54 protein-coding genes (1 of these 54 running past the window's edge) are annotated in these 57,671 nt (G+C 32.3%); 14 read left to right on the top strand and 40 right to left on the bottom strand.

Annotation, left to right across the window (positions count from 1 at the left end):
* The 8 genes from aceA to ACFWM3_RS08060 all read right to left on the bottom strand — a co-directional run.
* A protein-coding gene (gene aceA, locus ACFWM3_RS08095) for an isocitrate lyase (protein ID WP_387360585.1) crosses the window boundary here: on the bottom strand, nucleotides 1-730 show its 5' portion. 560 nt of this gene lie to the left of the window's left edge; 730 of the gene's 1,290 nt are visible here — the first part of the coding sequence; the start codon lies at nucleotides 728-730; its stop codon lies beyond the left edge, outside the window.
* Between the two features lie 18 nt (nucleotides 731-748).
* Entirely contained in the window at nucleotides 749-2,335 is a 1,587-nt protein-coding gene (gene aceB / locus ACFWM3_RS08090) for a malate synthase A (protein ID WP_390310994.1), read from the bottom strand.
* Between the two features lie 423 nt (nucleotides 2,336-2,758).
* The gene (locus ACFWM3_RS08085; protein ID WP_056476210.1) at nucleotides 2,759-4,036 is read right to left on the bottom strand and encodes a M48 family metallopeptidase; all 1,278 of its coding nucleotides are present in this window, start codon (nucleotides 4,034-4,036) and stop codon (nucleotides 2,759-2,761) included.
* Nucleotides 4,037-4,202: 166 nt separating this feature from the next.
* Nucleotides 4,203-4,415: a hypothetical protein gene (locus tag ACFWM3_RS24985; RefSeq protein ID WP_483867259.1), complete on the bottom strand. Its 213-nt coding sequence runs from the start codon at nucleotides 4,413-4,415 to the stop codon at nucleotides 4,203-4,205.
* 238 nt (nucleotides 4,416-4,653) lie between these two features.
* Nucleotides 4,654-5,418 carry a hypothetical protein gene (locus tag ACFWM3_RS08075; protein WP_390310992.1) on the bottom strand — a complete coding sequence of 255 codons (765 nt, stop codon included), beginning with the start codon at nucleotides 5,416-5,418 and terminating at the stop codon, nucleotides 4,654-4,656.
* A 272-nt stretch (nucleotides 5,419-5,690) separates the two neighbouring features.
* Entirely contained in the window at nucleotides 5,691-7,223 is a 1,533-nt protein-coding gene (locus tag ACFWM3_RS08070) for a fatty acid--CoA ligase family protein (RefSeq protein ID WP_390310991.1), read from the bottom strand.
* A gap of 149 nt (nucleotides 7,224-7,372) precedes the next feature.
* Nucleotides 7,373-8,362, bottom strand: a complete 990-nt coding sequence (lplA, locus tag ACFWM3_RS08065) for a lipoate--protein ligase (protein WP_056476200.1) — start codon at nucleotides 8,360-8,362, stop codon at nucleotides 7,373-7,375.
* Between the two features lie 10 nt (nucleotides 8,363-8,372).
* Entirely contained in the window at nucleotides 8,373-9,107 is a 735-nt protein-coding gene (locus ACFWM3_RS08060; protein ID WP_056476198.1) for an MBL fold metallo-hydrolase, read from the bottom strand.
* A 180-nt stretch (nucleotides 9,108-9,287) separates the two neighbouring features.
* On the opposite strand from ACFWM3_RS08060, the gene yhfH reads away from it, so the two are divergent.
* Entirely contained in the window at nucleotides 9,288-9,419 is a 132-nt protein-coding gene (yhfH, locus tag ACFWM3_RS08055; RefSeq protein WP_082459635.1) for a protein YhfH, read from the top strand.
* A 134-nt stretch (nucleotides 9,420-9,553) separates the two neighbouring features.
* Here the strand turns inward: yhfH and hemY are convergent, their stop codons facing one another.
* The 4 genes from hemY to ACFWM3_RS08035 all read right to left on the bottom strand — a co-directional run bounded on the left by hemY (nucleotide 9,554) and on the right by ACFWM3_RS08035 (nucleotide 15,546).
* Complete coding sequence (gene hemY / locus ACFWM3_RS08050; protein WP_390310990.1) at nucleotides 9,554-10,975, bottom strand: protoporphyrinogen oxidase; 1,422 nt, start codon at nucleotides 10,973-10,975, stop codon at nucleotides 9,554-9,556.
* Nucleotides 10,976-11,002: 27 nt separating this feature from the next.
* Nucleotides 11,003-11,935 (bottom strand): ferrochelatase, encoded by a 933-nt coding sequence (gene hemH, locus ACFWM3_RS08045; protein ID WP_056476192.1) that lies wholly within the window; start codon nucleotides 11,933-11,935, stop codon nucleotides 11,003-11,005.
* Nucleotides 11,936-11,958: 23 nt separating this feature from the next.
* Nucleotides 11,959-13,002 carry a uroporphyrinogen decarboxylase gene (gene hemE, locus ACFWM3_RS08040; RefSeq protein WP_056476188.1) on the bottom strand — a complete coding sequence of 348 codons (1,044 nt, stop codon included), beginning with the start codon at nucleotides 13,000-13,002 and terminating at the stop codon, nucleotides 11,959-11,961.
* A gap of 408 nt (nucleotides 13,003-13,410) precedes the next feature.
* A complete protein-coding gene (locus tag ACFWM3_RS08035) occupies nucleotides 13,411-15,546 on the bottom strand; it encodes a transglycosylase domain-containing protein (RefSeq protein ID WP_390310989.1) in 2,136 nt (711 codons plus the stop codon).
* Nucleotides 15,547-15,743: 197 nt separating this feature from the next.
* On the opposite strand from ACFWM3_RS08035, the gene ACFWM3_RS08030 reads away from it, so the two are divergent.
* Nucleotides 15,744-16,943 (top strand): M20 family metallopeptidase, encoded by a 1,200-nt coding sequence (locus ACFWM3_RS08030; protein ID WP_082459634.1) that lies wholly within the window; start codon nucleotides 15,744-15,746, stop codon nucleotides 16,941-16,943.
* A 46-nt stretch (nucleotides 16,944-16,989) separates the two neighbouring features.
* Here the strand turns inward: ACFWM3_RS08030 and ACFWM3_RS08025 are convergent, their stop codons facing one another.
* The 3 genes from ACFWM3_RS08025 to ACFWM3_RS08015 are packed head-to-tail and all read right to left on the bottom strand — an operon-like array spanning nucleotide 16,990 to nucleotide 19,685.
* Entirely contained in the window at nucleotides 16,990-17,718 is a 729-nt protein-coding gene (locus ACFWM3_RS08025; RefSeq protein WP_056476181.1) for an EcsC family protein, read from the bottom strand.
* A gap of 12 nt (nucleotides 17,719-17,730) precedes the next feature.
* Nucleotides 17,731-18,951 carry an ABC transporter permease gene (locus ACFWM3_RS08020; protein ID WP_390310988.1) on the bottom strand — a complete coding sequence of 407 codons (1,221 nt, stop codon included), beginning with the start codon at nucleotides 18,949-18,951 and terminating at the stop codon, nucleotides 17,731-17,733.
* Nucleotides 18,948-19,685, bottom strand: coding sequence for an ABC transporter ATP-binding protein (locus ACFWM3_RS08015; RefSeq protein ID WP_390310987.1), 738 nt, complete (start codon nucleotides 19,683-19,685; stop codon nucleotides 18,948-18,950). The genes ACFWM3_RS08020 and ACFWM3_RS08015 overlap by 4 nt, the downstream gene beginning before the upstream one ends.
* Before the next feature lie 2,530 nt (nucleotides 19,686-22,215).
* Here ACFWM3_RS08015 and ACFWM3_RS08010 point away from each other — a divergent pair.
* Both ACFWM3_RS08010 and ACFWM3_RS08005 read left to right on the top strand, forming a co-directional pair.
* Nucleotides 22,216-22,653 carry an HIT family protein gene (locus tag ACFWM3_RS08010; RefSeq protein ID WP_056472092.1) on the top strand — a complete coding sequence of 146 codons (438 nt, stop codon included), beginning with the start codon at nucleotides 22,216-22,218 and terminating at the stop codon, nucleotides 22,651-22,653.
* 353 nt (nucleotides 22,654-23,006) lie between these two features.
* Nucleotides 23,007-23,567 carry an HTH-type transcriptional regulator Hpr gene (locus tag ACFWM3_RS08005; RefSeq protein ID WP_056472088.1) on the top strand — a complete coding sequence of 187 codons (561 nt, stop codon included), beginning with the start codon at nucleotides 23,007-23,009 and terminating at the stop codon, nucleotides 23,565-23,567.
* A 283-nt stretch (nucleotides 23,568-23,850) separates the two neighbouring features.
* Here the strand turns inward: ACFWM3_RS08005 and ACFWM3_RS08000 are convergent, their stop codons facing one another.
* The gene (locus tag ACFWM3_RS08000) at nucleotides 23,851-23,940 is read right to left on the bottom strand and encodes a YjcZ family sporulation protein (RefSeq protein WP_097973758.1); all 90 of its coding nucleotides are present in this window, start codon (nucleotides 23,938-23,940) and stop codon (nucleotides 23,851-23,853) included.
* Between the two features lie 98 nt (nucleotides 23,941-24,038).
* On the bottom strand, nucleotides 24,039-24,122 hold the full coding sequence (locus ACFWM3_RS07995) for a YjcZ family sporulation protein (protein WP_082459494.1): 84 nt from the start codon (nucleotides 24,120-24,122) through the stop codon (nucleotides 24,039-24,041).
* Between the two features lie 420 nt (nucleotides 24,123-24,542).
* Here ACFWM3_RS07995 and ACFWM3_RS07990 point away from each other — a divergent pair, with 420 nt between their 5' ends.
* Complete coding sequence (locus ACFWM3_RS07990) at nucleotides 24,543-25,364, top strand: peptidylprolyl isomerase (protein WP_056472085.1); 822 nt, start codon at nucleotides 24,543-24,545, stop codon at nucleotides 25,362-25,364.
* A 36-nt stretch (nucleotides 25,365-25,400) separates the two neighbouring features.
* Here the strand turns inward: ACFWM3_RS07990 and ACFWM3_RS07985 are convergent, their stop codons facing one another.
* Nucleotides 25,401-25,604 carry a sporulation YhaL family protein gene (locus tag ACFWM3_RS07985; RefSeq protein WP_056472082.1) on the bottom strand — a complete coding sequence of 68 codons (204 nt, stop codon included), beginning with the start codon at nucleotides 25,602-25,604 and terminating at the stop codon, nucleotides 25,401-25,403.
* Between the two features lie 68 nt (nucleotides 25,605-25,672).
* The gene (gene yhaM, locus ACFWM3_RS07980) at nucleotides 25,673-26,611 is read right to left on the bottom strand and encodes a 3'-5' exoribonuclease YhaM (RefSeq protein ID WP_056472078.1); all 939 of its coding nucleotides are present in this window, start codon (nucleotides 26,609-26,611) and stop codon (nucleotides 25,673-25,675) included.
* Between the two features lie 338 nt (nucleotides 26,612-26,949).
* On the opposite strand from yhaM, the gene ACFWM3_RS07975 reads away from it, so the two are divergent.
* Nucleotides 26,950-27,135 (top strand): YhzD family protein, encoded by a 186-nt coding sequence (locus tag ACFWM3_RS07975; protein WP_056472075.1) that lies wholly within the window; start codon nucleotides 26,950-26,952, stop codon nucleotides 27,133-27,135.
* A gap of 51 nt (nucleotides 27,136-27,186) precedes the next feature.
* On the opposite strand, the gene ACFWM3_RS07970 is transcribed toward ACFWM3_RS07975, so the two are convergent.
* The 6 genes from ACFWM3_RS07970 to ACFWM3_RS07945 all read right to left on the bottom strand — a co-directional run bounded on the left by ACFWM3_RS07970 (nucleotide 27,187) and on the right by ACFWM3_RS07945 (nucleotide 32,884).
* The gene (locus ACFWM3_RS07970) at nucleotides 27,187-27,750 is read right to left on the bottom strand and encodes a cysteine hydrolase family protein (protein WP_390310986.1); all 564 of its coding nucleotides are present in this window, start codon (nucleotides 27,748-27,750) and stop codon (nucleotides 27,187-27,189) included.
* A 121-nt stretch (nucleotides 27,751-27,871) separates the two neighbouring features.
* Nucleotides 27,872-28,420, bottom strand: coding sequence for a YrrS family protein (locus ACFWM3_RS07965; RefSeq protein WP_056472069.1), 549 nt, complete (start codon nucleotides 28,418-28,420; stop codon nucleotides 27,872-27,874).
* A 380-nt stretch (nucleotides 28,421-28,800) separates the two neighbouring features.
* Nucleotides 28,801-29,589 carry an enoyl-CoA hydratase gene (locus ACFWM3_RS07960; RefSeq protein WP_390310985.1) on the bottom strand — a complete coding sequence of 263 codons (789 nt, stop codon included), beginning with the start codon at nucleotides 29,587-29,589 and terminating at the stop codon, nucleotides 28,801-28,803.
* A 72-nt stretch (nucleotides 29,590-29,661) separates the two neighbouring features.
* A complete protein-coding gene (locus ACFWM3_RS07955) occupies nucleotides 29,662-31,149 on the bottom strand; it encodes a coproporphyrinogen III oxidase (protein WP_390310984.1) in 1,488 nt (495 codons plus the stop codon).
* 123 nt (nucleotides 31,150-31,272) lie between these two features.
* Entirely contained in the window at nucleotides 31,273-32,142 is an 870-nt protein-coding gene (locus ACFWM3_RS07950; protein ID WP_390310983.1) for a Cof-type HAD-IIB family hydrolase, read from the bottom strand.
* Between the two features lie 385 nt (nucleotides 32,143-32,527).
* The gene (locus ACFWM3_RS07945; RefSeq protein WP_056472063.1) at nucleotides 32,528-32,884 is read right to left on the bottom strand and encodes a YlbF/YmcA family competence regulator; all 357 of its coding nucleotides are present in this window, start codon (nucleotides 32,882-32,884) and stop codon (nucleotides 32,528-32,530) included.
* A 174-nt stretch (nucleotides 32,885-33,058) separates the two neighbouring features.
* On the opposite strand from ACFWM3_RS07945, the gene ACFWM3_RS07940 reads away from it, so the two are divergent.
* The 6 genes from ACFWM3_RS07940 (at nucleotide 33,059) to ACFWM3_RS07915 (ending at nucleotide 40,076) form a co-directional block, all read left to right on the top strand.
* Nucleotides 33,059-34,153: a YheC/YheD family endospore coat-associated protein gene (locus ACFWM3_RS07940; RefSeq protein ID WP_390310982.1), complete on the top strand. Its 1,095-nt coding sequence runs from the start codon at nucleotides 33,059-33,061 to the stop codon at nucleotides 34,151-34,153.
* A gap of 18 nt (nucleotides 34,154-34,171) precedes the next feature.
* Complete coding sequence (locus ACFWM3_RS07935) at nucleotides 34,172-35,257, top strand: YheC/YheD family endospore coat-associated protein (RefSeq protein WP_390310981.1); 1,086 nt, start codon at nucleotides 34,172-34,174, stop codon at nucleotides 35,255-35,257.
* Entirely contained in the window at nucleotides 35,257-36,612 is a 1,356-nt protein-coding gene (locus ACFWM3_RS07930; RefSeq protein ID WP_390310980.1) for a YheC/YheD family endospore coat-associated protein, read from the top strand. Before ACFWM3_RS07935 ends, ACFWM3_RS07930 begins: the two co-directional genes overlap by 1 nt.
* The gene (locus ACFWM3_RS07925) at nucleotides 36,609-37,784 is read left to right on the top strand and encodes a YheC/YheD family protein (protein ID WP_390310979.1); all 1,176 of its coding nucleotides are present in this window, start codon (nucleotides 36,609-36,611) and stop codon (nucleotides 37,782-37,784) included. The genes ACFWM3_RS07930 and ACFWM3_RS07925 overlap by 4 nt, the downstream gene beginning before the upstream one ends.
* Nucleotides 37,785-37,922: 138 nt before the next feature.
* Entirely contained in the window at nucleotides 37,923-38,843 is a 921-nt protein-coding gene (locus ACFWM3_RS07920; protein ID WP_056472052.1) for a PucR family transcriptional regulator, read from the top strand.
* 135 nt (nucleotides 38,844-38,978) lie between these two features.
* Nucleotides 38,979-40,076, top strand: coding sequence for an ABC transporter ATP-binding protein (locus tag ACFWM3_RS07915; protein ID WP_390310978.1), 1,098 nt, complete (start codon nucleotides 38,979-38,981; stop codon nucleotides 40,074-40,076).
* A 36-nt stretch (nucleotides 40,077-40,112) separates the two neighbouring features.
* Here ACFWM3_RS07915 and ACFWM3_RS07910 read toward each other — a convergent pair whose 3' ends face one another.
* The 9 genes from ACFWM3_RS07910 to ACFWM3_RS07870 form a co-directional block, all read right to left on the bottom strand.
* Nucleotides 40,113-40,364, bottom strand: coding sequence for a hypothetical protein (locus ACFWM3_RS07910; RefSeq protein ID WP_390310977.1), 252 nt, complete (start codon nucleotides 40,362-40,364; stop codon nucleotides 40,113-40,115).
* A 77-nt stretch (nucleotides 40,365-40,441) separates the two neighbouring features.
* Complete coding sequence (locus ACFWM3_RS07905) at nucleotides 40,442-40,651, bottom strand: alpha/beta-type small acid-soluble spore protein (protein WP_025568533.1); 210 nt, start codon at nucleotides 40,649-40,651, stop codon at nucleotides 40,442-40,444.
* A 190-nt stretch (nucleotides 40,652-40,841) separates the two neighbouring features.
* On the bottom strand, nucleotides 40,842-41,576 hold the full coding sequence (locus ACFWM3_RS07900) for an amino acid ABC transporter ATP-binding protein (protein WP_390310976.1): 735 nt from the start codon (nucleotides 41,574-41,576) through the stop codon (nucleotides 40,842-40,844).
* A 14-nt stretch (nucleotides 41,577-41,590) separates the two neighbouring features.
* Complete coding sequence (locus ACFWM3_RS07895; protein ID WP_390310975.1) at nucleotides 41,591-42,277, bottom strand: amino acid ABC transporter permease; 687 nt, start codon at nucleotides 42,275-42,277, stop codon at nucleotides 41,591-41,593.
* On the bottom strand, nucleotides 42,264-43,061 hold the full coding sequence (locus ACFWM3_RS07890) for an amino acid ABC transporter substrate-binding protein (protein ID WP_056472108.1): 798 nt from the start codon (nucleotides 43,059-43,061) through the stop codon (nucleotides 42,264-42,266). The genes ACFWM3_RS07895 and ACFWM3_RS07890 overlap by 14 nt, the downstream gene beginning before the upstream one ends.
* A 420-nt stretch (nucleotides 43,062-43,481) precedes the next feature.
* The gene (locus ACFWM3_RS07885) at nucleotides 43,482-44,363 is read right to left on the bottom strand and encodes a hemolysin family protein (RefSeq protein ID WP_390310974.1); all 882 of its coding nucleotides are present in this window, start codon (nucleotides 44,361-44,363) and stop codon (nucleotides 43,482-43,484) included.
* A gap of 403 nt (nucleotides 44,364-44,766) precedes the next feature.
* On the bottom strand, nucleotides 44,767-46,083 hold the full coding sequence (locus tag ACFWM3_RS07880) for a hemolysin family protein (RefSeq protein WP_390310973.1): 1,317 nt from the start codon (nucleotides 46,081-46,083) through the stop codon (nucleotides 44,767-44,769).
* Nucleotides 46,084-46,246: 163 nt separating this feature from the next.
* Nucleotides 46,247-46,663: a MerR family transcriptional regulator gene (locus ACFWM3_RS07875; protein ID WP_286162579.1), complete on the bottom strand. Its 417-nt coding sequence runs from the start codon at nucleotides 46,661-46,663 to the stop codon at nucleotides 46,247-46,249.
* An 855-nt stretch (nucleotides 46,664-47,518) separates the two neighbouring features.
* Entirely contained in the window at nucleotides 47,519-48,403 is an 885-nt protein-coding gene (locus tag ACFWM3_RS07870) for an HD-GYP domain-containing protein (RefSeq protein ID WP_390310972.1), read from the bottom strand.
* 281 nt (nucleotides 48,404-48,684) lie between these two features.
* Here ACFWM3_RS07870 and serC point away from each other — a divergent pair, with 281 nt between their 5' ends.
* Both serC and ACFWM3_RS07860 read left to right on the top strand, forming a co-directional pair.
* Nucleotides 48,685-49,779: a 3-phosphoserine/phosphohydroxythreonine transaminase gene (gene serC, locus ACFWM3_RS07865; protein ID WP_390310971.1), complete on the top strand. Its 1,095-nt coding sequence runs from the start codon at nucleotides 48,685-48,687 to the stop codon at nucleotides 49,777-49,779.
* Nucleotides 49,776-50,936 (top strand): phosphoglycerate dehydrogenase, encoded by a 1,161-nt coding sequence (locus ACFWM3_RS07860; RefSeq protein ID WP_056472023.1) that lies wholly within the window; start codon nucleotides 49,776-49,778, stop codon nucleotides 50,934-50,936. The genes serC and ACFWM3_RS07860 overlap by 4 nt, the downstream gene beginning before the upstream one ends.
* A 123-nt stretch (nucleotides 50,937-51,059) precedes the next feature.
* Here ACFWM3_RS07860 and ACFWM3_RS07855 read toward each other — a convergent pair whose 3' ends face one another.
* From ACFWM3_RS07855 to ACFWM3_RS07830, 6 genes are all read right to left on the bottom strand, one after another.
* Nucleotides 51,060-52,250: an acetyl-CoA C-acetyltransferase gene (locus ACFWM3_RS07855; RefSeq protein WP_390310970.1), complete on the bottom strand. Its 1,191-nt coding sequence runs from the start codon at nucleotides 52,248-52,250 to the stop codon at nucleotides 51,060-51,062.
* Nucleotides 52,251-52,302: 52 nt separating this feature from the next.
* Nucleotides 52,303-53,721: a sigma-54 interaction domain-containing protein gene (locus ACFWM3_RS07850; protein ID WP_390310969.1), complete on the bottom strand. Its 1,419-nt coding sequence runs from the start codon at nucleotides 53,719-53,721 to the stop codon at nucleotides 52,303-52,305.
* Between the two features lie 85 nt (nucleotides 53,722-53,806).
* Entirely contained in the window at nucleotides 53,807-54,583 is a 777-nt protein-coding gene (locus ACFWM3_RS07845; protein ID WP_056472106.1) for a 3-hydroxybutyrate dehydrogenase, read from the bottom strand.
* Nucleotides 54,584-54,613: 30 nt separating this feature from the next.
* Nucleotides 54,614-55,270, bottom strand: coding sequence for a 3-oxoacid CoA-transferase subunit B (locus tag ACFWM3_RS07840; protein WP_390310968.1), 657 nt, complete (start codon nucleotides 55,268-55,270; stop codon nucleotides 54,614-54,616).
* A gap of 12 nt (nucleotides 55,271-55,282) precedes the next feature.
* Nucleotides 55,283-55,984: a CoA transferase subunit A gene (locus tag ACFWM3_RS07835; protein WP_025568519.1), complete on the bottom strand. Its 702-nt coding sequence runs from the start codon at nucleotides 55,982-55,984 to the stop codon at nucleotides 55,283-55,285.
* A gap of 42 nt (nucleotides 55,985-56,026) precedes the next feature.
* A complete protein-coding gene (locus tag ACFWM3_RS07830) occupies nucleotides 56,027-57,457 on the bottom strand; it encodes a GntP family permease (RefSeq protein ID WP_390310967.1) in 1,431 nt (476 codons plus the stop codon).
* Nucleotides 57,458-57,671 lie beyond the last annotated feature (214 nt).

Below are 57,671 nucleotides of genomic sequence, written 5' to 3'. Positions count from 1 at the left end.
GGTCGACTGGATCAATATCACTTGTAATTAAATCTGCTGCATCTGCATCAGTTCGTGCAACAATAAGGGTAGGAACTCCCATTACATCCGCTGCTAAACGAGCAGAGATTAAATTACGAACCGCCGTTTGTGTTGGTAATAATACTTTCCCACCTAAATGGCCACATTTTTTCTCCGAAGACAATTGATCTTCAAAATGTACACCTGCAGCTCCTGCTTCAATCATGCTTTTCATTAATTCAAATACATTTAATTGTCCACCGAAGCCAGCCTCTGCATCCGCCATAATCGGTGCGAAGTAGTCGATTTCTTCTCCACCTTCAACAAATTGAATTTGATCTGCACGTTGGAAAGCCTGGTTAATTCGTTTTACAACTGCTGGTACAGAATTTGCCGGATATAAGCTTTGATCTGGATACATTTGACCAGAAAGATTCGCATCAGCAGCTACTTGCCAACCACTTAAATAAATAGCCTTCAAACCTGCTTTAACTTGTTGAATTGCCTGATTTCCAGTTAATGCTCCTAGTGCATTTACATAGCTTTCTTCATTTAAAAGCTTCCATAACTTTTCTGCACCTTTTTTTGCTAATGTTTGTTCAATATCGATTGATCCTCTTAATTTAATTACGTCTTCAGCAGTGTATGTTCTTGTAATGCCATTCCATCTAGAATCAAGCTCCCAGCTTTCTTGTAATTCAGCAATACGCTTTTCACGATTTTTCGTCATATTCAATTCCTCCTAATTTTATAAAAAGTTATATCCTTTTAAAGTCAGAAAGTCAGCAAATTCATCATTGCTAATTAACTCATTAAATAATTCAATTGCTTCACTAAATCGTTTTGCTTCAAATTGTTCTTTCCCTATTTCTAGTTGAAGCTTCATCATTTCTTCATGTTTTAATGAATCCACTAATTGTAAAGTAATGTTTGTACCATCCTCTAAAACGCCTTTTTCATGACGCACCCATTGCCAAATTTGTGCACGCGAAATTTCAGCAGTCGCAGCATCCTCCATTAAGTTGTATAGCGGCACCGCGCCTCGACCACTTATCCATGCTTCAATATATTGAATCGCAACTGTTATATTTGTTCTGAGACCTTGTTCAGTAATAACACCACTTGGAATCTCTAAAAGATCCGCTTCAGTTACATTAACATCCTCACGTTTTCTATGAATCTGGTTTGGTGTTGGCATAAATCGATTAAACTGTTCAAGAGCTACAGCTACTAAACCAGGATGAGCTACCCAAGTACCATCGTGTCCATCCTTTGCTTCACGCTCTTTATCTTTTCTTACTTTTTCAAATGCAACTTCATTTCGCTCTTTATCATCTTTAATTGGAATTTGAGCTGCCATTCCTCCAATTGCAGGAGCATTTCTACGATGGCAAGTTTGAATAACTTTTTGAGAATATGAACGCATAAAAGGTACTTCCATCGTCACAACAGAACGATCAGGTAAAATAATTGATTTGTCGTATCGCATCATTTTTATAAAACTAAAAATATAATCCCATCTGCCACAATTAAATCCCGCTGAATGCTCCTTTAATTCATAAAGTATTTCATCCATTTCAAATGAAGCAGCAATTGTTTCGATTAATACAGTTGCTTTAATCGTTCCAACAGGTATATTCAATTCTTTTTGAGCAAATAAAAAAACATCATTCCATAATCTTGCTTCCAAATAACTTTCCATTTTTGGTAAATAAAAATAAGGTCCTGAGCCATTTTTAATTGCTTGTTTCGCATTATGAAAGAAATAAAGTCCAAAATCTACTAAGCTACCAGACATATTTTCACCATTTACAGTGATATGTTTTTCTTCTAAATGCCAACCTCTTGGTCGAACTAATAGTACAGCTGGCTTCTCTTTTAACTTATATGTTTTTCCTTTTGAATGAAGTGAAATTGTTCGATTCACAGCATCTCTTAAATTAACCTGACCAGAAATTATATTTTCCCAAGTTGGAGAAGTAGCATCTTCAAAATCAGCCATGAAAACAAACGCATCAGAATTCAATGCATTAATAATCATTTTTCGATCAACTGGTCCCGTTATCTCTACTCTTCGATCTTGTAAATCCTCTGGAATAGGTGCAATTGTCCATTCACTTTCACGAATGTGTTTTGTTTCCTCTAAAAATTGAAGCTTACCTCCATTTTGTAACAAACGCATTCTTTCTTTTCTGTTTAATAACAGCTGTTGTCTACGTTGATCAAATTTCAGATGTAATTGCTCTAAAAAACTTAATGCTTCGGTCGTAAGAATGTCAGTTGAACCCTCTACATGATTACCGAGAACTTTAATTTTTGAAAGTTCAGTTGTCATATGATTCCTCCATTCAGTTATATAACAGATATTGATTACTTATGTTATTATATAACAGTATATTCGGATTTGATATTAAATTCTGAAAATATTTCCAAAAGAATTTTCGACAGCTTAACTTTTTAGAAAGTATCTTGTGAGTCCACTGATACCCAAATTTTTTTATCTTGATCGAGAGGTCCATCATATTTTTCCAAAGTAAAAATCTTCAATTTGTGTTCCATTGTCTTTGATAAAGTTTAGTAAAAGAATAATAAAGGAAACACACGAATTAATTATTAAACACTTGATACTATGTATAATTAAGACATTTGAAGTGCTTCTAAATTTTTCTCGATTAAAATTTCACGCAATAAAAAAGCTTGTAGATATTGGTACAAAACCAAACAATCTACAAGCTAAACATTCAACAAAGGATTTACTCTATTTATTGTTGTTTCTTTTTTCAGCTGCCTCTAAATACCTCATTCTTTCCAACATTGTCGGATGATCATATCTAAACAATTTCACTAAAAATGGTGGATTTACTTGAGACAAGCTGTTTTTGGATAACTTTTGAAACGCTATAATGCCTGCCTCTGGATCATGTGTTAGCTTAACTGCATATAAATCTGCTCTTTTCTCAGCACTTCTTGAAAATGCATTTGATACTGGATCAGAAATAAAGCTTACTACTCCACTAATGATTAAAAATAGTGTTAAGATGACTGCCATTTTTTCAGTAGAATTACTGCTTCTACTCTTCGATAGTACATACCTCATTAATAAGTGAATGATATACAGACCAACTAAACTACCTGCTAGCATACCAAACATTGATTTATAAATGTCTTTGTGGACGTAATGTGACATTTCATGAGCCATGATGAACATAATTTCATCTTCAGTTAGCCCTTTAAGAGTTGTATCCCATAATACAATCCTAGCGTTTTTACCTATACCAGTAACATATGCATTATAAGTAGTTGTCTTAGTGGACATATTTACTTCATATACCCGATGTGCAGGAATATTTGCTTCTTTAGCAAGGGTAATAATTTTCTTTTCTAAATTTTTATCTTTTAATGGGTAAAAATCATTATATAAGGGATCAATTACTACAGGCTGAATAAACGTTAAGAAAATTGTAAAAGGAATACTTAATAGCCATGCAGTTAACCACCATTTCTTTGGTTGCTTTTTGATTAACAAATACACAACATACATCACAAAAAACATCATGGCAAAATTTATCCAAAAACCAATCATTTCATCCTTCATCCAAGCATTAAATGTTTGGACAGATAAACCATATTTCGTTGATAACTTAAATCGATAGAAATCAAGTGGAAATGTAACAATATATGTAACGACCGAGACAAAGAAAAAATATAAAAGGACTTGTATAAACTTAAATCTAGTCAACTTAGATAAAGAGTCACCTAATCTTTCAATTGTTCCACTTAATAATAAAAGTGATAATACAATCCAATCGATCGGTAAGCTAATAAAATAAAGAACATTTTTTAATGTGCTATAACTAGAGCTTAGATTAGCTTCTTTATGATTCATGAATGTATGTGGATCAACAAATGTTCCTTTATATTTTGAAGGTAGGTCAGAAGTCGTAAAAACATAAAAGTATAACAGGACTAAAATGATATAAATAAGATAGCCTAGACAGATAAATTTGGTTAATTTAGATTTAGTTGCTTTTTTCATAAAATCTCCCCCCATTCTCTATATTATCAACTTTGTCCAATTTTTTAGAACTTCAACCTATTATATTTTAAAATACTGTAGTTGAATTAGAAATTAAATTACTACTAAATATAAATATAAAAAATAAAACCACGACTAGTATATCGTAGTTTAGAATAAACATTTCTCACCTAGGATTTAAATGTTTTTCTCTTATTTTCGCATACAGATGGAGCTTGATAAAATCTAATACTTTTTGCAAGCACATAAATTCTTCATCTTTTTTACGAGCTTTTGCTAGTTTATCGAATCGATCCTGTCCGATATGTAAGTGGAAAGGATCAAACTCCTTTACATCCTCTGGTGCTTCGTCGTGATGGTAATGGTTATGAAATTTCATAATCGCACCAGCACTGCTTTCCCAATCATAGAAATAAGCTACAATTTTATCTGTTTTTTTATCTATGTATTCAATACATTTTAAATCAGGAATGTCTGATTCGAACGTAAATTTTATCCTTTTAGCCTGGCAATACACATTGGGACCAAAGTGTTTAGGGATATCAGTACTCGGGATATTTTGAATTTATCGAATTATATCTTTATAATATAATTCAATTAAATTAAATTTTGTTCTTTCAATCCCAATTATTTTCTTCATTTTTTGCTCTGTTTAAGAAGAAAGACCACATTGATTTATCTGTATCCTCTTCTGGTGTTAATTCGTCCCATTTTTTATTTCCAAATACTTCTTCAAAAGTACCTTTGTACTTATTTATAAAGTGCTCATTATACAGTCTAATTTGTTCTTCTTCTGTCACAACTGAGAACTCGCTTTCAAGCATTTCTCTTTCTTTTTGATCCTTATAATATGCTTCAGCAATATCTTTTAATTTTAAGCGAACTCCAGTTGGAGCATCAAATAAAGTGTTTGGATGAAATCGTAGTTTTGCATTGGTACTAGTGCGCCCAACAATAATAACTCGTCCATCCTCATGTTCAATAAAAAACTTTCCTTCTTTTACCCAATTATTTATTGTGGTTATGCTTACATATAAAAATTTTGATAACTGTCCAGTAGAATATCCTTGCATTTCTTTTGGTAAACTTTTTGCAACTTTAGGCTTTATTACAAGTTTTCTTTGTGGGTTCTCAACAGTGTCGAAAGCTAGAAGCAATAACTCAGAAAGCATTTTTTTATTTTCTATTGATACTGCTGAATTATAACGTTGGTTTGATGAGGGATTTAACTCGACAATGTTGTTCATCATTTTAAAAAATGCTATTCGAAAATCTTTATTTGAAAAAGATTTCGATGCCCAATCCTTAAAGTCCATTTCTTGTAATTCTAAAGCAGACTCTTGAAAAACTTTTTTATCTTCTTTAGTTAATGGCATTTCCATCACCTCTTGCCTCCATTCTATCAACAACTGCAAGTAACTGCAATTAACAAAAACTAACTAAAAACTTATTAACTATTATTATTTTATAAATAAGAATTTATACCTTTAAATAATTGAGTACAAATTTCTATACAAAACGACTTGTTAAGCTAAATTACCAATTACATGTGAATCATATGAAGCTAATAAAAAATCAATCTTCACACAGGTTTTTACCTCTCTTAAATCAAAAAAGTACAACCTTATTCAGGTTGTACCTCTATTACCACAATTTATTGTACAACTGAATCTTTCAACGCTCTTCTAAGTATTTTACCAGTTGCATTTTTTGGTAGTTCTGGAATGAATTCTATTGATCTTGGTACTTTATATTTTGCTAAGTGCGCCTTGCAATATTCTGATAAGGTCTCTACACTTAATGAAGGATTTTTGGAAACAACATAGGCTTTTACACTTTCTCCAAAATTATCGTCTGGTAATCCAATCACCGCACATTCAACAACATCTGGATGATTATAAATTACCTCTTCAACTTCACGAGGGTATACATTATAGCCGCCAACAAGAATTAATTCTTTTTTACGATCGACTATATAGAAATAACCATCTTCGTCTATTCTTGCTAGATCACCAGTATATAACCAGCCATCTCGTATCGTCATTGCCGTTTCTTCTGGCATATTATAATAGCCTTTCATTATATTTGGTCCGCGGACGATTAATTCACCTACTTCACCAACTGCTACTTCTTGACCAAGAGCATTTACTACTTTATTTTCTACATTGCTAATATTTGTCCCAATTGATCCTGCTTTTCTTGGGCGATCTAACGGATTAAATGTCGTAACTGGTGAGGCTTCTGACAATCCATAACCTTCAGATATAATAACTTTAAATTTCTTTTCAAAATTCTCTAGAAGTGCAACCGGCAATGATGAACCACCCGAAATACAAAGTCGAATTGACTCAAAGTCTTCTGTCTTTCCTTCAGGGAATTGATATAAGAAGTTGTACATTGTTGGCACACCTGCAAATACAGTTGCTTTGTATGTACGAATTATATCAAATATTTCTTTCGGGCTAAATTTAGGCACTAAAATAACAGTAGCTCCATACATTAAAGGCGCGTTTAAAGCTACAGTTAAACAAAATACATGGAAAGCAGGTAATGTTGCAATTACCTTTTCTGTACTTGAAAAGCTTAAGAAGTGTCCAGCATCCATCGCATTCGAATATAAGTTTTTATGCGTTAACATAGCTCCTTTTGGTTTTCCTGTTGTACCAGAAGTATATAAAATGACTGCTAAATCATCATCATGTAATTTAGGTCCTTTGAAATCTTGATCTCCAAGTCCAACTACATTTGTAAACGATTTCAATTTATTGTTTTTAAATTCATAAGGATTTTCTTGTTTTGTTTCACAAATAATGAAGTGATCGATATTAGGAAGAATCGGTGAAGCTTTTTCTACTAGTGGAAGAAATAAGTCTAAGGTGATTACTGCTTTTGCGTCGCCGTTTGTTAATATGTATACTAATTCATCTGGTGCATAAAGAGGATTAACCGGTATTACAGCCGCTCCGACCTTCAGCGCACCATATAGTGCTATAATAAAATGAGGGGAATTACCAACAACTAGAGCTACTTTATCTCCTTTTTCAATACCTAATTTTGAGAGCCCACTCGCAAATTTCGTAATATAAGTCTCTAGTGTTGAGTATGAAAATGTCTGCCCTTCAAAGATAATAGCAGAATGATTTGGATGCCTCAAAGCTGATTGTGACAGTGTTTCAACTAAATTCAAGAAAAACTACCTCCTTTAAATATTAAAATTTAAAATATTCTAAATATATTATATTGCTAGAAAACAGTTCTGACAAGTAAGAAAACTAGCACTTTTTAGACTTCTAATTATTTAACAAACAAAAAAAAGAGTAGTTTCCTACTCTTTTTTTAAAATAATAAACTCATAAATTCTTCTTTCGTTACTTTCCCAAAATAATGGGTAAAATCAACTTCATTTAACTTATTTTCAATCTCTTGTTGATCAAATTTACTGCCAATCAGAAGCTGTTCTATATCAGATACATCTCCTACCCCAAAGAAGTCACCATAAACTTTAACATTCTCAATGATTCCTTTGTTAACATCTAAACGAAGATCAATCGAACCAGCTGCAAATCTTTTACTTTGTTGAATATTGCATTTAGGAGATTTTCCAAAATTCCAATCCCAATTACGGTATCTACTCTCAGCAAGTTCTTTAATATTTTTTATATCCTCATCTGTCCATTCATATCGTTCTATTTTCCCATGTTCTTTAAAAATAGATTGTAAAATTAAATCCTTAAATTCTAGGATTGTTAAATCGTCTTTTAAAAATTCTTTAATGTTTGCGACTCTACTTCGGACTGATTTAATTCCTTTAGATTGAATTTTCTCTAGCTTTACATTTAATGCATTTACAACTTCATCTATATCACTATCAAACAACAATGTACCGTGGCTAAACATTCTACCTTTAGTAGAAAATTGTGCATTACCTGAAATTTTTCTACCTTCTGCTAATATATCATTTCTTCCACTAAGTTCGGCATTTACACCGAGATCTTTTAATGCCTCGATCACTGGCTCAGTAAACTTTCTAAAATTATGAAAGCTGTCACCATCATCTTTTGTAATAAAACTAAAGTTAAGATTTCCTAAATCATGATATACCGCTCCACCACCAGATAATCTTCGAACAACATGAATGTTATGATCGTTTACATATGAAGCATTAATCTCCTCGGCAGTATTTTGATTTTTACCAATAATGATTGAAGGTTCATTAATATAAAATAAAAAATATGTATTTTCAGGATCTAGATTTTTTAGCGCATATTCTTCCATCGCTAAATTTAATGTTGGATCCGTTATTCCCCTATTATCTAAAAATAGCATGTGTATCCTCCTAAAGTTTTGATTTCCATTCAAATCCTGTATAGGCTAAATGAACAAGTCCATTATAATACTTTTTGGCCTCAACTTTTAAATCTTTTGTATCACCTTTATGCGGAAGATGTGATAAAAGTAATTCTTTTACATTTGCTTCATTAGCTATTGTCGCAGCATCTTTACTGCTCATATGTCCCACTTTAGCTCCATCTTGGTTTTCATACATATTACAATCACTTATAAGTAAATCTGCATTGGAAGAAAACGGTATGAACTCTTCCGTAAAGCTTGAATCCGCTGTATATACGACCGAATGATTTGCCGTTTCAATTCGCATCGCGAAACAATCAACCGGATGAACAGTCTTAAGAAAACGGATTGTAAATGGGCCTAGATCAAGGGCCTCATTTGGTTTATATTCATATCCCTTTGTTGCTTCTTTATATGTTAATGAATTAAATTTTTCTTGATTAAAATTATGACCATAAATAGGTAAAGCAAACTTATCCTTCCCAGCGTTTACTAGTTTGAAGTATTGTAGTACTCCTATATCTGCAATATGGTCATGATGATAATGCGACAGGATTACAGCATTTAGGCAATTAGGCTCTATGTAATTTTGTAAAGTAGCTAATGCACCTGAACCACAATCAACCAATAGATTAAAATTTTTTGATTTAAATAAATAACATGAAGTTGCCTCACCTTTACCTGGATAGCCGCCCCAATAACCAATAACGGTTACTTTCATAAAACAAACACACTCCTTTGTACTTATTATTTCTATGAAAATTTAAATTTATAAGCTTGTCCTTACTGTTTAACAAAAATAGGCATTTAGATTATTTTTTAAAAATTGTACTAATACAGATTGACACAAAATAAGTTGTAGTAATACAATACTAATAAGTTAACTAAAGGAGAGGGTATCATGCTTGCGAAAATGTCCGAGTTTTTAAAACTATTACCAAAGAAAGTATGTAAACAATGTAATTCGACGATTGAAGAACAACATGATTGCTACAGTAACACTTGCTCAAATTGCTTAAAAGATAGTTTTTAAGTTAAACGTCTTTTAAGAGCACCATTTTAAGGATGAAATTATTAAACATTTATTAGTACAGAGGCCTAATAAAAAGAGCAACCTAAAAGTATCAATATACTTTTTTGGTTGCTCTATTCTTTACTAGATTGTATTTAATAGGCCTTAACAGCTTGTTTTTCACGTGAGAACAAGTATTCAATTGTATCCGATACTGCTTTTTCACCTTGATCTATGCAGTCTGGTAAGCCGGACCCATAAAATGAACAACCGATCACCGATACACCGGGCATTTCCTTTTGTAAATATTGTTCCATATTTTTCGTACGCTCTTTATGATTAATCGTATATTGAGGCATAGCATCTTTCCATCTTGAAACAATATAAAACTCTGGTTTTTCAGTTATATCCATCGTTTTTCTTAAATCTTCTAAAACAATTTCAACAAGTTCTTCATCTGTTTTATCGACTATTTCCTTATTGTAAGGGCGTCCAACGTAACAACGTAAGAGAACCTTACCTTTTGGACAAGCATGTGCCCATTTTTTATGAGTCCATGTACACGCTGTTATATTATAATCATTGTTGCGTGAAACAACAAAGCCTGTACCATTTATATCCTTCTTAATTGCATGCTCTGGAAATGCAAGTGCAACATTCGCAACTGATGTAGAAGGAACTTTTTTGAAAGGCTCAAATACAGGTTTATTGTTAAATAATTGTGGAATGAAACGATGAGGTACCGTAACGATAATTGAATCTGCTTCAATCTTTTCATTATTGCTAAGTACAATCTCATATTTTTTTCCAACTTTATTTATATTAACTACTTGTACACCTTTTAAAACTTCTTCTTGATCTAACTCTTCTTCAATTCGTTCAACGATTGTTTGAAGACCTGTACTTACAGTCTGGAAAATTCCTTTTCTCGGACCTTTTGATTTCTTTACAGGCATTTCTTTTTTCATGCCTAAAACAATACTTTGATGTTTTTGTTCAATTTGGAAGAATTGAGGAAATGTTGCCATTAAACTCATTTGATCAATGTCGCCTGAATAAATACCCGATAAAAGGGGCTCAATTAGATTCTCAACTACTTCATTACCAAGTCTTCTTCTAAAAAATTTACCTAATGACATATCTCCTTGGACATGTGTTTTTGGTAAAACAAAATCTAAACCTGCACGAATTTTCCCTGCTGGTGAAAATAGACCAGAAAAAATAAAAGGCTTGATTTGTGTAGGGATCCCCATGTTTGAACCTTCTGGCATACCATGTAATTTATTATGGGCTAACACATAAGATTTTCCAGAAGAGTTAAAAACGATTTGGTCTTGGATACCTAAGTTTTCAGCTAAACGATATGCACTTTTTTTCCTTGCCAAAAATGAGTCAGGACCACGCTCAATAACAAATCCATCTTTTCTAATCGTTTGTATTTTTCCTCCAAGCCTTGATGAACTTTCAATTAATTGAATATCAATCGGAAGATTATTTTTTATTTTTTCTTGTTTTAAATAGTAGGCAGATGTCAATCCAGTAATACCGCCACCAATAATGACAACCTTCTTATTCACTTCTTTACCTCCTATTTCAAAACCATATTATTGTTCGTTTAATTTTCTTAATACAACCGTACTAAGTCCACTAATAAATAATGGATCTGTATTAGGCATCGGTGGACGAACATATGCTTTTTGAATTTCATCTGTTACATGTTTACATTCTATGTCATTATCATAAAGTACTTCTAAATGCTCACTTACAAAGCCTAATGGTAGATAAACGTAAGTTTCAAAATCATAATTATCATTCAATTCACGTGTTAAATCTTGTACATCAGGTCCAAGCCAAGGGTCTGGTGTATTACCAGCACTTTGCCATCCTAGAAAATAATGACGAATATCGGATTGCTGAACGACTAACTCAGCAGTTTCCTTAAGTTGATCCGGGTATGGATCTCCATAAGAAAGAATTTTTTCAGGTAAACTATGCGCTGAAAAAATAAACGCCGTTTTCACACGTTGCTCTTCATTCATTGGTTCAAGAATTGCTTCCACTTCACGTACCCAATATTGAATAAATCGCTCTTCTTTATACCAATCATCTACATGTATAATTTTTGGTCCGTCAATTTTTTCAGAATGATTTGTAGCACGTTCGTTATACGATTTCACACTAAACGTTGAATAATGTGGTGCAAGCACGATACTAACTGCTTTCGTTATACCATCTTTTTTCATTTCATCTACTGCATCTTCAATGAATGGTTCAATATGCTTCAGTCCAATATACATTTTGAATTCTACATTGTCTTGGATCTTATTTAAATCTTCTTCTAATGCTTTTGCTTGTTCGCTTGTTATTTTTGCTAAAGGAGAGATTCCTCCAATTGCACGATATCGTTCAGTCAGTTCTTCTAGCGCCTCTTGTGAAGGCTTTCTACCTCTACGAATATCTGTATAATAACGCTCAATATCTGATTCTTTATATGGCGTGCCGTAAGCCATAACTAATAAACCGATTTTTTCTTTCATGTCATCACCATAGTCCTTTTATATTAAGCTTTAACCCTTGATGAATACTCATGTACAAAACTTGTTAATCGTTTAAGAGTATCAGGATTTACTTCAGGGAATACCCCATGACCTAAGTTGAAAATATGACCTGGATTTGCCATACCCTCATCTAATATTTCCTTCGCACGTTTCTCAATTTCTTCCCATGGTGCTAATAAAAACGCAGGATCTAAATTACCTTGAAGTGTTTTCGTAATCCCTAAAGAGCGAGCTTCTGTAATAGAAGTTCTCCAATCTAGACCAATTACATCTACAGGTAGTTCATTCCATTCATGAATTAAATGGCTTGCTCCAATTCCAAACATAGTAGTTGGAATATTATCTTCTTTAAGTGCTGCAAAAATCTTTTCCATGCATGGTTTAATATAAATGCGATAATCATTCGCATTCAAAGCACCCACCCATGAATCAAATAATTGAATTGCACTTGCCCCTGCTTTAACTTGTGCCTTTACGTATTTGATTGTCATGTCTGCTAAATGATCCATTAAAGCAAACCATGCTTCTGGCTCTGCGTACATAAATGATTTTGTTTTATTATAGCTTCTAGACGGTCTACCTTCGATCATATAGCTAGCAACCGTAAAAGGTGCACCTGCAAATCCAATTAATGGAACAGAAAGTACTTCTGTTGTTAATAATTTAATCGTCTCATAGATATAAGGTAGTTGCTCTTCCGGATGAATATCAGTTAACTTTTTTACATCAGCTAATGAACGAATAGGATTGCTTATTACAGGTCCTACTCCTGATTGAATTTCTACGTCTACTCCAATTGCAGGAAGTGGAGACATAATATCTTTATATAAAATAGCAGCATCAACATTATACTGGTCCACAGGTAGCGCTGTTACGTAAGCGCATAATTCAGGTTGATGTGTAATTTCAAATAAAGAATATTTTTCTTTAATTTTTCGGTATTCTGGCTGAGAACGCCCTGCTTGTCTCATATACCAAACTGGTGTATGAGTTACTTCTTCTCCTCTAATCGCTTTAAGAAATGTATCGTTAAAATCTTTTTTCATCCTTCAAAGTCTCCCTTTCACTTTTCCAAACTCTACTATTAAATATACTGATTGAACCATTAATTGTATAGAAAACTCGAATTTTGACACATAATGTTCACTGATTTTACAATTTTTCACAATTAATAGGTCTATTTTACTACCAGACTTTTCCCATTAAAAATTATATCAAAATATGTCTAAAATATCGAATTAATAATCTTTATTTATTAATACTTTTTATAAAATAAAGCGTTTTATTATTCGCTTTAAACGATTCAATCAATCGTTATCTCATAGTTCAATCTTCTTAATCTCTTTACTAATCTTTTTTAACAAATACAGTTTTTAAGAACATAGTTTTAGTAGTAATAGGAAATAAAAAACTCCCCTTCAAATCATTTGATAAGAAGGAGAGCCTTAAAATGTCTATTCCTTATTTCTTATGTTGGGTTTGACAAGTTTAGACCTCTCACCTTTTTCTTTTGTTTGAGGATTGTACGGTACTACGTAATAAGAAGGTACATTAAATACATTTACAAAGGAATCTTTGTACTCATCTAAACCAGTAACAGTATCTATTAATTTTTCTTTGCCATTCTTCACTCGATAGATTCGATATTGTTGTCTGTGATCAGTTGGTGCATTCCAATTAATGACGACAGTGAATAATCCAAATGGAGAGAATGATACTTTTGATTGAACATTAGAAATAGGCTCTAAATTTATCGGTGATTCTAAATCGTCTATATTTTTTGGCTTTTTAAATTTTGTTGATGGTTCTCTTCCTGCTTCTTTTAAAATCTTTTTAAATAATATAGTTGGATATGTACTACCATTTCTTAAAAAATGTTGTGAATCTGTTTTATCATATCCCATCCAAATTGCGCCTACTACGTCTGGTGTATAGCCTACAAACCAAGCATCCTTGTTTCCATTTGTTTGGCCAGGTATATTTGTAGATCCCGTTTTACCAGCTAAATCACCATTGAAGCTTCCTCTGCTAGCTGTACCTTCATTTACAACACCTTTTAGCATTTTTGTCATATACCAAGAGGTTTGTGATGAAAACACTTTATATTCCTTAATTTTCGCTTCGGCAACTAATTCATTGTTCCGATCATAAATTGCATTAATAACAAAAGGCTCTAATGCATCTCCATCATGATCAAAGGAACTATATGCTTTTACTAGCTCCAATGGAGTTAAACCAATCTTAAGTCCTCCAAGCGCCATACTTAAACCTTTATCGGGAATATTCAAATCCATTTTTTCTAAATACTTTTTTGCATTATCAATTCCAATATCATTTAATAACCAAACTGCTGGTACATTTGCTGACTGAATTAATGCATTAAACATCGAAATCGTTTTCGTATAAACTCCATTATAATTTTTCGGTTTATAGTCTCCTAACGCACTCTGTTCATTAGGTAATAAAGAATACGGATTGTAGTTTCCAGTTTCAAGCGCTGGCGAATATACGAGTAAAGGCTTCATTGTTGAACCAGGTTGTCTTTTCACGTTAATTCGATTTAAACCTTGAAAATAGTAATTTCTACCTCCAATTGCTGCCTCTACACCGCCTGTTTCGGAGTTTATTAATACGAAGGCTCCTTCTGCATTTTGATCAGTTCCCGGAAAATAGTTTCCATTTTTAAAATATTTATAGGCGGTTAATTGTGTCTTTTTATGGATTGGAACGACAACTTTGTATCCACCATTTAAAAGTTGATCATAAGAAATTCCATATTTCTCTTTTGCTTCTTTTATAACCATATCAATATATGTAGCATATCCGTTTTCAAATTTTTGTTCCGTAATATGTAATACTGTTGGTTTGATTTTGGCTTTCTCATACTCAGATTCAGTTATATAATGCGTATCTAGCATTTTATAAAGAACAAGATTCCTACGTTCTAGAGATCTCACTGGTTGAGTGATTGGATCATAATGTGATGGAGCCTTTAATAAGGCTGCTAAAGAAGCACTTTCTTCAATAGTCAAATTTTTAACATCTTTCCCAAAATAATATTTTGCAGCTCCGCCAATACCATATACCCCGTGACCGAAATAAACCTGATTTAAATACATTTCTAGTATTTGATCTTTTGTATACTTTCTTTCTAGATTAATTGCTATAATAACTTCCTTTGTTTTTCTCATAAATGTTTTATCGTTTGTCAAAAATACATTCTTTGCAAGTTGTTGAGTAAGTGTACTCGCACCTTGTACTTTACTAAATGCTTTTATATCATTTACTATAGCCCGAAAGATTGATTGAGTATCAATACCGTGGTGCTTATAGAAACGCTCATCTTCAATTGAAACTACTGCTTGTTTAGTATAATCAGGTATATCACTAATTGAAACGATTTGATGATTTTCATTATATAGCTTTGATACAAAATTCCCCTCTAAATCTACCATTTCCGAAGATGAATGGACGACTAACTTATCTTCATCTATAACATAATTACCTAAGAAAACGATTAGTATAAATCCTACAAAGCTAATTAGTAGGACACTTAACAGTCCTATTGCTAAATATCCCCATTTTTTCAATTATTTCACCTTCATTTCTCTTACCATATAACAAATAGTATATCCATTTATTCCCATGAATAAGTCATTATTTCCTTTTTTTCGATGTATATTTCCTTGGAAATACATTTTTCGTCATTTCCTAATTGAAGATAATTTTGAAGGATATCAATTACATTTCTTGAATAGGTTATATAGATAGTAAGTAGGAGGGTGAAATAATGTCAGATTTATTTTCTTTATTAGATTCATATTATCCGGAAATGGTATCTACACGAAGATACCTGCATGAAAATCCTGAGCTTTCATTTAAAGAATACGAGACAGCAAAATTCATTCAAAACTTTTATCAACAATTAAATATTCCATTTAAATCAAATGTCGGTGGAAATGGTGTTGTTGCTACAATTAATGGTCGAAACCCTGGAAAAACAATCGCTTTACGAGCTGATTTTGACGCACTACCAATTCAAGATGAGAAAAATGTTCCTTATTCCTCAAAAGTACCTGGCGTTATGCATGCATGTGGTCATGATGGTCATACTGCTACACTATTATATTTAGCAAAAGCACTTCATGAAAAAAAAGATTCATGGGACGGTAAAGTTGTGTTACTTCACCAACATGCAGAAGAATATGCACCAGGTGGAGCAATTTCTATGATTGCTGATGGATGTTTAGACGGTGTAGATGAAGTTTATGGAACTCATTTATGGGCAATTGAAGAATTAGGTACAATTGGTTATCGAAATGGACCAATTATGGCGGCAGCTGATCGTTTTTCAATCACAATCCAAGGTCAAGGTGGTCATGGTGCGGAACCCCATCGAACAAAAGACAGTATTGTAATTGCTAGTCAACTTGTTATGGCACTTCAACAAGTTGTTAGTCGAGAAACAAATCCAATTGACACTGTAGTCTTATCGATTGGAAGTTTCGAAGCAAAAAATGCCTTTAATGTAATCGCCGATCGAGCAACCTTAATAGGAACGGTTCGTACGTTCAAAAAGGAAACACAGGAAAAAGTAAAAAAACAAATAGCTAGAATAGTTAAAGGAATTTGTCTAGCAAATGATGTTACATACGAATATAAGTACGATGATGGATATCCTCCAGTAGTAAATCATGAAAAAGAAACTGATTTATTAGTTAAAGTAGCCGAATCAATTGATGAAGTTAGTCACTTAAAAGAAATGGACCCTAAAATGGGCGGAGAAGATTTCGCATACTACTTACAAAAAGTACCAGGAACTTTCTTCTTCACAGGAGCTAAACCTCATCACGTTACAGAAGCATATCCTCATCACCATCCAAAATTTGATTTTGATGAAAAAGCTATGCTAATTGCAGCAAAAACACTAGGGTCTGTGACATTAGCTTCATTAAAACAATCACAAAAATTAGTTGAACAAAAATAAAAATAAAAAAGGAGAACTTTTAGTTCTCCTTTTAGTATGTAACTCTTTAGATAAGCTCTTCCTTCTTCTTCATATACCTTAATCTATAAGCATTTTTAGCAGTTTCACCTAATTGTTCAAGAAGTTGATAATTTACATAAGCTCCAACCGGTGCTCCAATAATAGGTACTAATTGTAGAAGTTTCGCTAAATCGATATGATCTCGATATTCTAGTTGTAATTGCTCCCAATTGACTTGGGGATTTTCATCTACTTTATCTTCCCACTTTTCAATAACCTGAAATACTTTTTTCCGATGGCTATCACTTGAAAAAGCAAGTTGAAAAATATATAGCATGAATTGTCGTTCAAGCTCATCTTTAGGCGAGTAGCCATATATTTTTGCAGCCTCAACTAAAAACCTAATTTTTATTCCCAGTAATAACGGAAAATCGGCAAGACCGAGTAATATTCCACCCGCTCCCGTTCCAGCACCTTCTACTGCTGAAATCTTTTTGTACTCGTTTAACTTTTTATCTAAGATTAAATCTCTTTCTCTAAGTGTTAATGCTTCATACTCTTCACCACTGCCATTAAAAACTGTAGACCCACCCATAAATAAAACCATCATATTTTTAACGGTTTTTGTAAGCAGATCTTGGATTTGTTCTGGCAATAATGATTGAAGCTTTAACTGAACTTTTTTTGCAGATGTTTGAAAAATATTTGAATCGGACATTACTTTTTGTTTCCATCTTGATAGTTCGTACTGAATACGAAGTTCATAAGAATCCATTTTGTCCACCCTTTACAATTTTTGTGGCTTACTTAACCTTTTATGCACATAAAATTTAATTAACCACATTGAAAATAAAGTATACACAACGATTGCAATAATAAAGTTTAAAATTGTTAAGCCCTTTATTAAACCAATGATACTAAAAACTAGACTACATATTATCAGTAGTATATACAAAAGTGTCGAAATAGATTTTTTATTTTCTTCATTTGTATAAGGATAAATTTTCCACAACAAATGATAGTTGTACTGTTTTAAAATTGACATATTCTGTAGTGAAATTACGTAAAGAAATAAAATGCCAATCAATATTTTCCCAATTGTCGTTGGCACCAAGTAAACTACAAACCCGCCTACGAAAAGTTGTCTTAAAAACATGCTTAAATAGTTACCATTTCTGATAAATGTACGAACTAGTAAATAATTCGCAGCATTTCTCATTTTAATTTTATTAATGATTGGATCGGCCCATTTTCTTCGCTTAACTTGTTGTTGAATAGACGGCACATCAGTAAACATATTCGCAAACCGATAAAAAGTCGCTAATCTTGAGGTATCAAGTTTAACATTTCTTTCCCATTGTACTCTTTTATTTTTACTACCTATTTGAATAGATAATGCATAAACAGCTAAAATTACGATCATTATTAAAAGGAAAAAACTGCTCCATTTACTTAATAAACCATAAATAAATAAGAAAGTACCTAGCAACCTTAAACAATAATCAAAAGCTCGGTTTAATACACCATTATTTGTAAGATGTAAGTATGAAACAAAAAGATTGTATCCTTTTAATAAGAAAATTATTACCATAAAGACAATAAAACTTGTTGTTTGTCCTAGTGAAAATTTCTTATAAATTGGATAGATCACACCTAACATCATTAACATTAAATAAGCTTGAACGATGTTCGTAATTAAAAAGGATCGGACAAAGTAATTTTTCATCTTTTTTTCTAAAGGTAGTAAATAATGTACATCAGGTCCTTTAAAAAAAGTAGTTACTTGTCCTGTTACAACAAGAAAACTGAAAAGGATCGAAATTAATAAAATAGCCGGAAAGTCTGGAGAAATTGTTTTTAGCATTTGTTGATAATAATATGCTCCTCCACCAAACCCAAAAACAATCACAAATTTTATATGATCATTAAAAATATAACGACCATATTTACTCATTTCCTTTATGAAGCTCCTATATCGTGCTAACCATAATTCTTTTATCGTACTCATATTTCTTTTTCCTTCGTTGCAAATATATAAATTTCATCCAATGAAGCATTTGGCATATTATATTGAGTTTGTAATTCGTTTAATGTACCTTTTGCAATAATGACTCCTTCATGCAAAATAATAAATGAATCACAATAAATTTGAGCAGTCGATAAAATATGAGTAGACATTAAAATGCCTGCTCCTTTTTCTTTTTCATTGTTCAAAATCTCAAGTAAATCATTTATCGCGATTGGATCAAGCCCTAAAAAAGGTTCATCTATTATGTATAACTGTGGTTGGACAATAAGGGCACAAATGATCATTACTTTTTGTTTCATCCCTTTAGAGAATGTCGAAGGAAAATATTTTCTTTTATCATTTAATCTAAATGTTTTTAATAACTCTTCACTACGTTTTTTAAAATCCTTTTCAGGAATATTATATGCTAAGGCTGTAATTTCAAGATGTTCCTGTAAAGTTAATTCATCATAAATCATCGGTGTTTCAGGAACATATGATATGCTGGCACGATATGCTGTTGGATCTTTATCAAATGAATCACCATTAATTAATATGTCACCTTTAGAAGGCTTCAATAGGCCTAAAATATGTTTTATTGTCGTACTCTTACCAGCACCATTTAACCCGATCAACCCGACTAGCTCTTTCCTATTAATCGTAAATGAGACATTTTTAATGACAGGCTGTCTAGTGTATCCACCTGTGACATCTTTTACATGCAATAAAGTCATTCTTTACAAATCCTTTCAAATGTACTTTTCCTATAAATTTTATTGTATCAAATAATAATCTTAACTTCCTTATTATCATATTTATGGAATACTAAAAAAAAATCCTTCTTTTTTTGAATACTATTTTAGGTTAAGGGTATTATAATTCTTGAAGGGAAAGCAACACACTTTCCAGTTCAAAATTTGAAATGAGGTGTGTGTTAAAGGAAATTTAATTTGCGTTCAAACCTAAGTCAGAAAATTGTTTAAGTGAAATGAGGTATCTCCAAAGATTAACATCGTTGTCATATACAGCAATGCAAAAATCTAAGGAGATGGTGCGCTTGAACATGATCTATAAAAACAAAGGTCATTAGTATACCAATTTGTAAATGAGGTGTCTCGAGCAGAACATATAATTTATTTATAGGTGTACCAATTTATTGAACATTTAAGCAAATGAGGTGTCTGTTAAAGACAATTTAACTTATTAACCTAATATTTTTTCTAAATTCTTTCCCCTTCATCAAGGAGCAACTATTAGTTGCTCCTTGTTTTATTTGTTGAAAAACGATCTTGTCAATTAATTTTAAACAGTTGTAGATCAATTAAAATCACAAATAATAATTTAATCATTAATAAATGTGCACTTAATGTAGGTTTTATTTCTTGCATTTCCATGGAGTCGAGTATACTTTCGATCCAATCATAAAGATATTTAAAGCTACTTCCTTCTATTATTTATACTCTTATTGATCCAATAAACAATAATTAACTTAAAGCTCCATTACTTTCAATTATGTCTTCTTTTCACTCTCCGTTTTCTCGCTTTTCCCCTAAACTTTCGATGGCTTTTAAATTTTCTTTTGTTTTTAAGAATACTTTCTTTACTGCAGGGCATCATAATTCTTGAAGGGAAAGCAACACACTTTCTAATTCAAAAATTTGAAATGAGGTGTGTGTTAAAGGTAATTTATTTGCGTTCAAACCTGTGCAAGGGTATTTGTTAAAGTGAAATGTCTCCCCAGATAAAACATCGTTGTATAAACAGCAGTGAAAATATCAAAGGAGATGGTTAGCTTGAACATTATCACTTATAAACAAAGGTTTTAGTATACCAATTTGTAAATGAGGTGTCTCGAGCAGAGCATATAAATTTATTTTAAGGTGTACCAATTTATTGAACATTTAAGCAAATGAGGTGTCTGTTAAAGACAATTTATAATTACTCCAATACTCTTTCACCTTCATCAAGAAGCAACTTAGGTTGCTTCTTTTTTATGTTGATTCCACTCCGGGATGCTTCATTTCCTCCTAGGTTCGTTCTTACGAGGGCTCAGCATTCACGCTCCTCTTTATACATTCCTATTATTAATTTAGTTTTAACTTCCATTTAAACTTCATTACTAAACCTCTTTTTGTTTTCTTGCTTTTACTGTTATTAAAAGTTTTTCATTGTTTTTGCATACTTTCTTTACTGCAGGGCATCATAATTCTTGAAGGGAAAGCAACACACTTTCTAATTCAAAAATTTGAAATGAGGTGTGTGTTAAAGGTAATTTATTTGCGTTCAAACCTGGCAAGGGTATTTGTTAAAGTGAAATGTCTCCCAAGGTAAAACATCGTTGTACAAACAGCAGTGAAAATATCAAAGGAGATGGTTAGCTTGAACATTATCACTTAAAAACAAGGTTTTAGTATACCAATTTGTAAATGAGGTGTCTCGAGCAGAGCATATAAATTTATTTTAAGGTGTACCAATTTATTGAACATTAAAGCAAATGAGGTGTCTGTTAAAGACAATTTATAATTACTCCAATACTCTTTCACCTTCATCAAGAAGCAACTTAGGTTGCTTCTTTTTTATGTTGATTCCACTCCTGGATGCTCCATTCCTCTTAGGTTCGTTCCTACGAGGGTTCAGCATTCACGCTCCCCGTTATACTCAAAATGATCTAATTTCCTATTATTAATTTAGTTGTAACTTCCACTCAAATCTCATTACTAAGCCCTTTTTTAATATTAAATATCCTTTTCCTGCTTTTACTGTTATTAAAGATTGTTTTTGCATACTTTCTTTAATAGAGGGCATCATAATTCTTGAAGGGAAAGCAACACACTTTCCAGTTCAAAATTTGAAATGAGGTGTGTGTTAAAGGTAATTTAATTTGCGTTCAAACCTATGCAAGGGTAGTTCGTTGAAGTGAAATATCTCCAAAGATAAAACATCGTTGTACAAAACAGCAGTGAAAACATCATAGGAGATGGTTAGCTTGAACATTATCACTTATAAACAAAGGTTTTAGTATACCAATTTGTAAATGAGGTGTCTCGACCAGAGCATATAAATTTATTTTAAGGTGTACCAATTTATTGAACATTTAAGCAAATGAGGTGTCTATTAAAGACAATTTATAATTACTCCAATAATCTTTCCCCTTCATCAAGAAGCAACATAGGTTGCTTCTTGTTTATTTTTCCTTAACCCCTATTTCCACTTTATCCTACGCCTATGTTAAAATAAGGAAAAAAGTGAAAGGAAGTATAAAAAATGGCACATGACGCTAATTGTATTTTCTGCAAAATTGTTGCAGGTAGCATTCCAGCTTCTAAAGTTTACGAGGATGATGATGTTTTAGCTTTTTTAGATTTAAGTCAAGTTACAAAAGGACACACATTGGTCATTCCAAAGGATCATGTTGAAAACATATTCGAAATGAGTGAAGAGACAGCTAGTACATACTTCCGAAAAATACCTCACATTGCTAATGCAATGAAAGAAACTTTTAATGTTCAAGGTGTAAATATTTTAAATAATAGCGGAGAAGTTTCAGGTCAAACTGTATTTCATTATCATATGCATATTTTACCACGATACGGAAATAATGATGGTTTTGATGTAAAATGGCTTTCAAATCAAAATCAATACACAAATGAAACGCTTCAAGAGATTGCAAAATCTATCGAAAATAACATTATTAAAAAATAATAAAATAGTCCCATTTAAATACGAAAACAGGAGAGTGAATATCTCCTGTTTTCGTTTTTTTCATTTAAATTCCATCTAAATCCTGCAATTTACACTATATTTTTAAAGATTTATATTATATATTTACTATATTACCAACAATGTTTTATCGACAATCACTCTATAGTTTCGCTAAAAATATTATATAAACATAGTTTTCACAACCTATAACACTCAATTATAATATAAAAATGTAGAATTTTATCAACTACTTTGTGAAAATTTTTAAAAATTCTAACTAAAAGTTCTTTATTTCTTCACATATTATTGGCATAATAATAAATAGATAGTTAAATAGAAAAGAAGGTGAATTGATGAAAACTGAACAAAAATTATACACAATGAAAGAAGCTTTGATTTTTAGTCAAAGAATTGCCCAAATTTCTAAAGCATTATGGAAGTCAGTTGAAAAGGACTGGCAACAATGGATCAAGCCCTATGATTTAAATATCAATGAACATCATATTTTAATGATCGCCTTCCACTTAAAGGGTGCGTCTATTTCTGAAATTGCTAAATTTGGTGTAATGCACGTATCGACTGCTTTTAACTTCTCTAAAAAGCTTGAAGAACGTGGTTTATTAGTGTTTTCTAAGAAAGTAGAAGATAAACGTAATACGTATATTGAATTAACTGAAAAAGGTAAAAATATGCTGCTAGAGATCCTAGGAGAATTTGATCCAGAGACAAATTCAGTTTTTCAAGGTACTTTACCATTAAAAGAATTTTATGGTAAATTCCCAGAAAACATGGAAATAATGGCTATTTTACGTAATATTTATGGAAAAGATTTTATGGATATATTCGAAACAACGTTAGGTAACATAGATAAAGAATTTATTGAAGAAGATAACCGTTTAATTAAGAAACCTTAATATCTTCTTTAAAGTTACAATTTCAGTTTATCTGTCCTTGAAATTGTACAATCAAATAGAAGCGGGGCAAGATTAATTAAATCCTTCCGCTTTTTATTTCGGCCACTTTTGTTCAAAATTTCACATAAATACCTCTTTGAAACCCTCAGGCTCATTTACTTTTCATTTCAATTTCAAAATTAACTAATCAAAGAATATGTACATCTTTAACTTATTTTAATCTGGAATAAAAACTCAACCGGAGGTACAATACCTCCGGTCGAATAATTGTCTTATTTACAAATTAGATGCAAGCTGCTCCTACGATAATTAATAAGATGAACAATACAACGATTAACGCAAATCCTCCACCATGGAATCCTACGCCCATCATTCACACCTCCTTTTGCTACATATCTTATCTTATGCGTGTATTAAAAAATGGTCTGGGCAAATGTATAAATAACCTTCATTTTTGAAGATTCATACTACTTATAAAAACGAACACCCGATAATGATTAACAAAATAAATAGGATCACGATTAATACAAATTCATTCGATGCTTTCCCCTCCATTTTTCCACCCTCCTAAAAGTAATTCTTAATAATATATAGACGAATGTCTTAATTGATTGGGCGATTGTCACGATTGACAAGTTTTTTATTTAGAGGATAAGCATGATTTTTAGACAAAGTCAGGAGATAAAATATAAAATTAGATCCAAATAAAATTGAAATCTGCCATCAATTATTAAACTTACTCTCATATTTCCTATATTTCATATATAACTAGTTCAAGATTCCTTAAAATTGACTAATTTTTAATTAAAAAGTATACCAAATTATTCTTTTTTTGGATAAACTTTGTCACATTGAGGAAAAATATGTTATATTAAGTGAAGTAATTTCCAGTAAAAGGTATGTCTAAATAAAGGAAAAATTAAGGTTTACGCTCTATACTTTAATAAGCAAAATTTTTTTTTAGGAGATGTTTAAATGAAAAAGTTAATCGTATCTGCAGTTTTAGCTACCTCAGTATTCGGACTAGCAGCATGTGGAACTGCTGGTGTTAGTAACGATGTTGTTGCTACATCTAGTGCGGGAGATATCACATCAAAAGATTTATATGACAAGATGAAGGATACAGCAGGCTTAGCTATGCTTAAGCAAATGGCTATTGAAGATTATTTAAAGAAAAACTACAAAGTTAGTGATAAAGATGTTGATGCAAAGTTCAATGAGTATAAAACACAAAATGGTGACCAATTTAAAGCTTTCTTAGCTCAGTATGGATTTAAAGATGAAGCAGCATTTAAAGATCGTGTTAAAGTTGATTTATTAACTGAAAAAGCTGCTGAAGCTTCAGTAACAAAAACTGAACTTGCAAAATATAAACCAGAAATTAGAGCTAGCCATATTTTAGTAAAAGATGAAGCTACAGCTAAAAAAGTCGAAGAAGAATTAGCTAAAGGCGCAGACTTTGCTGCAGAAGCAAAAAAATATTCTACTGACACTGGTTCAAAAGATAAAGGTGGAGATTTAGGCTATTTTGGAGAAGGTGCTATGGTACCTGAATTCGAAGCAGCTGCTTATAAATTAAAAGTTGGAGAAATTAGCCAACCAGTCAAATCACAATTTGGATACCATGTTATTAAATTAACTGGTAAAAAGACTGCTAACGAAAAAGATGCTCGCAAAAAAATTGCTGAGTCTAAGCTAAGTCAAGAAAACTTCTCAGCATTCTCTGATGAACTTCTTAAAAAAGCTAAATTTAAAGTAAAAGATAAAGACTTAGAAAGCCAAGAGAAAAAATCATAAAAAAACAAAACCTGCCTAATTGGCAGGTTTTTTAATTTAATTGGATGAAATCTCAGAGTTAATAAGTAATTGCTCTCTTCGTTCTCTTTCTTCTTTAATTCTTTGTAAGTAAATTTCTCCCTCTTTTTCAATGAAAGCTTCATCTGCATCTCTTTCTTGTTTAGAAGTGTAAAGCACCATAAATCCACTTACAAAAATTCCTAAGATCACGATATACATCCAAAATGGTAATATTGGCATTGATTTTCCTCCTTAGTAGACAAGCATTTGCTTCATTATATGGCTAATAGGGAGGAAGTATGATTAATTTAAAATTTTGGTTTGTAAAAACTACGATTTTCTAATGGGAAAATACGCTCTGTATATTCTCCTGGTTCAACTCTTTCAAGTGCGCGGTCTAACATATTCATTTTTGCATCAATATTATCAATATAATGTAAAATTTCTGCTTCTTTAATTAAAGGTAGTTTTGGACTACCGTACTCATACTTACCATGATGACTTAAAATAAGATGCTGCAGAACAGTTACCTCTTCTCCCTCAATACCTAGTTCGATTGAGGCATTTCCAATTTCAATTGCCATAAGTGAGATATGGCCTAACAAATTACCTTCGACAGTATACTTTGTTGAAACTGGACCAGATAATTCTCTTACTTTTCCTAAATCATGTAGTATAATTCCAGCATATAGTAAATCCTTATTGATCGAAGGATATAAATTTGCAATTGATTCACCTAATTTCAACATACAAAAAACATGGTATGCTAAACCAGAAACAAATTCATGGTGGTTCTTAGTTGCCGCTGGAAAATCAAGAAAATCCTCCTGATTTTTTAATACTAGATACTCAGTAAGCTTTTTAAGTTTTTCATTGGTCATATTATTAATGTATGAAGTAATTTTCTCATATAATTCTTCTTTAGAAACTGGTGCTCTTGCGAAAAAATCTTCTGGATTAACTTCGTCTGTATCTTTAGTTGGACGAATTTGGCGTAGCTTAAGTTGAAGTTTTCCTCTATAATCGTGTAGCTCCCCTTCAACTTTTACAACAGTTCCTTCTACATACGCTTCTTCTTGCTCTGAAGAAATATCCCAAAGCTTCGCCTCAATATCTCCACTTTGATCTTGTAAAGTTAAAGATAAGAATGTTTTTTGATTACTTGCTACACCTTTCGTAACAGCTTTGACAAATAAAAATGTTACAAAACGTTCGCCAACTTCATGATCATATACTTTTTTATCCATAAGTACCTCCATTTTGTATATGCTTCCTTAAGCTCTACTTAAGTAATTAGCTTAAAATATTTTGGAAAATCAATTTCACAAAATAAAAAAAGGAAAATCAAATTATGTATTAGTCGTTTTACTTATCCTATTATACGTTAAAATAGATACTTAGCCCAACAATGTTCATACAAAAAATTAAGACATAATCTAACAATTCTTAAAATCTGTTAAAGCCTCCAAACGTCAAAATTTTAAATCTGCACTGAATTTTTTTATAATTCAATTTATTACTTTACACAGCTTTTCAATTTATGCCAAAATAGTAATATCATAACTACTTTAGGGAGGTCTAGAACATGGCAACTTATCGAATTACTGCTTTTGAAAAAAGTGGAGAATCAATTGTCGATGAACAATTTGAAGCTAATTCTGACTTAGAAGCAAAAAATATTGGTACAGAAAAACTTACTACAATAGGTGCACTTGATAAAACCCACCGTTGCATTAGTCAAACTGGTAAACTTCTTTTATTTCATCCATAATAAAAAAGAAGCTGCGAAAATTTATCGCAGCTTTTTTGTTTTTTATCTAAATTAGTTTAAAGTACCTATCCATGTGTTGACGCTTTGAACTTCTGCTTGGCGTGGAAATATTTTTTCAATGAGAATACGCTGAACTTCAGGATCAATATCGAGACATGCATCCGAAAGTACAGTAAGAGGAAAGTCTTTATCTGCAGCTTCTCTTAAAGTCGATAAAACGACTCCGCTTGTTGAAATACCGCAAAGTACAAGTGAATCAATTTTTTGTGAACGAAGAATAATTTCAAGATTACTACCTGCAAACGCACTAACACGATACTTCGTAATTACTGGTTCGTTTGGTTTTGGCTCAACCGAATCGTGAATACGTGTTGCTGAATCAGCGAAAGTCATGCCACCTGTTTTAGTCATTGCTGAGAAAATCTTATTTTGTGGACTGACCTCCGGATAGCCTTCACTAAAACCTACTCGAACGAAAACAACTGGAATATGATTTTGACGAGCCGCTTCAACAGCTTTTTGAAATGGTTTCAGAATATCTTGATTTTCACCAAAACGGGATACACTACCATTTTGTAAATCCATTACTAATAATGCTGTTTTTTGATTTTTCATACCTTGTTGTTTCTCCTTTCGATTTACATAAAACTAAAAGACAATAAATAATTGATTTAAAATAGGCTGTCGAGAAATTCTCGACAGCCTTAGGATTACCTACGTGCATCCTATTTACATTTTATGAAGCAGGTTCAACTTTTGTAGCTTTATAGCCGGAGCCATCCCATATGAGATGTACTCGATATTTTTGCGAGCCTCTTGTCTTTGCTGATACAGTCCCGACTGAGCCGCCTGGATTACTTTTGTCACTTCCTAAAAACCATACAGTCATATTGCTTGAATCTATTCCAGCAGCAGAAGAGATTGTCTGCAGCATCGCCTGCCAGTCTTGGGAATTTCGATCATAGCTTGTAACATGCTTCGCACCATTTTGTGCACCCGTTTGTTCCGGTGTTTCAGGTGCCGTGCCATCTGAATCGTCATCATCAACAGTTTGAACTGTTGTTGATGTCTCTTTTACACCATTATCATCATTCTTTTCGCTGTTTTTGGCCGATGCATAAGCACTATTTTTAGATCCTGCCTTATTATCATTCGGCGAAAAAATGGAATACGAAATAAATGCTATTAGGATCAGTACGATTCCAATTGATCCAAATAAAATGAGTTTAGTTTTTTTTCTTTTCGCTCTTGACGTTGAACGTGAATTACTTTGAATCTTTTTCAATCTAACCACTCTCCCAAAACTGAGAATGTCAACATTCTACCATGAGTGAAGAAAAACTTGTAGTCTTGTATTTTAAAATTAACCATTTCGTAAAACAACTGTTAAGTTTATTATTCATTTTTAGACACAATTTAACTAACAAAGACTAGTGCATAATAGAAAATAGACAATCTAATTTTTAATGATTTAATCTTATTTATATTAAAAACATAGAATTACAGAAAGAAAATAGTAGTGTAATAGTAAATAGTCATTATATCAAATTTATTGTTAATTACTATTTTAAGTTATTTAATTGTACTTTTGTTCATTTTATTTGTACATCTTTTCTTTCCTTCTTCACCAAAAAAATCGACCGAATCCAGTCGATTTCATTATCCTTATTTACCAGTAAAAACCGGCAGTCTCTTTTGTAAAAATGCCTGAACACCTTCTTGATGATCTGTTGTTCTTCTCATTGCACTTTGTCCTTCTTTTTCAAATAAAAGGACATTTTTTAAAGACTCTAAGTTACCGTTACAATAAATTTGTTTTGTTTGAATCATCGCACTTACTGGTTTTTGAAGTATAGACTTCACTCGTTCATTAATTTTTTGTTCAAAATCCCCACTAATTACTTCATCAATTAAACCGATTTCTAGCGCTTGAGTTGCATTTAGTTTTTTACCTTCCCAGATCAGTTGTTTAGCTTTTGTTTCACCTAATCTCTTTTCTAAGAAGTAGTGTGCACCACCATCTGGTATTAAGCCAATTCCGATAAAGTTCATTGCCAATACACCTGATTCGTGAGCAAGAACAAAGTCACTAGCAAGAGCAAAACTTAGTCCTATACCAGCAGCTGGTCCATGAATCGCACTAATAACGATTTTAGGTAAAGTATATAATTTAACTACTACATCTGTAATTAAATCCATTACTGGACCAAAAGCAGACTCATCTGTATTACTTAGCATCGATTTTAAATCCCCACCTGAAGAGAAACCTTTGCCATTTCCACATAGAACGACTACATCAACGTCTGAGCTTGCGATTTCATCCAGTACATCTCGAAATTGTCTGAATGTATCTTCATTCATTGCATTCAATACTTCAGGACGATTAAATACAACAGTTGCAACTCGTCCCTCTTTTCTTAATAAAACATGTTCTGCCGTGTTCGAAATTGACATAAAAAAATCCCCCTTAATTTCATGGTTAATTTAAACATTAAACATCACAAGGGGATATTCCTTTATTTTTCATTAATTTGATTGATTACTTTTCGAAAATAACTCATCTAAAATCTTGATTTTTGCATTTGTATAATGCTCATAACCCTCATTATATGATTTAGGATCTTTCGCATTAGCAAATCGTGTAATTTGACGAGTTTCTGGATTTACAAATTTACTAGATGCACCACAGCCTAAACCAATAATCGTTTGTTCTTCTTCCATAATTAATATATTATACAAGCTTTCTTGGCCATCAATAGAGTATCCTATGTTCTCAAGATTACCTAATATATTTTTTTGACGATATAAATAGTATGGATGATAGTTATGATTTTTTGTCCAAACTGTTGCTTCATTCATCATTTGCTGCACTTCATCTCGATCTGCAACTTTATATTTTTGTTTGTTTTGCGTCATTTCTGAAGCTCTTTTAAATGAAAGTGTGTGAACAGTCAATGATTCAGGCATTAACTTTTCAGTTTCATCTAATGTATATTGGAATTCTTTTAAACCTTCTCCAGGTAAACCAATTATCAAATCCATATTTATATTATTCATCCCCATGGCACGGGCTAAATGGTACTTTGTTATTGTTTCATCTACAGTATGATGTCTTCCAATCGCTTTTAAAGTTTCTTGAATATAGGACTGTGGATTGATACTTATTCGATCAATATTCCATTTATTTAAAACATCTAATTTTTCGGGTGTAATTGTATCGGGTCTACCGGCCTCCACCGTAATTTCACGAACCTGCTTCATATTTGGAAATGATTCGTACATCTTAGCATACAGTAAGTCCATTTCTTCTGCTGTAATACTAGTCGGTGTCCCTCCACCATAATAAATCGTAGTAATGTTAATTCCACGTTCCTTTAGAAATTCGCCGACTTTTTCCATTTCATAATGTAATCCATATAAGAATGAATCGACTGCACCTTGTTTCCCTTGAATAGCATAAGCTGGGAATGTGCAATAAGCACACTTAGTAGGGCAATAAGGGATGCCTATATAAAGACTAACTTCATTTTGCAAGTTATATAAATCTGGTATTACTTTTAATTGACGATCAACGATTGATTGCATTAATTCAATTTTTTCGTCATGGATTAAATAGTCATTTCTTAGCTCTTCATGCGCCATTTCCTTTGATACACCAGCTTTAAGTTTTGAATGAAGGAGCTTCGTTGGTCGAATACCAGTTAAGATACCCCACTTTTGCTGAATTCCAGTATGCTCTTGTAGTAATGATAAAAAGACAAAGTTAACTGCTTTCTTTTTAAATTTAAATGACTCTTTAGCATCTTTACCGTCTACATAGCTTGTATTTGCTTGGAATTGCGTACCTAATTTACCGGATACTTGTTTATTTATTTCATCTAACTCAAAACTTACTTCTATATCTGCATCTATTTTTTCTAACGATACATCACAGTCTTCAAAAAACAGTTGAGCTAAAAGCTCTAACGGTCTTTGAAAACGAATATCCTCTAAGCCATTAATATATATTTTCATTTTTTATCACCTTTTTAAGTTATCACTTAAGTATAAAATTAAAGAGTAACTAGGTCAATTATTTAAAATAAGGTAAAAAAGCCTGGTTTTCGAAGAGGATTCTCTTGAAAGCCAGGCTTTTATTTATTTTTCGATTTTTAAATGTGTTTTTAAGAATGGCAGTGGGAATTGTTTCCTGAAATGCTCCTTGATCATATATGGGACACCATTTTGGTCATTTGATCTTGTAATCCAGTTTGCAACTTTTTTAATCTCTACAGGAGCGTTTGACATAGCAACTCCTAAACCTGCATGCTCGATTAATGGTAAATCACTATAATTATCTCCAATTACAACCATCTCGTGATAAGAAATTCCGAGATGTTCACCTAATCGTTTTAAGCCTGAATATTTTGAAATTCCTTTTCGGACGATTTCAATTTTGCGATCTTCATCACATAAGTAATCAAGATGCGGATACTTTGCATTCAATTCTTTTTTCACATTATTTTTCTCTACTTCATCGGAGAAATAACATTCGATTTTTAACGGAGATATTGAATTTTCCAGAATACTATCTGAAAGTGATTCAACAAATTGGATTGGATAAAAGACAGGATCAGCATTTGATAAAACTGCTTTTGCCACTAAGTTAGATTGTAATTTTTTTCGATTTCCAATTGAAAAATGTTCATGTGACAAACGAATATTACAATCATATTTTTCTAGTTTTTTAACAATGTCATAAGCTTCTTCCTCTTCAATTCTCTTTTCAAATAATGGTTCATCAAGCTTTGAAGAGATAAAGGCACCTGAGTGAGAGACCAAAAGGTTATTAACCTTAAGAGCTTTTGCGATTTTTTTTGTAGCTTGGAAATTTCTACTTGTAAATAAGGTTACATAAATCCCTTTGTCTTGAACATATTCAACAGCTTCTTTCGATTCTTTTGAGAGTTTTCCATTGGATTGCAATAAAGTACCATCTATATTAATTGCAAGTAACTTATAAATCACTTAATCTCCCCCATTTCGCGAAGAAATACCTTACTAGAATATATGACATGCTTCATTTAATTAGAACAATGTAGGTTTCTTATTATATCCATTCGTATACTAAAAAAGACTCCAATTCAATGAAGTCTCAGACTGTTGACAAACGCTCGCTTTCTTCGTTGCTTCGCCTGCCTGCGGTGCTCATTACCGTCTAAGGTAACTCCGCTCCTCATCAGACTTCGCGCCTCGAAAGGCAAGCGCTTGCAATCAGTCTGAATATAAATTTTTTATATTTTATTTATACTCCAAATCATTGAAGACTCTCTTATGTATAACAAGGATTTTAAGTAAGGCAGGAAAAAGAAAAAGAATTAAAAGCTCCTCTTCTTATCCTGCCTTTTAACTATTAAAGTTCAAGTAAAGATTTATAAAATTCTTCTAATGGACTCATGACAATTTTATTTACATCTTGAATAACTAAATTTAGTCTTTGTTCCACTTGCATTAAGTTTGCAATTAAAGGATTTTGAGACACTCTTGCAACAATTTCTTGCCCTTTTGCATTTTCTTCAGGTGTAACTGCTTCACCTTGATACATTTTTTGTTGCATCGCTTTTTGGAAATTTTGGAATTCCATAAATAATGGTTTCGCATTTGGATCAGCTAATACTTGTGAGTATAGTGATTGTAAGTTTTTAAATTCTGGTTGCTCCTTAAAAGCATTTTGTAGTGAGTATGCAATATCATAAATATTTACTGACATGTTACTACCTCCTATAAACTTTTGTATCTCCACTATAGCAAACATTCTATTATATGTCAGTTTTTCTAAAACAAATCAAACTTTCTACCCTAAAAATTTCCTAAAAGACATTCACCAACTAGGCGAATATCACATAGTATACAACGACAATTATTTTGGAAAGGAGGAGAATCATTGCAATCTTTTCCTAAAAATCAAGAACCCCAATCTTTTGTTATAGTAACTGATTCAATCAATGAGGAGTCATTAAATCCACTCGGTTCAATATCGACACTTTGTGAGGAACTATCAGAGTTATGCGGAGACTCTGAAATTGATTTCTATGTAACTACATTTAAAAAACTACTAACGAATGAATTAAAAGGATATAAGCGTTCAGAAAATGGCTGGACTTTAATGAATGTATCTGCCCCTTCAATCATCCATAATCGAATTCATTCGAGAAGACTTGAACGAACGAAAGAGTTTAAATTACTTAATTCTTCGCTAACAAGTCAACAAATACCTTTTTTTAATGCTCGCTTCTTAAATAAGCTTGAAGTTTTTAAAGCTCTAATTGATTCAGCCTATATAAAGCCATACGTTCCACACACTGAGGAATGCTTCTCAGTCGAACAATTAGATAATTTTATCCAAAAATATGAAACGGTTTTTATTAAACCAATTCACGGTAGTCAAGGAAGAAACATTTTTAAAGTTACAAAAGCTAAAGATTTGTATCGTTTAAAAAACAGCCAAAATTCTGAAGTAGAAGTTGAATATAAATCAATTTCTCAACTATTTCATCCAATTAAACAGCAATTAAATAAACGGACTTTTATTATCCAAGAAGGCTTACCTTTAATCAGTAAGGATGATCGACTTGTTGATTTTAGATTTTTATGTCATAAAAATAAATTTAATAAATGGGAAGTAACTTCAACTGTAGCTAGGATTGGTCATCCCACACAGTTTGTTAGCAATTTGGCTCGCGGGGGAGACCTTCAAAAAATTGATGAATTTTTAGGTCAATATTTACCAAAGAAAGAGCGAATTCACTTTAAAAAGTTATTAATCGAGTTAGCCATCGAATGCTGTATATGTATAGACTCCTCCTTTGATGGATTATTCGCTGAATTTGGTGTAGATCTCGCTATAGACAATCAATTTAGCCCTTGGGTTATCGAAATAAATTCAAAACCATCTAAGGATTTACAAGTTTCAGATCCAACTCAAAAAATTAGACCTTCAACAAAAGCTATTTTTTCTCTTGTTCAATCATATTTATAAGTACAAGGAGTGAAAAGAATGAGAATTGGTTATTTATCTCTTAAAGAAAGACAAGAAGGTGAATACGTTCAACATATGGCGAAAGAAGCAAGTAAACTTGGTTACGAATTCGTTCAATTTACCCCTTTTAATATTCAACCAGCTTCTGAAGAAATTATGGGCTGGAAGTATATAGCAGAAACAGAACAATGGGAGAAAACAACATTTGAAATCCCAAATTATATTTATGATCGCTGCTTCTATTCCCCAAGCATTAAAAGTAAGCAGGCAAAGCCTATTGTTGACTGGCTAAAAAAACGTAAAGACATCACTTTTTTAGGATATGGACTGCCAGGAAAATGGGAAACTTATCAGGCTCTAGCAACTGATGAAAGTTTGAATCCATATATCCCTAAAACAAAGAAACTATTACACTTAGCTGTATTTTTTGAAGAACTTAGAAAAACGCGCAAGCTCGTCATTAAACCCATCCATGGTTCAAGAGGAATCAATATTTATTTTGTTACGTTAAGTGCATATTCAATTAGTGTTTCAACACAAAAACAAAAGGAAGTAATTGAAACTGTTTACGAAACAAGAGATGAATTTTTTGAGTGGCTACAACCGATTGTTGAATCAAAAGGATATGTTTACCAAAATTATTTAGACCTCCAAACAAAATCACGTGAAGCATTTGATTTAAGGATCCTTTTACAAAAAAATGAAAAAGGTGAATGGCAAGCAGTTGGAAAAGGTGTTCGAATTGGCCAGCCTAATTCAATTGTTGCAAATTTAAGTGCAGGAAGTAATGCAGTTCCATTTGAAGAATGGATTACTCAATTCAATCAAAGAACTGCTTTAATTTTGCAGCAAGATATTGAGTCAATATGTAAACAATTACCGATTACCCTTGAAAAGAATTTTCTTCCTTTATTTGAAATTGGTTTAGATTTAGGTATCGATTCAAATCAAGCCATCTGGATTTTAGATGTTAATTCAAAGCCTGGTAGAAAAGTTCTTCTTCAAACCGACCCTTCTATCCAACAAAAGCTTTACTCAGCACCAATCCAGTATTGTTTACATCTACAATCGAAATCTAAAAGTGAAAGAAGTGAAATTAAATAATGAATGAAGTTTATAAAATCGTTACTCATCGACAGAGTAAGAACCTAGTATGCATACCTGAAGAGCTTACTACTTCTAGAAATATTGAATATATTGCTTTTGGTCAAAAAAAATACCCTTGTCAACTAGTTACGATGAATACACTTCACAATATCATTTCGATATCAGAGCATTTAGTCGAAATGCTCTGTATACCTTTTGAAGGTTCTATTGAGCCCATTATTATCGGAAATACTTTACAGCTAGGACCACTAGTCGGAATTTTCACCGCCGGCTTTACTGAGTCACTACTTCGCCCGATCGGTGATCGTAGCTTTATGTTTGCAAACTTAATAGCTGAAAATAATCAAAAAAATAGCTTTATATTTGTATTTGGTACTCATGGAATCGATTGGGAATCTGAAACAATTCAAGGGTATTTCTTTACAAATAAAAGATGGACTAAAGAGGTCGTTCCTTTTCCAACGGTTATTTATAATAGGTTACCAAATCGAAAAGTTGAGGTTCATAAATCAATTAAACGCGTACGTCAAAAACTAGAAAAAGAATACAAAATCCCTTGGTTTAATCCTGGATTCTTCAATAAATGGGACTTATATTTAAAATTAAAAAATGAGGAATCAGTTGCTCATTATCTCCCGAAAACAGTAAAGTTCCATAACTTTGACACGATTGAAGAATTATTATCGAAATACCAATTTGTATATGTTAAACCTGAAAATGGTAGCCTTGGTTCAAAAGTCATTTTAATCCGTTACAATCGAGAAGAAGGAATTTATTATTGTAGATATCGTGATTTCGAAACAAATAAACTTCAAAAATTCTCATCACTCCAATCTTTAATCAATCATGTTTTTCGTAGCACGAAGTTACACGACTTCATTGTACAACAAGGTATTTCACTAATTCGTTACGAGCATCAGCCTGTCGATTTTCGAGTTCATACAAACAAGGATGCTTTAGGAAAGTGGCATGTAACGGTTATTGCCGCAAAAGTAGCAGGAAAAGGTAGCACAACTACTCACTTAAATAACGGTGGTCGAGTGAAAACTCTTGAAGAATTATTTGATCAGGAAAAAGCGAAAAGAATACATGATAAATTATCTACAGCAGCATTAAAAATTAGTGAATCTTTAGATCGTCAAGTAGATGGTCATATTGGGGAAATTGGATTTGATATAGGTGTTGATAAAGATGAAAAAATTTGGCTTTTCGAAGCGAATTCTAAACCTGGAAGATCAATCTTTTCAAATCCTAGTTTCCAAGAAAATGACAAACAGATCAAAAAACTATTTTTGGAATATGCTACTCATCTTTCCAAAAAGGGTAATGAACTCGAGGTTTCAATGAAATGATCTCTGTTTTTTATCATCTTGATAAAAATACTTGGTCACATGACCATAGTGAATCAAGATATTCCATAGGTCATAATCGGCTACCTATATTACCATTTCATGACGATCGTTCAAATTCCATTCAATTTCAGGTAAAAAAAATCGGAACACATTTAGGCCCTATTATCGGTATATTAACAAACGAAGATCGGCTACCTTTTAGTGGAAATATTAAGACCTTTAAAAGAATTTGTAAGAAAGTATTAACTGATGGCGGTATCCCTATCATATTAACCCCCACCGCCCTCTCAGGTAATTCTGTTACATGTTATACGTTTTGTTTTAAAACAAAAAAATGGCTTAAACTATTTTCCCCTTTACCAGACGTAATTTATAATCGCATCCCATCTGTACAATACGAATCGAATGATGATTATAAAAATTTTCGAGAAAAAATCTCGGAACTAACTATTCCTTTTTTTAACGAATCATATCTCTCAAAAATACAAACAACGTCAATATTATCTTCAAACGACTTTTTAAAAAGTTATATTCCAAAGACAATCGAATTAACTAGTGAAAAAGATTTATATTTCTATTTAAACAAATGGAAATTTCTATATATAAAGAAGCATAATTCTTCAAGGGGATTTGGCGTGTTTAAGCTCTCCTTGAAAAGTGACAAAGAAGTCATAATCCGTAATGCCTTTCATGTAGAATTGGTGAAATCAATTAGTGATTGTTGGAAATTCCTTAGTTCATTAAGCGAGGAATTTATTTGTCAACAAGGTATAGTCAGCGAATTACCCGATGGAAGAAAGTTTGATCTACGAATTCTTGCACATAAAAATGAAGATAATTATATTCTTTCCGGTGTTGGTGTAAGAGTAGGTACATTTAATGGAATTACAACTCATGTACCTAGAGGTGGTAGCATTATTGCTATTGAAGAACTGCCGATTGAATTAAATTATTCTTTATTACAAGAAATAGTCAGACAAACAGGAAAAGCATTAAATATGGACGATGCACATTTTTTTGAATTCTCAATGGATATCGGAATTCAAAACAATCATTACTATATTTTTGAAATTAACTCTAAACCAATGGTCTTTGACGAAATTGCGATCAAAGAACAAGGACTCGAAAACTTAATACGACTATTTTATGAACTTTCAAATTTTAAACAGTAGTTTATAATGTACTTTAACAGTATTCAAAAACTTAAGTCTCAGACTGATTGCAAGCGTTTGTCAACAGTCTGAGCTTTTTTATTTTTTCCAACAATGATAAACTAAAATGAAATAATGCTTCGGAAGGTAATAATAATTATGATTGATAAAATTAAGACATTATTTGGGAGTGAGTCTGTTTCAGTCACACCTGATCAGAGTACATATATGGATTATTCTTGGTTTTCTACTGAGAATCAAGAAATCTTCGGGATTAAAAAAGTTTCAATATCAGAGGAACAAAATAACCTACTGGAATGTCTTTTTACAAAATTAGAATCAGAGGCGATTTTGATGCCATCTGCACAAAGCGAATGGTTTCACTATCTATTTCACAGTAAAGGACATAATCCCTTCACTTTCGAAAGCGAAGTTTCTCTCCCTACTTCAATTCGTTTTATTCATTTTTATAGCAATCAGTTATTCTCGAGTAAAAATGAGTTTGAAGAAGCAATCAATGCATTCTTTCATAAAGAAGTAATAGTGGTTTGGAATTCTGCTAGGGAAGGCGTCATTATTGAAAAAATAATCGATCAACCATTTAACAAAGAGTTTTTAGAGCATATGCAAGAAATCATTGCTGCTGACTTGTACCATGATGTTACCTTTTTTGTAGGAAAACGTTATTCACCATTAGCAAATCTAAGCCTTTATTTTGATATTGAACATCAATGTTTTAAAAAAGCATTATCCGTAAAAAAGCAAAAAAATATTCTTTGGTTTTCAAAGGAAATGCTTTATTACATCCTTTCCTTTTTACCAGATGATTTACAAAAGGAATTACCTAATTTATTTTTGAATGATATGAAAATTGATGATCCAATTCTTTCAACAGTAAAAATCTTTCTTCAACAAAATTTAAATGTTACTGCTACTTCAAAAAAAGCTTTTTTACATCGAAATACTGTTCAATATCGTCTTGATAAATTTTCGGAACAAACTGGTATAGATTTAAAGCATTTTGAGGATGGACTCGTTATATTTTTAGCAATTCATTTACTTGAGATCGTGAATGAATAGTATAAAAGCCTTTTTTTTGTGCACCTTGTACAAAGTAGGCTATTTTTTTTGTGAACCTTTGCCATTGTTTATAAACGTTTAAATGCTTACAATTTAATCAATGAAACCGATTACAAATAGTTGGAGGTAATAATAATGGCAGAATTAAAATTAGATCACATTTATAAAATTTATGATAATAACGTAACAGCTGTAAAAGATTTTAATCTTCATATTGATGACAAAGAATTTATCGTATTCGTTGGTCCATCTGGATGCGGTAAATCAACAACACTTCGTATGATTGCTGGTTTGGAAGACATTTCAAAAGGTGACTTCTTTATTGATGGCAAGCGTGTAAATGATGTACAACCAAAAGATCGTGACATCGCAATGGTATTCCAAAACTACGCTCTTTACCCACATATGACTGTATATGATAACATGGCTTTCGGATTAAAATTACGTAAGTTTGACAAAGCAGAAATTGATCGTCGTGTAAAAGATGCTGCTCGTATTTTAGGTCTTGAGGAATATTTAAATCGTAAACCAAAGGCTTTATCTGGTGGACAACGTCAACGTGTAGCTCTTGGTCGTGCAATTGTACGTGATGCAAAAGTATTCTTAATGGATGAGCCATTATCAAACTTAGATGCTAAATTACGTGTTGCGATGCGTTCTGAGATTTCAAAATTACATCAACGTCTTCAAACGACAACTATTTATGTAACACACGATCAAACTGAAGCAATGACAATGGCTACACGTTTAGTCGTAATGAAAGATGGGATTATTCAACAAGTAGGTACACCAAAGGAAGTTTATGATCGCCCAGAAAACGTATTCGTTGGTGGATTTATTGGATCACCTGCAATGAACTTTGTTTCAGGTAAGGTCGAAGATGGTCACTTTAACTTTGGAAGCAAAAAAGTTGCTATACCTGAAGGAAAAATGAAAACATTGCGCGATAATGGATATGTTGGAAAAGAAGTTATTTTAGGTATACGTCCTGAAGATTTACATGACGAACCAGTATTTATCGAAGCATCTCAAGGTACAGTTCTTGATTTAAAAATTGAGGTAGCTGAACTTTTAGGAGCGGAATCAATGCTATACACTAATTTTGAAGGAAATACATTAGTAGCAAGATTAGATGCACGTTCAACGTTTACACATGGTCAAGTCATTAAATTAGCAGTAGACATGAACAAAGTTCATTTCTTTGATAAAGAAACTGAATCTCGTATTCGTTAATTAAATAAACGCGGTACCATTTTAATTGGTACTGCGTTATTTTATTTTCTCAATTATTTTAAGAAAACCTTCATTACAATCTGGACAATTAAACATATGAGTACAATACTGATTTGAATTATGCTCGGTTAATCCATCAGCTTTTGCTGAAATGTCATAATCTAAATATGGACTATATTTATCTTCATACTCAACAGCTCTGCCTTTATCTTCACAATGATTTTCACAAATAGGACATTTTAGTTTATAATGCTCAATTCCATTGCACAGTGGACAAATACCATCCATAAAAAGCTCACTCCAATTTCATTTACTTCATTAAGAAAGGATGGAGATTAATCTCCATCCCTTATTAGCCATAGATATTATTTTGAATAACCACCTAAGCTTTGTTCTGCCATTTGAACTAAACGTTTAGTAATCTCACCACCTACAGAACCGTTAGCACGAGCTGTAGTGTCAGGACCTAAGTTTACTCCAAACTCAGAAGCGATTTCATACTTCATTGCATCTAATGCTGATTGAGCACCAGGTACTACTAAGTTGTTGCTGTTTCCGCTGTTGTTGTTTGCCATGTTGTCTCACCTCCTTAAGTAGTGTAATGATAGTATGACTCTAATCGATTAACATATGTATGTTTAGCAAATGTAAATTTTGGAAATATCAATTTAATTTGCTTTTCCGCATTTTTTACATAAAAAAAGCACTAGATCAACATCTAGTACTAGTTTTCTACAATATATTGTAAAATATTTCATCTTAAAATTACTGTATTAATTGTAAAAATTGTTTTGTTCTTACATGTTTAGGATGCTCTAAAACATCTTTAGGATGACCTTGTTCAACAATATAACCACCGTCCATAAAAATGACTTCATCCGCTACATCCCGAGCAAATTTCATTTCATGTGTAACGACAATCATTGTCATCCCCTCTTCAGCTAACTCTTTCATTACCTTTAGAACTTCTTGTACAAGCTCTGGATCTAATGCTGAAGTTGGTTCATCAAATAAGATTACTGTTGGCTCTAATGCTAACGCTCTAGCAATCCCTACACGCTGTTGCTGACCACCTGAAAGTTGATGTGGCAATAAATTTATTTTCTCTTCTAATCCTACTTTTGTAAGTAAGTCAATTGCTTTCTTTTTTGCAACATCTCTTTTTACTTTTTGTACTGTTACTAAACCTTCCATAACATTTTCTAGCGCTGTTAAGTGAGGAAATAAATGATGTTGTTGAAAAACCATACCTGTTTTACTTCTTAATGAAATAATTTCTTTTTTTGACACCTTATTTGAAAAATCAATTGTCTGTTCATCAATTGTTATTTTTCCATCTGTAGGTTGCTCTAAAATATTAATACATCTTAAAAATGTAGTTTTCCCAGAACCAGAAGGACCAATAATAGCTGTAACAGTACCTTTTTCTACATTTAAGCTTACATCTTTTAATACTTCTAATTCACCAAAACTTTTTTTAATGTTTTCTAGTTTTATCATAAGTTCTTCCTCCCTTACTTAGCAACATAGCGTGCAACCCGTGCTTCTAATCGACCTTGAATGATTGAAAGGAAGAAGCAGATTATCCAATAAATGACCCCAGCTTCTGTATAAACAACTAAAAATTTATAGTTAGTTGCAGCTATTTCCTGAGCTGTTCTAAACATCTCAGTTACTAATATTAAGGATGCCAAAGAAGTATCTTTTACTAAACTTATAAAGGTATTTGATAATGGCGGTAATGAAACTCTCGCCGCTTGAGGAATAATAATTCGTTTTAATGTTTGATTATATGTCATGCCTATTGATGAAGCAGCTTCCCACTGCCCCTTATCAATCGACTGGATTGATCCTCTAATAATTTCAGATGCATATGCACCAACACTTAATGAAAAACCAATAATAGCAGAAATATATGGTGATATTGTTACATTTATTGAAGGTAATCCATAAAAAATAATAAATAATTGCACTAAAAGAGGTGTTCCTCTAATAATTGAAACATAAAATCTGGCTACACCATTTAAGAATTTATTACCTGATAGACGGAAAAGAGCGGTAATAAATGCTAAAACTATACCAACTATAAAAGTAATAATTGTTAATGGAATAGTACCGATTAAAGCAGTTTTAACCATTGGAAGGAAAGAATCCTTCGCAATGGTTAAATTTTCTTGGCTGAATATACTATTTAAGTCCATCTTTACCGAACCATTTTTGTACTATTTCATCATACTTTCCGTCTTTTTTCATATCTGCAAGTGCTTTGTTCACTGCTTTTACTAATGAATCATCATCTTTACGGAACATAAATCCACTGTTAGAAGCATCATTTTCTAAAGCTGCAATTTTAACTTTATTGTCACCAGTTTCTTTTAAATAGTTTTGAATTGATAATTTATCGTTAATTGTAGCATCAGCACGGCCAGATTCAATTAATTGGATTGCTTGGCTAAATCCTTCTACTCCAACTAATTTAGCTCCATATTTTTTAGCTAAATCGCCATAATTACTTGTTAAAGATTGAGCAGCATTTAAACCTTTAATATCATCAAATGATTTAACTTTTGAATCTGATTTTACAACTAATGCACCTGATGATGTGATATATGGATCAGAGAAATAATATTTTTTCTCACGATCTGCTCTAATACCAACTTCATTTGCAATGATATCAAAACGCTTTGCATCTAAACCTGCAAACATTGCATCCCATTGAGTTTCAAAATATTTTGGTTTTACTCCTAAACGTTTTGCAACTTCATTTGATAAATCAACATCAAAACCTGTTAATTTACCAGATTTATCATGGAACGTGAAAGGTGCATATGTACCTTCAGTACCAATTCTTAACTCTCCGCTATCCTTCACTTGAGTTAATAAATCTTTTCCTTTTGCAGTTTCTTCTTTTTTATTTGTATTGCAGCCTGCCATAACACCTGCTGCTAAAAATAGCGAACCTATTGTTAAACCAATTTTCTTAATATTCATTCTTTAATCTCCCTTAACCTTATCGGAATTGTTTGTTTTGAAATGTGTGTCTTAAATATATTGCATGTATTAAAAAATTACAACAAAAAAATCTTATATTTTTATTATTTTTCTTTTTGTCTTTTTAATTCAATTTTTATGATTGAAAAGCTCATTTTCTTAAAACCGAGTATTTTACTTTGTTTTAGGTTGGAATAAACTAATCATTTACGTTGCAAAAAAGTAAATATGGTTGGTTTCTATTACAGGATGCTCGCGCTTTCCATGGGGCGAGACCTGAGCCTCCTCTGCGAGCCTTTGGGTTCTTAACCTTCCCCCCTATCCCATAGGAATGTTCACAACTTGATCAAATTTCATTTATTGTTCTATTTATTATAATGACTAGGTATTTCAACACATAAAAAAACTCGGCTCCTAAGAACCGAGTTTACTTTGCAAATTTTGGTGGTTTATTTTTACAATTACACTTTGTATTCTTCTATTTTGAACTTCTTTAATGATGAAGGTTAAATTTTTAAATTGAAGTAATTCCCCATTTTTGGGTATATGTTTAAAACTTTCAAGTAACCATCCACCTAATGTTAAATATCTACTACTAGGCTTTTTTATGTTAAACCGATTAAAAAAACTCGATAAGTCAATTGAGGCTTGGAATTGGTATTCATTCTCATTTATTTGGAAAAAATCATCCTCTAACTCGTCAAATTCATCCCTAATTTCGCCAACGAGTTCTTCTATTATGTCCTCAAGCGTAACGATTCCGGAAGTTCCTCCAAATTCATCCATAACAATAGCAAGATGTGCATTTTGTTTCTGAAGAATTTTTAACACTGTAGAAATTTTCATCGTTTCTATAACAAAAATCGGCTCTCTAATCAGATCATGAATATTAACTGTTTGTTTTTGTATTAGTTGAGTTAAAAATTCCCTTTCAGAAATCACACCGATTATATGATCTATATCCTGTTCATAAACTGGGATTCTAGAGTACCGTTCTTCTAAAAATAAATTATATATAAAGTCCACAGATTCATTAATATCGATCGCTACAACATTTGTCCGGGGTGTCAAAATGTCATTTACTTTTTTTTCTTTAAAAGTGATTGTTCTCAAAAATAATTCATCTTCGTACATTTTAAATTGGTCTTCATCAACAACATCAAATAGTTCATTATGAATTAAGAGATGTTTTTCTATTGTTTCTTCATTTTTTCGATCCTTTGAATTCCTAAAATAAAGTCGATTAATAAAGGTTAAAAAATTTTTTATACCATTTCCCGAGGGAGCATCTGACAAGCACTTCACATCCCTATAACAAATTTTTAAATTATTAACTATCGACAATCCTTTACAAATATTTAATTTATATGTATTCAATAAAGGAAAAATTATGCAAAAAAAAGCCTCTAACTTTACAAAAGTAGAGGGGGAAAAATGAGGTATTGTACGAAACGATTAAAAAATAAGCTGATTGAAATAGTTAATAAAATAACTAGTAGAAGAATAAGCACTTCTACTCAAATCAACCTTACAACCTTATTTTATAATAAAAGGAATTGAATTGGAGATGTAAGTTGTTAACTTTTTGTGAATCATTGTACAAAGTATAACACTATGAGTTTTAAGTATTATTTTGTTTAAGAATCAAAAAAAGAAGGTATAAAGACTTATGCCCTTATCCTTCTTTTTCATCGTATCTTTATGATTTTACTGCTTGAATTAACTCATTTTTTTTTATTTCAACTAATTTAACTTGGTGTGAATCTAATTCAACAACTTTGAATTCAAAGTCCTCAAATATGACAGATCCACCTTGTTGGATGTCATGATTTTGAGTTAAAATCCAACCACCAATTGTATCAACATCATCTTCTTCAACATACAAACCGAATAAGTCATTAATTTCGGTAATTAATACTTTTCCGTCTACAATCTTATGTGATTCTGAAATATGTTGAACAGCTGGTTTTTCATCATCATCATATTCATCACGTATTTCCCCAACAATCTCCTCAAGAATATCTTCCATTGTTAATAATCCCGCTGTTCCACCATATTCATCATACAATATTGCAAGTGGAATACGTTTCTTTTGCATTAACAATAATAAATCGTGGATTGCGATTGTTTCAATTACCTGAATAACTGGGCGTGTAAAGTTTGCGAAATCATATGTTTTTTCAACTTTTCCATCAAGATATCGAATAAAAAAGTCTTTCACATTTACCATACCTAAAATATCATCTTTATCTTCCCCAAAAACTGGGTAACGTGTATATTTTTCATTTTTAATTATTTCAATTTGTTCTTCAATTGGGTCTTCTGCATATAAACCGATAATTTCAGTACGAGGGACCATAATTTCTTTTGCAAGTCGGTTATCGAATTCAAAAATATTATTTAAATATTTATACTCAGCCTGATTAATTTCTCCGCTTTCAAAGCTTTCAGATAAAATAATTCTCAATTCTTCCTCAGTATGAACTTCTTCTGATTCAGATGCTGGCTTAACTCCAAATAATCCTGTAAAAAATCTTGCAGAACTATTTAATGCCCAAATAAATGGATAAGCTATTTTATAGAAAATAATAAGTGGAGTAGAAAGTATTAGTGTGATTGATTCAGCTTTTTGAATTGCAACCGTTTTAGGTGCTAGCTCACCAATTACAACGTGAATAAATGTCATAACTGAGAAAGCTAAAATAAACGAAATAGTTTTAGCGATTGTTCCGTTTAATCCAAGAAATTCTACCACTGGGTGTATAAGATGCTCAAATGTTGGCTCACCTAAAAAACCTAATCCTAAAGCTGTAACCGTAATACCTAATTGACAAGCTGATAAATATTCATCCAAACTCGTCGTAACCTTCTTAGCAGCTACTGCACCTCGCTTTTTTTCGGCTAGTAGTTGATCAATTCTACTTGATCTAACTTTCACTATCGCAAATTCTGCTGCTACGAAAAAAGCTGTAAGTGCGATTAAAACTGCAATCATAAACAAGTTAACTATGTCCAATGACGAACTCGAGTATATTACTCGAGTATTCACCTCCTGAGAATTTCAATCTACAAAAATATAAAATTATTATTTTACTTACTTAATAGATTACCATAATTTAGTAAAACGTACATATTTTATAGCTTTAATAAATTGTTAAGTTTTAAAATTAATTTAGTCATTATTTTACAAAATGTTTCAATGTTTCAAATAACGGAAATGTATGATGTGACAATGAATCTACTAAAGCGTTTTTTTCACAATCATTCATATCTGATATTACTGGTACTAATTGAGCTAATTTAGCTTCAAGCTCAATAATTTGATTTGATATTTGTTGAATTTGTTCAAAAACACAATTTTTTTGATTATAATTAGTTTGCAATAAATCTTTTATCTCTTCTAAGGATATTCTCATTTTTTTACAATGTTCAATAAATCTGAGAGTCTCAATTGCCTCTGTGGAATAATATCGATAGTTTGATTCTGATCGTTTTGCTTCTAGTAACCCTAATTTTGTATAATAATCAATTGTTCTTTTTGAAACTTGAGCTATTTCAGCTAACTCACCAATGCGATACTCGATCCCAAGTGACAACCCTCCCCATTTTAAGTAATATTTCTATTATATAATTTAGAAAGTATACAGTCAAACGTTACAGTTCTACATAAATTTCGTTTTCAAAGTATATATGGATTAATTTCCCAAGTAAAGAAAGAATTTTCATTTGAAGAGAAGTGCATAGTTAAAGTAATTCGGATGATGATTTGTATATTAAAATTTATGATTTTGAACGTACTAATCATGCAAAATTTATTAATAATTACATATAAAACTACAACACATTTAATCGATTCATGTGGAAAAGGGTTCGAACGATATTAGATCACTATAATAATTTTAATCAAATAATACCGAGTTGGTATAACAATAAGAGTAGCCAAATTAAATAAGTCTACTCTCTTTTATCGGGGTATTTTTTCATTTGTAGTTGTTATGCTCAATCTTTTTTATTGATATTAAACAGATTTTTATCAGATTATTATCCGAATAAGAGGTATATTTGCTTATTCCATTTCAAAGTATCTACTAATGAACAATTTCCAACTCATGATGCCCTAACCGGTATAGGTAATATTTTATTTTATTTGCGATTAACTGGATTTTAATTGCTGTTTTGCTAATTTATTTGCGGTTTTCTAATTTTAATTGCAGTTTTCCTAAATTTAATTGCGATTCTCAGATTTTAATTGCAGTCCCCTGTTCTTTTGTAGTTTTTCATCGTTTATTTGCACATTTGAACTCCTTATTTGCTATTCTATAATACTTATTTGCAACACAGGACTTTAATTCGTCCGATTCCTTCTTTAAGTTATTTCAAATCTAATCAATTTACGAAAAAGAGGGCCCCCATCATACTTTTGGGACACCCTCTATTTTTTATGAATTATTTCATTCTCTAAAATCAAATAAGCTAAGGAAAACATCAGTAATCTCTGGATCAAACTGGCTTCCTTTATTATTTTGTATTTCCTTTAAGCAGTCTTCTAAAGACATCCCCTTGCGATATAATCGATTTGAAATCATTGCATCATAGCTATCGGCTATTGCTACAATTCTAGCAGTTAAAGGAATTTGACCACCCATTCGACCTTCTGGATATCCTTTTCCATCGTATCGTTCATGATGGTATAAAACGATATCAAAAATGCCATTTTCATTAAAAATAGCAATATGTTTAATAATGTCATATCCAATCACAGGATGTTCTTTAATTATATTGTATTCATCCTCAGTCAATTTCTCATCCTTCAGTAAAATATGCTCGGGAATTCCAATTTTACCAATATCATGTAATAGTCCCCCTTGGTGGATGACTGCACAAAGACTTTTAGATAATTTCATTTTCTTTGCGATTTTAAAAGCTATATTGGCAACACATTCTGAGTGATGTGCAGTGTAGTTGTCTCTAGAATCTAACGCCTTTGAAAGAGCTAATATTAACTCGATTGATCCGGTTTTAGCTCTCTGATATTGTTTCATTAAACCGACTGATATGTACGCGATTAAGTAATATGTAATTAGGTAGCTAATAATATGCCCTGCCTGGGGAACCAAATAGTATCTAGAAACGACTATTATTGTAGAAACTAAAATGATAAACCAATTAGGACGGTTGTAAAAACCAAGACCAAATATTACTGTATCAAGCATGTACAGAAAGTAAAAGCTATCACTTTTTTCAGAACAAATTAGATTAAATAATACACTAACCGCAAAAGAAATATAAAAAGCATAACGAAAGTAAACTGGATTGTTAAACCATTTTGAAAACATTTAAACTCCCTTAAAAACAATATAATCATTAAATTTTCCATTATCTTCTAAAACTATGTATTTTTATTTATCAATCAAATTATTATCCGACTTAATTTTTGGTTTTTACTCATATAAATTTACAAATTTAAATACTAAAATCATTAATATTCCCTTTTCATTAATTAGAAAATTAATATATTTGTGAATTTTTTATGATTTTATTTCATCTTTTATTGACCAACGTATATGAGTAGTTTAAAGTTAGAATATTAAAAAAATAACTAGTGAGGATGATTTTTATGGAACGCGTCTTTAATTTCTCTGCTGGCCCTTCTGTCTTGCCTGTTCCAGTATTGGAAAAGGTACAAAAAGAGCTTGTTACTTACGGTACTTCTGGTATGTCAGTTATGGAAATGAGTCATCGTTCGGCTGAGTTTGAAGGAATTATTAAGAAATGTGAAAGCTTATTACGTGAACTTTTAGAAATTCCATCAAATTATAAAGTGTTATTTTTACAAGGTGGAGCATCAACTCAATTTTCAATGATTCCATTAAACTTATTAAGTAAGTACAAAAAAGCTGCTTATATTAATACAGGAACTTGGTCAAAGAAAGCAATCTCTGAGGCAAAAAAATATGGAGATGTTCATGTTATCGCTTCGTCTGAGGATGAAAATTTTTCATATATTCCTAATTTAGAAGATTTAGCCCTTTTTGAACCATACGATTATTTACATATTACGACGAATAACACGATTGAGGGGACAAAATACTCTACTTACCCTAAAACAAATTCTCCATTAGTTGCAGACTTTTCTTCAAATATTCTTTCTGAACCAATTGATGTCTCACAATTCGGTTTAATTTATGCTGGAGCTCAAAAAAACATCGGTCCAGCAGGGTTAACAATTGTCATTATTAGAGATGATCTTATTGGAAGTGCTGATAAAAATTGCCCAACAATGCTCGACTACAAAACACATGTCGAAGCATCTTCACTTTATAATACACCACCTACATTCGGCATTTATGTAGCGATGCTAGTTTTAGAATGGATTAAAGAATCTGGTGGCTTAAATAGTATTTATCAAACTAATCTTTTAAAAGCTCAATTATTATATGATTTTATCGATCAATCTGACATGTTCTCTTCACCAGTTAAGAAAGAGAACAGATCACTTATGAATATTCCATTTACATCAACTTCTGATGAATTAAATAAGCAATTTCTTGCTCAGGCAAATTCAGCTGGCTTGGTGAATCTTGAGGGCCATCGTTCAGTTGGGGGAATGCGAGCTAGTATTTATAATGCGATGCCATTAGAAGGCGTTGAGAAATTAGTTCAGTTTATGAGTCAATTTGAAAAGAAAATATTAGAGGAGATTGTAAGATGATTAAAATTCAAACATTAAATAATATTTCTGAGCACGGAATAAAAGAATTTCCTTTGGAAAACTTTAAGATTAACAATGAATTAAATGAACCGGATGGCATTCTTTTAAGAAGCCATAGTATGCATGAAATGAGCATACCAAACAGTGTTAAAGCAATCGCAAGGGCTGGTGCTGGTGTAAATAATATTCCAATCGAAGAATGTACTTCAAGAGGAATTGTTGTATTTAATACGCCTGGTGCAAATGCAAATGCAGTTAAAGAACTAGTTCTGACAAGTTTATTCCTTTCTTCACGACGAATTATAGAAGGAATTGAGTGGACTCGTTCTTTATTTGGTGAAGAAAATGTTTCTAAAATTGTAGAAGCTGGTAAAAAAGAATTTGCAGGAGCAGAGATTGCAGGAAAGAAATTAGGTATTATTGGTTTAGGAGCAATTGGTGCACTTGTAGCAAATGACGCTCTTGCGTTAGATATGGAAGTATATGGTTATGATCCTTATATTTCAGTCGAAACTGCATGGCGATTATCTAGGAATGTACAACGAATCGATAATTTAGATCAAATTTTTTCAACATGTGATTATATAACAATCCATGTTCCTTTAACTCCTGAAACAAAAGGATTTGTGAATGAAAAACTTTTATCAGGAATGAAAAAGGGATCAAGATTACTTAATTTTTCTCGCTCTGAATTAGTAGATGATGTTGCGCTAGAATATGCGCTGAATAACGGCACTGTAGGAGTTTATGTGACAGATTTCCCAAATGAAAAAGTGATTGGTATGAAGAACGTCATTCCAATCCCTCATTTAGGAGCATCAACAACTGAATCAGAAGAAAACTGTGCCCGTATGGCTGCAAAACAATTAAAAAATTATTTAGAAACAGGCAACATTAAGAATTCTGTTAATTTTCCAAATGTAGAATTACCTTATACAGGGAAAAAACGTATTACGATTGCACATAAAAACATTCCAAATATGGTCGGTCAAATAACGGGATTACTAGCAAACTATCAAGTAAATATTGCTGATATGCTTAACCGAAGTAAAGGTGCGTTTGCTTATACAATGATTGATCTTGATGAAACGATCAATGGACCAGTTGAACAGATGCTAAGAGATATTGAGGGTGTTATTTCAGTAAGAATCATCTAACCTTCAGACTTGTGACAAGCGACTGCAATCAGTCTGAACCCAGATTTTTTGTTTTTTTGGTTTTGTCTTCACAATAAAGCGGTAGGTCTCATTATAAGAGTCCTACCGCTTTTTACTTATTATTTATTCAAAACAATTTTCAATAATTGTCGCAACGCCTTCTCCGCCACCAATGCATAGTGTTGCAAGACCGTATTGTGTCTCTCTTCTCTTCATTTCATGAATCAATGTAACAAGTATTCTAGTTCCACTCGCACCGATTGGATGCCCAAGTGCAATCGAACCTCCATTTACATTGACAATATTTTCATCAAAGCCGCATTCCTTTAATACAGAAAGCGATTGCACTGCAAATGCTTCGTTTGCTTCAATCAAGCCAATATCACTTAATTCTATCGATGATTTTTCAAGTGCTTTTTTAGCTGCAAATGCTGCTCCAATTCCCATTATGCTTGGATCAACGCCTGCACTACTATTTGCATTAATTTTTACTAAAGGTTTAATGCCTAGTTCTCTTGCTTTACTTTCACTCATTAATACAACTGCTGCTGCGCCATCATTAATACCTGAGGCATTTGCTGCTGTAACTGTTCCATTTTTTTCGAAGGCTGGTCTTAGTGATGAAATCTTCTCTACTGTAGCACCAAATTTTGGATACTCATCCTCTTTAAAGATGATTGGATCCTTCTTTCGTTGTGGAATTTCAATGGTAACAATTTCGCCTTCAAATTTACCTGCCTTAATTGCACTCTCAGCTTTTTGTTGGCTATTTACCGCAAACTCATCTTGTTTTTCCCTAGAGACTTCATAACGAGCTGCTAAATTTTCAGCGGTGTTTCCCATGTGATAATTATTAAACGCACACCATAGTCCGTCCGCAATCATACTATCAACAACTTGTTGATTGCCCATTCTATATCCATCTCTAGCACCTTTAAGTAAATATGGGGCTTGACTCATATTTTCCATCCCACCAGCAACTATAATTTCAGCATCTCCTGCTATAATTGCTTGAGTCGCCAAATGGACTGATTTTAATCCAGAGCCACAAACCTTATTTATTGTCATTGCAGAGACAGTATTTGGAAGTCCTGCCTTTAATGCTGATTGTCTTGCTGGATTTTGACCTAAGCCAGCTTGAAGTACATTCCCCATTATGACTTCATCAACATGGCTTTCTTGAATACCCGCTCTATTAATCGCTTCTTTAATAACTTTAGCGCCTAATTCTACTGCACTTACATCTTTCAATGTACCACTGAAACTTCCGATCGCAGTTCTAACAGCACTAACAATTACAACGTTCTCACTCATTTTATTTCCCCCTTTTTATTTCATCCTAATGAACCAAACGACACGAAATCTTTTAATTTTTTATGTTATAAGCTTTACATTTTTCATAAAAAGTTGACTTGCTTATTTCTAATAATTTTGCAGCTTCAATCTTATTACCTTGAGATTCTATTAGAGCTCTTTTAATTGCTTCCTTTTCAGTCTCCTCAATCATTTCTTTTAATGATTTTAAAGAATTATGATTGTGTAATTGAGATGCATTTATTTCGAATTCAAATGTATTTTTGGGGCTAGTTGGATTTTCATATAAATAAAGAGGTAATTGTTTTGGTGTAATCACTTTACCGTTTAGGACATTTATGCATCTCTCAAGTACGTTTTCAAGTTCTCGAATATTTCCTGGCCAATGATGTGACTTAAGAATTTGAAAAACTTCATTTGAAATTTGAATTCCGTTTCGATGAAATTTCCTTTCGAGTTTTTTTATTAATGAATCTGCTATGAGAGGTAAATCATTTATCCTTGATCTAAGTGGAGGAATGTCTATTTTAATTACATTTAAGCGATAATACAGATCCTGGCGGAATTCTTTTAATCCGACCATCTTTTCAAGATTTCGATGCGTAGCGGCAATGACTCTTACATCAATGGAAATAGGAGAACTTCCACCAATTCTTTCAATCTCTCTTTCTTGAAGTACTCGCAGTAATTTACTTTGCATATGCAAAGACATATCACCAATCTCGTCTAGGAAAATTGTTCCTCGGTTCGCAATTTCAAATTTTCCTTTTTTCCCGCCTCTTTTTGCACCTGTAAAAGCACCTTCCTCATAACCAAAAAGCTCTGATTCTAGTAAATGCTCTGGAATCGAAGCGCAATTTACTCGTACAAACGGAAAGTTTCTTCTTGGACTTGCATCGTGAATTGCATGTGCAAACAATTCCTTACCTGTACCTGATTCCCCAAAAAGTAAGATTGCAGAAGAACTTGCAGATACTTGCTCTGCCAAGTTTTTTGCAGAATTAAAGATTGGCGTATCACCAATTATTTGATTGAAGTTATATTTACTACTTAACTCTTTCTCAAATTTTCTTTTATAATAGTTTAATTCTTCTACTAAAGGTTCTACTTTTTTAGAATACTCAAGCCATTCTTGCGCATTACGGAATATTACGGTTCCAACAGCACCTACTAATTCATCACCTACATACAGTGGATAACGATTTGCTACCATTTCAGTATTTTTTATTGGATGGATCTCCGCTACCTCTGCCTGACCAGTTTTAGCGACTATATGCATTCTAGAATTTTCAATAACATCGCTCACATCCATACCAATCACTTCATCAGCAGAACGCCCGACAAACTCACAATACGATTCATTCATATATAAAACTTTTCCATCTCGATTAACGACAACAATCCACTCAGTTGCAAGATTAATAATCTCGGAAATCCAATCAAAAGGAAGACTCTCTAACATACTTTTCATACCATACCTCACTTAAAGTAGTAGGTAACTAGAAAGGATAAGAGCAGGAATCTCCCCCTGCTCAAAACAACCTTTCATTCTTTTCCTACTGAACTGTATATCCTGCGTCTATTACATTTGCTTGACCTGTAACCCCGCCAGTATATTCACTAGCAAGAAATACTGTATAATTTGCAATTTCTTTTACTGTAAGTAATCTTTTTTGAGGTACTAATGGATAAATTACTTCTTCAATTACACTTTCAATTGGTACATTTCTTGATTTTGCTAAGTCAGCCAACTGGTTTTGAACTAGAGGTGTATCCACATAGCCCGGACAGATTGCATTGACTGTAATACCATCATTTGCTCCTTCTAATGCAGCAACCTTTGTTAAACCAATAACGCCATGCTTCGCAGAATTATAAGCTGCTTTACCAGCGAATCCTATTAACCCATTGATGGAAGCCATATTAATAATGCGACCATACTTTTGCTTTTTCATAATAGGAAATACATGTTTGATACTAATAAAAGGTGCAGTTAACATGACCTTAATAAGTAATTCGAATTTTTCAGTAGGGAAATCCTCAATTGATGAAACGTATTGTAATCCAGCATTGTTTATTAAAATATGTAATTCACCAAATTGATCGATTACTTTATGAAACGTGTCAACTACTTGTTCTTCATTTGTAACATCACATGCATAACCGATCGCATTAAACCCTAGCTCTTGTAATGAAGTAGCTGACTTTTGAACATTTTCCTCATTTAAGTCGGTTAAGACAACTGTTGCTCCTTGCTCTGCAAAGGTTTTAGCAATTTCAAAACCAATTCCACTACCGGCACCAGTTATCAGTGCAACCTTCTCAGAAAGCATTTGCTGCATTTGATTGCCTCCTTTTAAAGATTAGTTCACGTTATTTAATAACTTCGGACTAATTGTAAATGTAGCCTCTGTCTTGTCAGTAATTTCTTGAATCGTTGCTCCACCAACGCATTCTACTAAAACCATTCCATTTTCTGTAAAATCAAAAACGGCTATTTCTGTAATTAGTCTATGAACTACACTTTTTCCAGTTAAAGGTAAAGTACATGCTTTTTTAACTTTACTTTCACCATATTTATTTGCATGTTCCATTACAACAACGATTTTCTTAGCACCATTTACTAAGTCCATCGCACCGCCCATACCTTTTACCATTTTCCCTGGAATCATCCAGTTAGCAAGATCACCAGTTTCAGAGACTTCCATACCTCCTAAAATAGCTAAATCGATATGACCTCCTCTAATCATCGCAAAAGATTCAGCGCTATCAAAATAAGAAGCTCCTTTAGCCGCAGTTACTGTTTCTTTACCTGCGTTGATTAAGTCAGCATCTATGTCAGCTTCTGTTGGGTATGGCCCAATACCTAATAAACCATTTTCAGATTGAAGCATTACTTCAATACCTTCTGGAAGATAGTTTGCTAATAAAGTAGGTAGTCCAATTCCAAGGTTTACATACATACCATCTTGAATTTCTTTAACCGCAGTTTGAATAATTAATTGACGAATATCTTTCATGTTATTAGCCTCCTATACTCCTGTAGTCATTCTACGTTCAATTCGTTTTTCGTATGTTTCGCCGTGGAATACGTGTTGTACATAAATGCTCGGTGTATGAATCGCATCAGCATCAAGTTCTCCAACTTCTACTACTTCTTCGACTTCTGCAATTGTGATTTTTCCAGCCATCGCTGCAAGCGGGTTAAAGTTACGAGCAGTTTTTCTAAAAATTAGATTTCCTTGCTTATCAGCTTTCCACGCTTTAACAAATGCAAAGTCTCCTACGATTCCTTCTTCTAATAAATAAGTTCTTCCATTAAATACTTTATGTTCTTTTCCTTCTGCGATTGGTGTACCTACACCTGTTGCTGTATAGAATCCTGGGATACCAGCGCCACCTGCACGAATACGTTCAGCTAGAGTCCCCTGAGGAACAAGCTCTACTTCAAGTTCTCCACTTAAGAACTGCTTTTCAAAAATTTTATTTTCTCCAACATATGAAGAAACCATCTTTTTAATTTGTTTATTTGCTAATAAAAGACCAAGACCCCAATCGTCTACTCCACAGTTATTACTTACGATTGTTAAATCCTTTGTCCCTTTATCTCGTAATGCTAAAATCATTTTTTCAGGAATACCGCAAAGACCAAAGCCACCTACAATAATCGTAGCTCCATCATGAATTTGTGAAACAACCTCTTCAACTGAAGTAATTACCTTATTCTTGCCCATTATTTTGCTCCCTTCAAAAGTAAGATTAGTAGTTTAACATTCTTAAACAAGTCCTGTAAGTTTAAATACTGCAATGATTAAGAATACTGCAACTGTTTTAATAATTGTGATTGCAAAAATATCTTTATATGACTGGCGATGTGTTAAACCAGTTACAGCTAATAATGTAATAACTGCACCATTATGAGGCAAAGTATCCATACCACCTGAAGCCATCGAAATAACACGATGCATAACTTCTGGAGGAATATTGTATTTATTAATTGCCTCGATATATTTTTCAGACATTGCACTAAGTGCAATACCCATACCACCTGATGCAGAACCTGTAATACCTGCTAAAGTTGTAGTCGTTACAGCTCCATTTACTAATGGATCCGTAAATGTATGAGAAATTCCTTTACTTACCATTCCAAATCCAGGTAATGCAGAAATTACTCCACCAAAACCATACTCAGCACCAGTATTCATAGAAGCAAGTAGTGCTCCACCAATGCTTGCATTCATACCTGTCTTTAGATTTGTACGCAAATTCTTATAGCCATAAATCATCGCTGAAAGAATCCCAATAACTAAAGCACATTCAACTGACCAAATACCAACAACTGCAGGAATTTGAACAACCCCAAAAGCTTCTAGTCCGATTGCTTTAAAGTCAAAACCATTCGGATACCATTTTGGGAATGAAACAACAAAAAATTTATTTGAAAATCCAACTAATAATAGTGGAACAAATGCTAAAATCTGTTTTAATACTGGTGTAGGAGTATTTGTCGTTATTGAAGGAACTTCTGTTTGCGTTTCATTTGCAGCAGCTAGTTCTCCATTAAATCCTAAATAACCTTCACCCGCTTTTTCTGCTTTTTTACGTCTTGATTCTAAGTACCAAAGACCAACTGCAAGTACAAAAATAGCAGCTAAAATACCTAGAAATGGTGCCGCATAAATATCTGTTTTAAAAAATGTAGTTGGAATAACATTTTGAATTTGCGGTGTACCCGGCAATGCATCCATCGTAAACGTAAACGCACCAAGTGCGATTGTTCCAGGAATTAATCGTTTTGGAATATTACCTTCACGGAATAGGTTTGCAGCAAATGGATAAATAGCAAATACAACAACAAACAAGCTTACTCCACTATATGTTAAAATCGCTCCCATTAATACAATCGCTAAAATAGCTCTTTTTGCTCCAACTAATTGAATAATTGTTTTTGCGATCGACTCAGCAATTCCAGACATTTCAACGACTTTACCAAAAATGGCACCAAGTAAAAATACAGGGAAATATAGCTTTATGAAACCAACCATTTTTTCCATAAAAATATTACTAAAGAATGGAAGAATATAACTTGGTTCAGTTAAAAGTACTGCAAATAAAGCACAAATTGGTGCAAATAAAATAACAGAAAACCCACGATAAGCAACAAACATTAAAAGTCCTAATGCTAATAAAATAATTAAGATTTCCATAATAACCTCCTTGTTATCTTTACGTATTGGCACTTTTTGACAACGCTTTCATTCAAACTATGTATTAGTTTAAATTCAACTATTTACTGTATTTTGCTCCTTTCAACAGAATGTTCTTCTGCTTTAATACAAGCAAATAGTGTGCCAAGTTATTAATGGATTTTGTTCAGACTGTTGGAATACTCTCTGGACTTCATCTTCACTATGAATACTG

It is taken from the genome of Gottfriedia sp. NPDC058432 (genome assembly GCF_042721555.1).
Classification (GTDB): Bacteria; Bacillota; Bacilli; order Bacillales; family Bacillaceae_G; genus Gottfriedia.
The sequence above is the reverse complement of the archived record's forward strand: the minus strand, read 5'-3'. Positions and strand labels throughout refer to the sequence as shown.

Coding starts and splice junctions, on each gene's coding strand:
- ACFWM3_RS07925 (WP_390310979.1), top strand. CDS start 36,609: ATGATCTCTGTTTTTTATCATCTTGATAAAAATACTTGGTCACATGAC.
- ACFWM3_RS07915 (WP_390310978.1), top strand. CDS start 38,979: ATGGCAGAATTAAAATTAGATCACATTTATAAAATTTATGATAATAAC.
- ACFWM3_RS07970 (WP_390310986.1), bottom strand. CDS start 27,750: ATGAAAAATCAAAAAACAGCATTATTAGTAATGGATTTACAAAATGGT.
- ACFWM3_RS08075 (WP_390310992.1), bottom strand. CDS start 5,418: ATGGAAATGCCATTAACTAAAGAAGATAAAAAAGTTTTTCAAGAGTCT.
- serC (WP_390310971.1), top strand. CDS start 48,685: ATGGAACGCGTCTTTAATTTCTCTGCTGGCCCTTCTGTCTTGCCTGTT.
- ACFWM3_RS08000 (WP_097973758.1), bottom strand. CDS start 23,940: ATGATGGGCGTAGGATTCCATGGTGGAGGATTTGCGTTAATCGTTGTA.
- lplA (WP_056476200.1), bottom strand. CDS start 8,362: ATGCTATTTTTAGATAATAGGGGAATAACGGATCCAACATTAAATTTA.
- ACFWM3_RS07860 (WP_056472023.1), top strand. CDS start 49,776: ATGATTAAAATTCAAACATTAAATAATATTTCTGAGCACGGAATAAAA.
- ACFWM3_RS07995 (WP_082459494.1), bottom strand. CDS start 24,122: ATGGAGGGGAAAGCATCGAATGAATTTGTATTAATCGTGATCCTATTT.
- ACFWM3_RS07930 (WP_390310980.1), top strand. CDS start 35,257: ATGAATGAAGTTTATAAAATCGTTACTCATCGACAGAGTAAGAACCTA.
- ACFWM3_RS07960 (WP_390310985.1), bottom strand. CDS start 29,589: ATGTCAATTTCGAACACGGCAGAACATGTTTTATTAAGAAAAGAGGGA.
- ACFWM3_RS07905 (WP_025568533.1), bottom strand. CDS start 40,651: ATGGCAAACAACAACAGCGGAAACAGCAACAACTTAGTAGTACCTGGT.
- yhaM (WP_056472078.1), bottom strand. CDS start 26,611: ATGGATAAAAAAGTATATGATCATGAAGTTGGCGAACGTTTTGTAACA.
- ACFWM3_RS08060 (WP_056476198.1), bottom strand. CDS start 9,107: ATGAAAGTAACCGTTATTGGTTATTGGGGCGGCTATCCAGGTAAAGGT.
- ACFWM3_RS08015 (WP_390310987.1), bottom strand. CDS start 19,685: ATGACTTTATTGCATGTAAAAGATGTCACAGGTGGATACACTAGACAG.
- ACFWM3_RS08085 (WP_056476210.1), bottom strand. CDS start 4,036: ATGAAAAAAGCAACTAAATCTAAATTAACCAAATTTATCTGTCTAGGC.
- ACFWM3_RS07990 (WP_056472085.1), top strand. CDS start 24,543: ATGAAAAAGTTAATCGTATCTGCAGTTTTAGCTACCTCAGTATTCGGA.
- ACFWM3_RS07900 (WP_390310976.1), bottom strand. CDS start 41,576: ATGATAAAACTAGAAAACATTAAAAAAAGTTTTGGTGAATTAGAAGTA.
- ACFWM3_RS07835 (WP_025568519.1), bottom strand. CDS start 55,984: ATGGGCAAGAATAAGGTAATTACTTCAGTTGAAGAGGTTGTTTCACAA.
- ACFWM3_RS24985 (WP_483867259.1), bottom strand. CDS start 4,415: ATGAAATTTCATAACCATTACCATCACGACGAAGCACCAGAGGATGTA.
- ACFWM3_RS07975 (WP_056472075.1), top strand. CDS start 26,950: ATGGCAACTTATCGAATTACTGCTTTTGAAAAAAGTGGAGAATCAATT.
- ACFWM3_RS08005 (WP_056472088.1), top strand. CDS start 23,007: ATGAAAACTGAACAAAAATTATACACAATGAAAGAAGCTTTGATTTTT.
- ACFWM3_RS08020 (WP_390310988.1), bottom strand. CDS start 18,951: ATGAGTACGATAAAAGAATTATGGTTAGCACGATATAGGAGCTTCATA.
- ACFWM3_RS07895 (WP_390310975.1), bottom strand. CDS start 42,277: ATGGACTTAAATAGTATATTCAGCCAAGAAAATTTAACCATTGCGAAG.
- ACFWM3_RS07845 (WP_056472106.1), bottom strand. CDS start 54,583: ATGCTTTCTGAGAAGGTTGCACTGATAACTGGTGCCGGTAGTGGAATT.
- ACFWM3_RS07855 (WP_390310970.1), bottom strand. CDS start 52,250: ATGAGTGAGAACGTTGTAATTGTTAGTGCTGTTAGAACTGCGATCGGA.
- ACFWM3_RS07910 (WP_390310977.1), bottom strand. CDS start 40,364: ATGGATGGTATTTGTCCACTGTGCAATGGAATTGAGCATTATAAACTA.
- ACFWM3_RS08010 (WP_056472092.1), top strand. CDS start 22,216: ATGGCACATGACGCTAATTGTATTTTCTGCAAAATTGTTGCAGGTAGC.
- ACFWM3_RS07920 (WP_056472052.1), top strand. CDS start 37,923: ATGATTGATAAAATTAAGACATTATTTGGGAGTGAGTCTGTTTCAGTC.
- yhfH (WP_082459635.1), top strand. CDS start 9,288: ATGCTTGCGAAAATGTCCGAGTTTTTAAAACTATTACCAAAGAAAGTA.
- ACFWM3_RS07830 (WP_390310967.1), bottom strand. CDS start 57,457: ATGGAAATCTTAATTATTTTATTAGCATTAGGACTTTTAATGTTTGTT.
- ACFWM3_RS07935 (WP_390310981.1), top strand. CDS start 34,172: ATGAGAATTGGTTATTTATCTCTTAAAGAAAGACAAGAAGGTGAATAC.
- aceB (WP_390310994.1), bottom strand. CDS start 2,335: ATGACAACTGAACTTTCAAAAATTAAAGTTCTCGGTAATCATGTAGAG.
- hemE (WP_056476188.1), bottom strand. CDS start 13,002: ATGAAAAAAGATTTTAACGATACATTTCTTAAAGCGATTAGAGGAGAA.
- ACFWM3_RS08025 (WP_056476181.1), bottom strand. CDS start 17,718: ATGGATTCTTATGAACTTCGTATTCAGTACGAACTATCAAGATGGAAA.
- hemH (WP_056476192.1), bottom strand. CDS start 11,935: ATGAAAGAAAAAATCGGTTTATTAGTTATGGCTTACGGCACGCCATAT.
- ACFWM3_RS07945 (WP_056472063.1), bottom strand. CDS start 32,884: ATGTCAGTAAATATTTATGATATTGCATACTCACTACAAAATGCTTTT.
- ACFWM3_RS07985 (WP_056472082.1), bottom strand. CDS start 25,604: ATGCCAATATTACCATTTTGGATGTATATCGTGATCTTAGGAATTTTT.
- ACFWM3_RS07840 (WP_390310968.1), bottom strand. CDS start 55,270: ATGAAAGATATTCGTCAATTAATTATTCAAACTGCGGTTAAAGAAATT.
- ACFWM3_RS07870 (WP_390310972.1), bottom strand. CDS start 48,403: ATGTTTTCAAAATGGTTTAACAATCCAGTTTACTTTCGTTATGCTTTT.
- ACFWM3_RS07955 (WP_390310984.1), bottom strand. CDS start 31,149: ATGAAAATATATATTAATGGCTTAGAGGATATTCGTTTTCAAAGACCG.
- ACFWM3_RS07850 (WP_390310969.1), bottom strand. CDS start 53,721: ATGAAAAGTATGTTAGAGAGTCTTCCTTTTGATTGGATTTCCGAGATT.